Origin of the sequence: Pseudomonas izuensis (assembly GCF_002356535.2) — a bacterium.
Taxonomy (GTDB): domain Bacteria; phylum Pseudomonadota; class Gammaproteobacteria; order Pseudomonadales; family Pseudomonadaceae; genus Aquipseudomonas; species Aquipseudomonas izuensis.
Window position 1 is genome coordinate 1 of sequence record NZ_AP017423.2, and the last position, 57,272, is coordinate 57,272.

The window sequence follows — 57,272 nt, forward strand, 5'->3', positions numbered from 1 at the left end:
GTGTCAGTGGAACTTTGGCAGCAGTGCGTGGAGCTTTTGCGCGATGAACTGCCTGCCCAACAATTCAACACTTGGATCCGTCCACTACAGGTCGAAGCCGAAGGCGACGAGTTGCGTGTCTACGCACCCAATCGGTTTGTCCTGGACTGGGTCAACGAAAAGTACCTGGGTCGCGTTCTGGAATTGCTGGACGAGCATGGCAACGGGATGGCGCCTGCACTCTCCTTATTAATAGGCAGTAAACGCAGTTCTGCGCCGCGTGCTGCTCCGAATGCACCTTTGGCCGCCGCTGCTGCTGCGTCCCAGGTCCAGGCGGCTCCGGCCTCAATCAGTACTCCGGCACAAGCACCGGTTAGCGCCCCGACCAAGCGTGCGACGCAAAAAGCCACTGAGGTCATTGAGGAGGAGCCGTCGCGCGACAGCTTCGACCCGATGGCCGGCGCCAGTTCGCAACAGGCTCCGGTTCGTGCTGAACAACGCACCGTGCAAGTTGAAGGTGCGCTCAAGCACACCAGCTACCTGAACCGCACCTTTACCTTCGAAAACTTCGTTGAGGGCAAGTCCAACCAACTGGCCCGGGCTGCGGCCTGGCAAGTGGCGGACAATCCCAAGCATGGCTATAACCCGCTCTTCCTTTATGGTGGTGTGGGTCTGGGTAAAACCCACTTGATGCACGCTGTGGGTAACCATCTATTAAAGAAGAACCCGAATGCCAAGGTCGTTTACCTGCATTCCGAGCGCTTCGTGGCCGATATGGTCAAGGCCTTGCAACTGAATGCCATCAACGAGTTCAAGCGTTTCTACCGCTCGGTGGATGCCTTGCTGATTGACGACATTCAATTCTTCGCCCGCAAGGAACGTTCTCAGGAAGAGTTTTTCCACACCTTCAATGCCCTGCTTGAAGGTGGCCAGCAAGTCATTCTCACCAGTGACCGCTACCCGAAAGAAATCGAAGGCCTTGAAGAGCGCCTGAAATCCCGCTTTGGTTGGGGGTTGACGGTAGCCGTCGAACCGCCGGAGCTGGAAACCCGTGTGGCGATTCTGATGAAGAAGGCCGATCAGGCCAAAGTCGAACTGCCCCACGACGCGGCGTTCTTTATTGCCCAACGCATTCGCTCCAATGTCCGTGAACTGGAAGGCGCGCTTAAACGCGTCATCGCCCATTCGCACTTCATGGGCCGCGATATCACCATCGAGCTGATTCGTGAATCCTTGAAGGATCTTTTGGCGCTGCAAGACAAGCTGGTCTCTGTGGATAACATTCAGCGCACCGTCGCCGAATACTACAAGATCAAGATCTCCGACTTGCTGTCAAAACGTCGTTCGCGTTCGGTCGCCCGCCCGCGTCAGGTCGCCATGGCATTGTCCAAAGAACTGACCAACCACAGTTTGCCGGAGATCGGCGATGTGTTTGGCGGACGTGACCACACAACGGTTTTGCACGCCTGCCGCAAGATCAACGAACTTAAGGAATCCGACGCGGACATCCGCGAGGACTACAAGAACCTGCTGCGTACACTGACCACTTGATGAACACCAGCGCAGCTAATTAAGGCAAGGGACTAGACCATGCATTTCACCATTCAACGCGAAGCCCTGTTGAAACCCCTGCAACTGGTCGCAGGCGTCGTCGAGCGCCGACAGACCTTGCCGGTGCTTTCCAACGTGCTGCTGGTTGTCGAAGGCCAGCAACTGTCGCTGACCGGTACCGACCTGGAAGTCGAGCTGGTCGGCCGTGTTCAACTCGAAGAGCCCGCAGAACCGGGTTCCATCACCGTGCCTGCACGCAAGCTGATGGATATCTGCAAAAGCTTGCCCAATGATGCGCTGATCGACATCAAGGTCGACGAGCAGAAGCTTGTGGTGAAGGCTGGTCGTAGCCGCTTCACCCTGTCGACCCTGCCGGCCAATGACTTCCCGACGGTGGAAGAAGGTCCAGGCTCGCTGACTTGCAGCCTCGAGCAAAGCAAGTTGCGTCGCTTGATCGAGCGGACCAGCTTCGCCATGGCCCAGCAAGACGTGCGCTACTACCTCAATGGCATGCTGCTCGAAGTCTCTGCCGGTATCATCCGTGCCGTGGCCACCGACGGCCATCGCCTGGCCATGTGCTCGATGCAGGCCGATATCGGTCAGCCTGATCGCCATCAGGTCATCGTACCGCGCAAAGGTATTCTGGAATTGGCTCGTCTACTGACCGAACCGGACGGCATCGTCAGCATCGTCCTGGGTCAGCACCACATTCGCGCCACCACTGGCGAATTTACCTTCACCTCGAAACTGGTCGACGGCAAGTTCCCTGACTACGAGCGCGTGCTGCCGAAGGGCGGCGACAAACTGGTGCTGGGTGATCGTCAGGCGCTGCGCGAAGCCTTCAGCCGTACCGCAATTCTGTCCAACGAGAAGTATCGCGGTATTCGTCTGCAACTGGCCAACGGCCAACTGAAGATCCAGGCGAACAACCCGGAGCAGGAAGAAGCGGAAGAGGAAGTGGGTGTTGAATACAACGGTGGCTCCCTGGAAATCGGCTTCAACGTGAGCTACTTGCTCGACGTGTTGGGCGTGATGACCACCGAGCAGGTTCGCCTGATCCTGTCCGACTCCAACAGCAGTGCGCTGGTGCAAGAGTCCGACAACGACGACTCGGCCTACGTTGTTATGCCGATGCGTCTGTAATCATGCCCAGCAGAACCTAGATGTCCTTAAGTCGCGTCTCGGTCACCGCGGTGCGCAATTTGCACCCGGTGACCTTCTCCCCCTCCCCCCGAATCAATATTCTTTACGGCGCCAACGGCAGCGGCAAAACCAGTGTTCTGGAAGCCATCCACCTGCTGGGGCTTGCCCGTTCGTTTCGTAGCACCCGCCTGTTGCCGGTCATTCAGTATGAGCAATTGGCGTGCACGGTGTTCGGTCAGGTCGAACTGGCCGAGGGTGGGCACAGCGCCCTCGGCATTTCGCGCGACCGCCAAGGGGAGTTCCAGATCCGTATCGACGGGCAAAACGCTCGCAGTGCTGCGCAGTTGGCGGAAATCCTGCCTCTGCAGTTGATCAACCCCGACAGTTTTCGCTTGTTGGAAGGTGCACCCAAGATTCGCCGGCAGTTTCTCGATTGGGGTGTGTTCCACGTGGAACCCCGGTTCATGTCTACCTGGCAGCGTTTGCAGAAGGCCCTGCGCCAGAGAAACTCTTGGCTGCGGCATGGTACACTTGACGCCGTTTCGCAAGCGGTTTGGGACAGGGAACTGTGCCAGGCCAGCGCTGAAATCGATGAATACCGTCGCGCTTATATCAAAGCCTTGAAACCAGTCTTTGAACAGACCTTGAGTGAACTGGTTGAACTCGAGGGCTTGACGCTCAGCTATTACCGAGGATGGGACAAGGACCGTGAGCTGAGCGCTGTGCTCGCCGGTTCCCTCCAACGGGATCAGCAGATGGGGCATACCCAAGCCGGACCGCAACGTGCAGATTTGCGTCTCAGACTGGGCGCACACAATGCCGCGGACATCTTGTCCCGCGGACAGCAGAAGCTGGTGGTTTGTGCGTTGCGGATTGCCCAAGGGCATCTGGTTAGCCAGGCCCGGCGCGGTCAGTGTATTTATCTGGTGGATGACCTGCCGTCCGAACTGGACGAGCACCACCGTCGCGCGCTTTGCCGCTTGCTGGAAGACTTACGCTGCCAGGTGTTTATCACCTGTGTAGATCACGAATTATTGAGGGACGGCTGGCAGACGGAAACGCCAGTCGCTCTGTTCCACGTGGAACAGGGCCGTATCACCCAGACCCACGACCATCGGGAGTGAAGGCATTGAGCGAAGAAAATACGTACGACTCAACGAGCATTAAAGTGCTGAAAGGCCTGGATGCCGTACGCAAACGTCCCGGTATGTACATTGGCGACACCGATGATGGCAGCGGTCTGCACCACATGGTGTTCGAGGTGGTCGACAACTCGATCGACGAAGCTCTGGCCGGTCACTGCGACGACATCAGCATCATTATCCATCCGGATGAATCCATCACCGTTCGCGACAACGGCCGCGGTATCCCGGTAGACGTGCATAAAGAAGAAGGCGTCTCGGCAGCCGAGGTCATCATGACCGTACTGCACGCCGGCGGTAAGTTTGACGACAACTCCTACAAAGTTTCCGGCGGCCTGCACGGTGTAGGTGTCTCTGTAGTTAACGCCCTGTCTGAACAGCTTGTACTTACCGTGCGCCGCAGCGGCAAGATCTGGGAACAGACTTACGTTCATGGTGTTCCTCAAGAACCGATGAAAATCGTCGGCGACAGTGAATCCACGGGTACCCAGATTCACTTCAAGGCTTCCAGCGAAACCTTCAAGAACATTCACTTCAGCTGGGACATTCTGGCCAAGCGGATTCGTGAGCTGTCCTTCCTCAACTCCGGCGTGGGTATCGTCCTCAAGGATGAGCGCAGCGGCAAGGAAGAGCTGTTCAAATACGAGGGTGGCCTGCGTGCATTCGTTGAATACCTGAACACCAACAAGACTCCGGTCAACCAGGTGTTCCACTTCAACATTCAGCGTGAAGACGGCATTGGCGTGGAAATCGCCCTGCAGTGGAACGACAGCTTCAACGAGAACCTGTTGTGCTTCACCAACAACATTCCGCAGCGCGACGGCGGTACTCACCTGGTGGGTTTCCGTTCCGCACTGACGCGTAACCTGAACACCTACATCGAAGCTGAAGGTCTGGCGAAGAAACACAAAGTTGCCACCACCGGTGACGATGCCCGTGAAGGCCTGACAGCGATCATCTCGGTGAAGGTGCCGGATCCGAAGTTCAGCTCCCAGACCAAAGACAAGCTGGTCTCTTCCGAAGTGAAGACCGCTGTCGAACAGGAAATGGGTAAGTACTTCTCCGACTTCCTGCTGGAAAACCCGAACGAAGCCAAGCTGGTTGTTGGCAAGATGATCGACGCCGCGCGTGCCCGTGAAGCGGCGCGCAAGGCCCGTGAGATGACCCGCCGTAAAGGCGCGCTGGACATCGCCGGCCTGCCGGGCAAACTGGCCGACTGCCAGGAAAAAGACCCTGCCCTGTCCGAACTGTACCTGGTGGAAGGTGACTCCGCGGGCGGCTCTGCCAAGCAGGGACGTAACCGCAAGACCCAGGCGATTCTGCCCCTCAAGGGTAAAATCCTGAACGTCGAGAAGGCACGTTTCGACAAGATGATCTCGTCCCAGGAAGTGGGCACCCTGATCACCGCCCTGGGCTGCGGCATCGGTCGCGAAGAGTACAACATCGACAAGTTGCGCTATCACAACATCATCATCATGACCGATGCTGACGTCGACGGTTCGCACATTCGTACCCTGCTGCTGACCTTCTTCTTCCGTCAGCTGCCGGAGCTGATCGAGCGTGGCTACATCTATATCGCCCAGCCACCGCTGTACAAGGTCAAGAAAGGCAAGCAAGAGCAATACATCAAAGACGACGACGCCATGGAAGAGTACATGACGCAGTCGGCCCTGGAAGACGCGAGCCTGCACCTGAACGAAGATGCACCGGGTATTTCTGGTGAAGCGCTTGAGCGCCTGGTGAATGATTTCCGTCTGGTAATGAAGACCCTCAAGCGTCTTTCGCGCCTGTATCCGCAGGAACTGACCGAGCACTTCATCTACCTGCCGGCCGTCAGCCTGGAGCAACTGTCCGATCACGCAGCGATGCAGGATTGGCTGGCTCAATACGAAGTACGTCTACGCACCGTCGAGAAATCCGGCCTGGTTTACAAGGCCAGCCTGCGTGAAGACCGTGAACGTAATGTCTGGCTGCCAGAGGTCGAGCTGATCTCCCACGGGCTGTCGAACTATGTCACGTTCAACCGCGACTTCTTTGGCAGCAATGACTACAAAACCGTCGTTTCCCTGGGGGCTCAGCTGAGCACCCTGCTGGACGAAGGCGCGTACATCCAGCGTGGCGAACGTAAGAAAGCGGTCACCGAGTTCAAGGAAGCCCTGGACTGGTTGATGGCGGAAAGCACCAAGCGTCACACCATTCAGCGATACAAAGGTCTGGGCGAGATGAACCCGGATCAGCTGTGGGAAACCACCATGGACCCAAGCGTACGCAGGATGCTGAAGGTGACGATCGAAGACGCCATCGGTGCAGACCAGATCTTCAACACCCTGATGGGTGATGCGGTCGAACCTCGTCGTGACTTCATCGAAAGCAACGCCTTGGCGGTTTCCAATCTGGATTTCTGAGTCCGGACCCCCGCCAAACGAAAAGGCCAACGCACCCGCGTTGGCCTTTTTTATTGTGTGCGAAGAATGTCTGGGCACTGTTTTCACTTCGCTTTCTACGGCGATGAAACAGCACAATCGCAGGCATAAAAAAACCGGCTATATCAGCCGGTTTTTTTGCGTCCGAAAAAAACTTATGCACGTTTTTCGGCGTTTTATCTGTTTATGAAATATGTATATAAATCATATGGTTGCATTAGAAATACGACGTCTTTACGGAAAACGGTACACAGGTTATCCACAGAATCTCAGACAACCGCCTGATCGTTGGAAACCGGTGCTTGCGGCGCCGGTGGCAGCGAGCCCATTTCCCGTTGCATCTGCTCGTTCCAGGCCTGGACCCGATCGTTCAAATCGGCAATGGCGCGGGGTCCGTTACCTTCGGCATACATCGGTGCGCCGATGATCACGGTAATCACCCCCTGCTTCTTCGCCCAACCGGTCTTCGGCCAGAACTTGCCGGCGTTGTGGGCAATCGGCAGCACCGGTAGCTCTGCATTGACCGCCAACGCCGTCCCGCCCCGGGAGAATTTGCCAATGGTGCCGTAAGGCACGCGCGTGCCTTCGGGGAAGATCAGCACCCAGACGTTATCCTTGAGCAGCTCGTCGCCCTTTTTCGCCACGTGCTTGAGTGCCGCTTTCGGGTTATCACGGTCGATGGCGATAGGACGCAGCATGGCCATGGCCCAGCCAAAGAACGGCACATACAGCAACTCACGCTTGAGCACCTGGCTCAAAGGCTCGAAGTACGCCGAGAGAAAGAATGTCTCCCAGGTGCTCTGGTGGTTCGATTGAATCACGCAAGGCCGGTCAGGCACGTTCTCTGCGCCCTTCACTTCGTAGCGGATACCGAGAAACACCTTGCTCAGCCACAAGGCGCAGCGACACCAGTACACATTGATGAAGCGATAGCGCGCCTTGAACGGCAGAAAGGGCGCGATGAAAAAGCTCAGGCTGCACCACAGCAAGGAGCTGGTGCCCAGCAGCAGGTAAAAGAGGAAGGTTCTGATGGCCTGCAGTATCGACATGGCGACGTTTACCGTTACGGGCACTGCCCGACTGTTCAAGCGCACTCCCGATCTGTCGAAAGCGCTCTAATTGTGGATAAGTTCTGCGGCAATCGCCGCCAGATCGTCGAAAATCAAAGTGCCTGCCGGTAGGGTCTTGCCCAAAGTCTTTTCGCCTTTCCCGGTCTTAACTAAAACAGGCTGAGAATCGACGGCTTTGGCGGCTTCCAGGTCACCGAGACTATCGCCGACGAACCATAGATTAGTCAGCGACACGTTGTAATGTGCGGCGATGTTTTTCAACATCCCGGGTTTTGGCTTGCGGCAATCGCAACCCTCGTCCGGCCCGTGCGGGCAATAGACGATCAGCCCGACTTCACCACCCTGCTGCGCCACCAGCGAACGCAAGCGTTCGTGCATGGCATCCAGGGTGGCGATGTCGTAATAGCCGCGAGCGATGCCCGACTGGTTGGTAGCGACCGCTACCGTCCAGCCGGCCTTGCTCAACTGCGCGATGGCTTCGATCGAACCGGGCAGTGGAATCCACTCCTCCACCGACTTGATGTAAGCGTCGGAGTCGTAATTGATCACTCCGTCCCGATCGAGAATCAGCAGTTTCAAACAGTCTTACCCCAGCAACGAAATGTCGGCGACGCCAAGGAACAAGCCACGCAGACGCGCCAGTAGCGCATAGCGGTTGGCGCGGACCTTGGCATCTTCAGCGTTCACCATGACCGCTTCGAAGAACGCATCGACCGGCTCTCGCAAGGCAGCCAGGCGTGCCAGGGATTCGCTGTACTGACGCGCCGCAGCCATCGGCTGAACAGCCTGGTCTGCCTGCTGGATCGCCGAGTACAGGGAGAACTCGTTGGCATTGTCGAAGTACTTGGCTTCCACGACCGTCGGCACGGAGCCTTCGACCTTGCTCAGCAGGTTCGACACACGCTTGTTCACTGCAGCCAGTGCGGCGGCTTCCGGCAATTGGCGGAACGCTTGCACCGCTTGCACGCGCTGGTCGAAGTCCAGGGCGGAGCCCGGCTTCAGCGCGCGAACCGACAGGTAGGTCGCGACATCAACGCCTTCGTCTTCGTAACGGGCACGCAGGCGATCGAAAATGAATTCCAGCACGGCATCGTTCAGACCGGCCGCCTTGACCTTGGCACCGAACGCATTCACGGCGAAAGCCACGGCGTCGTTCAGGTCCAGATCCAGTTGCTTCTCGATCAGGATGCGCAGCACGCCCAGTGCGGCACGGCGCAGGGCATACGGGTCCTTGCTGCCGGTCGGCAGCATGCCGATGCCGAAAATGCCGACCAGGGTGTCGAGCTTGTCGGCGATGGCCACCGCAGCACCGGTCAGGGTGGAAGGCAGTTCAGCGCCAGCACCGCGCGGCATGTACTGCTCGTTCAGCGCCAGCGCGACATCTTCCGGCTCACCGTCATGAAGGGCGTAGTAGTAGCCGGCGACACCTTGCATCTCCGGGAACTCACCGACCATTTCGGTCGCCAGGTCGCACTTGGACAGCAAGCCGGCGCGAGCGGCCCAGGAAGCATTGCCGCCAATCCGCGCGGCAATGTAGGCGGCGAGTTTGGAAACGCGCTCGGCCTTGTCATAGACGGTGCCGAGTTTTTCCTGGAACACCACGTTTTGCAGGCGCTGGTTGAAGTCTTCGAGCTTGTGCTTCTTGTCTTGCTTGAAGAAGAACTCGGCGTCGGTCAGGCGCGGGCGAACCACTTTCTCGTTACCGGCGATGATTTGCTGCGGGTCCTTGCTTTCGATGTTGGCCACGGTAATGAAACGTGGCAGCAACTTGCCGTCGACATCCAGCAGGCAGAAGTACTTCTGGTTGTCCTGCATGGTGGTGATCAAGGCTTCTTGCGGCACATCGAGGAAACGTTCTTCGAACGAGCACACCAGTGGCACTGGCCACTCGACCAGCGCGGTCACTTCGTCGAGCAGGTCCGGTGGAACGATGGCGGTGCCTTCCTGGCGGGTCGCCAGCTCTTCGGTGCGTTTGCTGATGATGTCGCGACGCTCATTGGCATCGGCCAGTACGTAAGCGGCACGCAGGTCGGCCAGGTAGCTGGACGGCGAACCGATGCGCACGTTTTCCGGGTGGTGGAAACGGTGACCACGGGAGTCGCGGCCGGCCTTCTGGGCGAGGATGGTGCAATCGATGACCTGGTCACCGAGCAGCATCACCAGCCACTGGGTCGGACGAACGAATTCTTCCTTGCGCGCGCCCCAGCGCATGCGCTTGGGAATCGGCAGGTCGTTCAGGGAGTCTTCGACGATGGTCGGCAGCAGGCTCGCAGTCGGCTTGCCGGCGATGCTCTGGCTGTAGCGCAGTTTCGGGCCGCTCTGATCGATTTCGCTCAGGTCGACGCCGCACTTCTTGGCAAAGCCCAGTGCTGCTTGCGTCGGATTGCCTTCGGCATCGAACGCCGCCTGACGTGGCGGGCCATCGAGGTTGATGCTGCGATCCGGCTGCTGGGTGGCCAGCGCGGTGATCAGCACGGCCAGGCGACGTGGCGCGGCATAAACGGTTTTGGTCTCGTAGTTCAGGCCGGCAGCTTGCAGGCCCTTGTCGATACCGGCAAGGAACGCCTCGGCCAGGGTGTTCAGGGCTTTGGGTGGCAGTTCTTCAGTGCCCAGTTCAACCAGAAAATCCAGAGCACTCATTGTGCAGCCTCCAGCTTGGCCAGTACTTCGTCACGCAGGTCCGGGGTCGCCATCGGGAAGCCCAGCTTGGCACGCGCCAGCAGGTAGGCTTGCGCAACGGAACGCGCCAGGGTGCGAACACGCAGGATGTATTGCTGACGCGCGGTCACGGAAATCGCCCGGCGCGCATCCAGCAGGTTGAAGGTATGGGAGGCCTTCAACACCATTTCGTAGCTTGGCAACGGCAGCGGCTGGTCGAGTTCGATCAGGCGCTTGGCTTCGCTTTCATAGAAATCGAACAGCTCGAACAGTTTTTCGACGTTGGCGTGCTCGAAGTTGTAGGTCGACTGCTCCACTTCGTTCTGATGGAACACGTCGCCGTAAGTCACCTTGCCGAACGGACCGTCAGCCCAGACCAGGTCGTAGACCGAGTCCACGCCTTGCAGGTACATGGCCAGGCGTTCCAGACCGTAAGTGATCTCGCCGGTCACCGGGTAGCACTCAATGCCGCCCGCTTGCTGGAAGTAAGTGAATTGCGTCACTTCCATGCCGTTGAGCCACACTTCCCAGCCCAGACCCCAGGCGCCCAGGGTCGGCGATTCCCAGTTGTCTTCGACGAAACGGATGTCATGCACCAATGGGTCCAGGCCCACGTGCTTGAGGGAGCCCAGGTACAGTTCCTGGAAGTTGTCCGGGTTCGGCTTCAGGACGACCTGGAACTGGTAGTAGTGCTGCAGACGGTTCGGGTTTTCGCCATAGCGGCCGTCAGTCGGGCGACGGCTTGGCTGCACGTAGGCGGCGTTCCAGGTTTCCGGGCCAATGGCGCGCAGGAATGTAGCGGTGTGGAAAGTGCCGGCGCCTACTTCCATATCGTAGGGCTGAAGTACCACACAACCTTGCTCGGCCCAGTATTGCTGGAGGGCGAGGATCAAGTCTTGGAAGGTACGCACGGCTGGCGTAGGCTGGCTCACGAAATTCACCTGTTTCTTGGGCTGCGATTTAAAGAGCGGGAGTATACCCGATTCATTGCTGCGCACGCCCCCTGGAGCCTTATGCCACGCTGCTTTTGGTGTTCCGAAGATCCGCTGTACATGGCTTATCACGATCAGGAGTGGGGCACGCCGCTACGCGATGCGCAGGGTTTGTTCGAGTTGCTTTTGCTCGAAGGGTTCCAGGCCGGGCTTTCCTGGATCACCGTGCTGCGAAAACGCGAGCACTATCGCCAGGTGATGTACGGCTTCGACGTGCAGCGTGTGGCCCAGATGAGCGACGCGGAAATCGATGAATTGATGCTTGATCCGGGCATCATCCGCAATCGTCTGAAGCTCAATGCGGCGCGGCGCAATGCCCAGGCCTGGCTGGCGCTGGATGAACCGGTGGCATTTCTCTGGTCCTTCGTCGGTGGTGTGCCGAAGATCAATCATTTCAAGGATCGCAGTGAAGTGCCGGCCATCACGCCCGAGGCGGTGGAGATGAGCAAAGGCCTGAAAAAGGCTGGCTTCACCTTCGTGGGGCCGACTATTTGCTACGCGCTGATGCAGGCCTCGGGCATGGTCATGGACCACACGCAGGATTGCGATCGCTACGCGATGCTGGCCAACGGCGGTTAGAATAGCCGCCTCGCGCACAGCACAAGATCAGGAGTGACCTGTGGATAAGTTTAAAGGCGCCTTGCTGGTAGGCGCTCTGCGGCTGTTTGCCCTGCTTCCGTGGCGGGCAGTGCAGTCCGTCGGCTCGGCGATTGGCTGGGTGATGTGGAAAACCCCCAACCGTTCCCGCGATGTGGTGCGGATCAACCTCTCCAAGTGCTTTCCGGACATGGACCCCGCCGAACGCGAGCGTCTGGTCGGCCAGAGCCTGAAAGACATTGGCAAGTCCCTGACCGAAAGCGCCTGCGCCTGGATATGGCCCGCCCAGCGCTCCATCGACCTGGTGCGCGAGGTCGAAGGCCTCGACGTGTTGAAGGACGCCCTCGCCTCCGGTAAAGGTGTCGTCGGCATCACCAGCCATCTGGGCAACTGGGAAGTGCTCAACCACTTTTATTGCAGCCAGTGCAAACCGATCATTTTCTATCGTCCGCCCAAGCTGAAGGCGGTGGATGAATTGCTGCAAAAGCAGCGGGTGCAACTGGGCAACAAGGTGGCTGCGTCCACCAAGGAAGGCATCCTCAGCGTCATCAAGGAAGTGCGCAAAGGTGGTGCAGTGGGCATTCCCGCTGACCCGGAACCGGCCGAGTCCGCCGGGATCTTCGTGCCGTTCTTCGCCACCCAGGCCCTGACGAGCAAGTTCGTGCCGAACATGCTTGCCGGCGGCAAGGCGGTCGGCGTGTTCCTGCATGCCCTGCGGTTGCCGGACGGCTCGGGCTACAAAGTGATTCTGGAAGCCGCGCCCGAGGCCATGTACAGCACCGATACCGCCACCTCTTGTGCTGCCATGAGCCAGGTCGTCGAGCGTTATGTGCGGGCCTATCCGAGCCAGTACATGTGGAGCATGAAGCGTTTCAAGAAGCGTCCTCCGGGTGAAGAACGCTGGTATTGAGGCGATTGGCATGATCTGTGGATAACCTTGGGTCCGAGGTTATCCACAACCGTTCATTCAAGGGCGCATCAGATGTCCGAACAGCGCAAATCATTTCGCATCAAGATCACTCACGAAAGCGTGGGCGAATGCCTGGGGCAGACGCGCAATCTGACGACCACGGGGGTCTACGTCAAACACCCGGCATTGTCTGCATTACCTAGAGGCGCCGTGGTTTACGGGCAGGTCCAGGGCCTACCCACAGGCGCGCCGCGGGTGCGCATGGAAGTGGTGCAGGTAGACGCCGATGGCATTGGGCTTCGCTACCTCTGATCAGTGCGCCTGACGGTCGAGCTTTTTCAGAAATACCGTCATTTCCTTCTCGGCCTGTTTATCGCCATGGGCTTGTGCGGCTTCCAATCCACGCTCCCAGGCCTGGCGCGCAGCCGCGTAGTCCGCCAGCGCCAGATGAGCCTTGCCGAGCAGTTTCCAGGCCGCCGAATATTTGGGATCGAGTTCGACGCAGCGCTGGAAATGTTCCGCAGCCTTGGCGTTCTCCCCCAGATCCAGATAGCCCTTGCCCAGGCCGAAGCGCAGCAGCGGGTTATCCACACCCTTGGCGAGCATTTTTTCCAGGGATTCGATCATCGGTGGATTCCTTGTTGAAGTATGTCAGGGAGAGATCTGTTTTGGTGAGATTGCCTTCGCGAGCAGGCTCGCTCCCACAGTTGATCTTCTGTGAACACAAATGTTGCGTACAGCCGAGAACTCCTGTGGGAGCGAGCCTGCTCGCGAAGGCGCCCGCCCGGCAACCCCAAATGCCGTTCAGAAAAAGCTCAACCCCACATGGAACAGCTTTTCCACATCGCGAATATGCTTTTTATCCACAAGGAACAGAATCACATGGTCCCCGGTCTGGATCACCGTGTCGTCATGGGCGATGATCACTTCTTCGTCGCGGATGATCGCGCCAATGGTGGTCCCCGGCGGCAGGCCAATGTTTTCGATGGCCTTGCCGATGACTTTGCTCGATTTCGCATCGCCGTGGGCAATCGCCTCGATGGCTTCCGCGGCGCCCCGGCGCAGTGAGTGCACGCTGACGATATCGCCCCGCCGCACATGGGCCAGCAGGGTGCCGATGGTTGCCAGTTGCGGGCTGATGGCGATGTCGATATCGCCGCCCTGGATCAGATCGACGTAAGCCGGGTTGTTGATGATGGTCATCACCTTCTTCGCACCCAGGCGCTTGGCCAGCAGCGACGACATGATGTTGGCCTCGTCGTCGTTGGTCAGGGCCAGGAAGACGTCCGCGTCGGCGATATTCTCTTCCAGCAACAGATCGCGGTCCGAGGCGCTGCCTTGCAACACGACGGTGCTGTCGAGGGTGTCCGAGAGGTGGCGGCATCGCGCCGGATTCATCTCGATGATCTTCACCTGGTAACGGCTTTCGATGGCTTCGGCCAGACGTTCACCGATCTGCCCGCCTCCCGCGATGACAATGCGCTTGTATGTTTCGTCGAGACGGCGCATTTCACTCATGACCGCGCGAATGTTCGCCCGGGCGGCAATGAAAAATACTTCGTCGTCCGCCTCGATCACGGTATCGCCCTGGGGCAGGATCGGCCGGTCACGACGGAAAATCGCCGCGACGCGGGTTTCGACGTTTGGCATGTGCTCACGCAACTGCCGCAGTTGCTGGCCCACCAGCGGTCCGCCGTAGTAGGCACGCACAGCCACCAGTTGCGCCTTGCCTTCGGCGAAGTCGATCACCTGCAACGCGCCCGGATGCTGGATCAGGCGCTTGATGTAATGGGTGACCACTTGCTCCGGACTGATGAGTACGTCGACCGGAATCGCTTCGTTATCGAACAGCTCGTCGGCGCGAGTCAGGTACGCGGCTTCGCGCACCCGAGCGATTTTTGTCGGCGTATGGAACAGCGTGTGGGCGACCTGACAGGCCACCATGTTGGTTTCATCACTATTGGTCACGGCGACCAGCATGTCGGCATCATCCGCACCGGCCTGGCGCAGCACGCTAGGTATGGAGCCGCGCCCCTGGACCGTGCGGATGTCCAGGCGATCACCCAAGTCGCGCAGGCGTTCGCCGTCGGTGTCGACCACTGTGATGTCGTTGGCTTCGCTGGCCAAGTGTTCCGCCAGCGAACCACCGACCTGCCCCGCACCGAGGATGATGATTTTCATCCAGTCACTCCATTGAATCCGGTTAACCGCGCGCGGCGGCGATCTTGATCAGCTTGGCGTAATAGAAGCCGTCATGGCCGCCTTCCTGTGCCAGCAATTGGCGTCCATGGGGTTGCTTGATACCGGCCGCGGTCGCCAGGTCCAGCTCACGGGCACCCGGTGTGCGGGCGAGGAACGCTTCGATCACTTCGGTGTTCTCGGTCGGCAATGTCGAGCATGTCGCGTAGAGCAAGATGCCGCCGACCTCCAGGGTATTCCACATGGCGTCGAGCAATTCGCCTTGCAGCAGCGCCAGTGCGGCAATGTCATCCGGTTGGCGGGTCAGCTTGATGTCCGGATGGCGACGAATTACCCCGGTGGCCGAGCACGGTGCGTCCAGTAGAATGCGCTGGAATGGCTTGCCGTCCCACCACGCTTGAGTGTCGCGGCCGTCGGCGGCGATCAGTTCGGCACTCAGGCCGAGGCGTTCGAGGTTTTCCCGTACCCGCACCAGACGCTTGGCTTCCAGGTCCACCGCCACCACGCCGGCCAGTTTTGGCTCGGCTTCGAGGATGTGGCAGGTCTTGCCGCCCGGCGCGCAGCAGGCGTCCAGCACCCGCTGGCCCGGCGCCAGGTCGAGCAGATCGGCCGCCAGTTGCGCCGCTTCGTCCTGCACACTGATCCAGCCTTCGGCGAAACCCGGCAGGCTGCGTACGTCGGCGGCGGCGTCGAGGATGATACCGTCGCGGCTGTAAACGCACGGTTGGGCGGTAATGCCGGCCTGGCTCAGCAGCTCCAGATAGGCATCGCGCGTTTGATGGCGGCGGTTGACCCGCAGAATCATTGGCGGGTGCGCGTTGTTCGCCGTGCAAATGGCTTCCCACTGCTCGGGCCAGAAGGCTTTCAGGGATTTTTGCAGCCAGCGCGGGTGGGCAGTGCGTACCACCGGGTCGTGTTCCAGCTCTGCCAGCAGCGCTTCGCTTTCCCGTTGGGCGCGGCGCAGCACGGCATTGAGCAAGGCTTTGGCCCAGGGCTTTTTCAGCTTGTCGGCGCAACCGACGGTTTCCCCGATGGCGGCGTGCGCCGGAACGCGGGTATAGAGCAGTTGGTAGAGGCCGACCAGCAGCAGCGCTTCGACATCGGCGTCGGCGGCCTTGAACGGCTTCTGCAGCAGCTTGGCCGCCAGCGCCGACAAGCGTGGTTGCCAGCGTGCGGTGCCGAACGCCAGGTCCTGGGTGAAACCTCGGTCGCGGTCCTCTACCTTGTCCAGTTGCGTCGGCAGTGAACTGTTGAGCGAGGCTTTTCCGTTAAGAACAGCAGCCAGTGCCTTGGCGGCGGCCAGACGCGGGTTCATTGAGTGTCCGCCGTTTGACCCAGTACGGTACCGGTGGCGAATTTCTCACGACGGCTGTTGAACAAATCGCTGAAATTCAGCGCCTTGCCACCGGGCAATTGCAGGCGGGTCAGGCACAGGGCCTGTTCACCGCAGGCGACGAGCAGGCCGTCCTTGCTGGCGCCGAGGATTTCCCCCGGTGCGCCCTTGCCTTCAGCCAGGTTCGCAGCCAGGACTTTCAGCGCTTCGCCGTTCAGCGTGCTGTGGGTGATCGGCCACGGGTTGAAGGCGCGTACCAGCCGCTCCAGCTCAACGGCCGGGCGCGTCCAGTCGATGCGGGCTTCGTCCTTGTTCAATTTGTGCGCGTAGGTGGCGAGGCTGTCGTCCTGCACTTCGCCCTCCAGGGTTCCGGCGGCGAGGCCGGCAATTGCCTGCACCACCGCCGGCGGACCCATTTGCGCCAGACGGTCGTGGAGACTGCCGCCAGTGTCTTCGGCGCTGATTGGCGTGGTGACTTTCAGCAGCATCGGCCCGGTGTCCAGGCCTGCTTCCATGCGCATCACGGTCACGCCACTTTCGCGGTCGCCCGCTTCGACGGCGCGCTGGATCGGCGCCGCACCGCGCCAGCGTGGCAGCAGGGAGGCGTGGCTGTTGATGCAACCCAGGCGCGGAATATCCAGCACCACCTGCGGCAGGATCAGGCCATAGGCGACCACCACCATCAGGTCCGGTTTCAGCGCGGCCAGTTCGGCCTGCGCGTCTGCGTTGCGCAGCGTTGGCGGTTGTAGCACCGGGATGTCGTGCTCCAGCGCCAACTGCTTGACCGGGCTCGGCATCAGCTTTTGCCCACGACCTGCCGGGCGGTCCGGTTGGGTATAGACGGCGACGATCTCATAAGGGCTATCGAGCAGGGCCTTGAGGTGTTCGGCGGCGAATTCCGGGGTGCCGGCAAAGACAATGCGCAGTGGCTCGGTCATGGGGGGCTCTCTATTGCAAAGCTTCTTGAAAAGAAAAAGGCTTGCCGCGGCAAGCCTTTGAAGAGGGGCATCAGGCGTTCTGGCGATGAAGCTTTTCCAGTTTCTTCTTGATGCGGTCGCGTTTGAGCGTGGACAGGTAATCGACGAACAATTTGCCGTTGAGGTGGTCGCATTCGTGTTGGATGCACACGGCGAGCAGATCCTCGGCGATCAGTTCGTAAGGCTGGCCGTCGCGGTCCAGTGCCTTGACCTTGACCCTTTGCGGGCGATCGACGTTTTCGTAGAAGCCCGGTACCGAAAGACAGCCTTCCTGGTACTGGCCCATCTCGTCAGTCAGCGGTTCGAGCTCGGGGTTGATGAACACTCGTGGCTCGGTGCGGTCTTCGGACAGGTCCATCACGACGATGCGTTTGTGTACGTTGACCTGGGTCGCGGCGAGGCCGATGCCCGGCGCCTCATACATTGTTTCAAACATGTCATCGACCAACTGACGCACTTCGTCGTCCACTACGGTCACCGGTTTGGCGATGGTGCGCAGGCGCGAGTCAGGGAATTCGAGGATGTTCAAAATGGCCATAGGCTTGATGACTGCACGTGTGAAGTAAGGTCGGGCCGGTGGCCTGGCGAGTCCGAAGAGGCAGGCTACCGTTGTAAAACGTAGCTCCCTTCTTTTCATAAGCAAGCGGGGAGCGAGCCACTGACGGCTCTGGCGTTTCACGCGAACGTACATAATAAAGGGATTCACCGCATGAGGAAATCACTACTCGCCCTGCTCCTTCTGGTGTCCGCCGGTTTGGCGCACGGGCAAGTGCAACTCAGGGAAGGTTTTCCACAGCAATACACCGTGGTATCGGGGGACACACTCTGGGATATCTCGGGAAAATTCCTCCGTGAACCGTGGCAGTGGCCGCAGTTGTGGCAAGCCAATCCGCAAATCGAAAATCCCAACCTTATCTATCCCGGCGATACGCTTTCGCTGGTCTACGTCAACGGTCAGCCACGCCTGACCCTCAATCGCGGCGCCTCCCGGGGCACCCTCAAACTCTCGCCACGGGTGCGTAGCAGCCCGGTGGCTGAGGCGATTCCGAGCATTCCGCTGAAATCGATCAACAGTTTTCTGCTGAGCAATCGCATCGTCGACAAGGTCGAGGATTTCGACAAGGCGCCTTACATCGTGGCCGGTGATGCCGAGCGCGTGCTCAGCGGTACGGGTGACCGCATCTTCGCCCGCGGCCACTTCGATCCGGCGCAACCGGTGTATGGCATCTTTCGCCAGGGCAAGGTCTACACCGATCCACAGACCCGGGAGTTTCTCGGAATCAATGCCGACGACATCGGCGGCGGCGAGGTCGTCGCCACCGAAGGCGACGTGGCTACCCTGGCATTGCAGCGCACGACCCAGGAAGTGCGCCTTGGTGACCGGTTGTTCAGCGGCGAAGAACGCTCGATCAATTCAACGTTCATGCCCAGCTCACCGAAAAACCAGATCGACGGATTGATCATCGATGTGCCGCGCGGGGTGACCCAGATCGGCGCACTGGACGTGGTCACGCTGAACAAGGGCCAGCGTGACGGCCTGGCCGAAGGCAATGTGTTGGTGGTGATGAAGACCGGCGAAACCGTGCGCGACCGGATCACTGGCCAGCCGCTGAAAATTCCTGATGAGCGCGCCGGTCTGCTGATGGTTTTCCGTACCTACGACAAGCTCAGCTACGGACTGGTGCTAAAAGCCTCGCGCTCGCTGGCGGTGATGGACAAGGTGCGAAACCCGTAAGCGTGCTTCACAAGTTACCAACAGAGTTATCCACAGCTTATTCCCGCTTGGGCGGGTGCTTATAACGATCAAGGATGATCCATGCCGCAATCTGCATTTACACCCGTTTCCCCGGCGGAACTGGAAGCTCGTTTACGCCTGCATCGTTTGCCGGAACTCGGTGCGGCGCGGTTCAAGAAGTTGCTGGAGGCCTTCGGTTCGGCGTCAAAGGCCATCAGCGCGCCGGCCAGTGCATGGCGTGCGCTGGGCTTGCCGCTGGCCTGTGCCGAGGCTCGGCGCTGCGCTGATGTTCGTGATGGCGCGAGCCATGCATTGGCTTGGCTCGAGCGTCCGGCCCAGCATCTATTGATGTGGGACCAGCCTGACTACCCGGCGTTGCTGGCGCAAATCAGCGATGCGCCACCATTGCTGTTCGTTGCAGGCAACCGCGAAATTCTGGAAAAGCCGCAACTGGCGATGGTGGGTAGTCGACGTGCGTCAAGGCCGGGCATGGACACCGCCGCCGCGTTTTCCCGCAGCCTGGCCAGCGCCGGTTTTGTCATCACCAGCGGTCTCGCCCTGGGTATCGACGCCGCCGCACATCAGGCGGCATTGGACGTTGGCGGGCAAACGATCGGTGTGCTTGGCACGGGGTTGGAAAATTTTTATCCACAGCGCAATCGACGGCTGGCGGATGCGATGATCGCCTCCGGCAGCACAGTGCTTTCCGAGTTCCCGCTGGACGCCGGCCCGACTGCCAGCAACTTCCCGCGGCGCAATCGAATCATCAGTGGTTTATCCCTCGGCGTTCTGGTGGTCGAAGCCAGCGTCGCCAGCGGTTCATTGATCACCGCGAGGCTGGCGGCGGAACAAGGACGTGAGGTGTACGCGATTCCGGGGTCGATCCATCACCCCGGCGCCAAGGGCTGCCATCAGTTGATTCGTGACGGCGCGGTGCTGGTGGAAACCATCGAGCATATCCTCGAAGCCTTGCGCGGCTGGCAACAGCTGCCTTTATCCACAGGCACGCCAGCGACCGCTGTGCCCCATCCTTTGTTGTCGTTGCTCCACGCCGCACCGCTCACCAGTGAAGCGCTGGCCGATGCCAGCGGCTGGGCGTTGCCCAAAGTGCTGGTGGTGCTGACCGAGCTGGAAATGGAGGGTTGCGCAGTCTGCGAAAACGGGCGCTGGTTTGCGCGGGTGAGCTAGGTTTTATAAGGAAGATCGGTAAACTGCACAGAGCCTTATTCTGGAGCGTTTTTCATGGTCAACAGTTGGCGTGTGCAACAAGCCGCACGAGCCGTTCGCGCAGGGGCGGTCATTGCCTACCCAACCGAAGCCGTCTGGGGTCTGGGTTGCGACCCGTGGGACGAAGAAGCGGTGGATCGATTGCTACTGATCAAGGGCCGGTCTGTGGATAAGGGCTTGATTCTGGTCGCCGACAACATTCGCCAGTTCGACTTCCTGTTCGAGGACTTTCCCGAGCTGTGGATGGATCGCATGGCCAGCACCTGGCCGGGGCCGAACACCTGGCTGGTGCCACATCAGAATCTATTGCCGCAGTGGATTACCGGCGTGCATGAAACGGTGGCCCTGCGGGTCAGCGATCACCCGCAAGTGCGGGATTTGTGCGCCCTTGTCGGCCCCCTGGTGTCGACATCCGCCAATCCGCAGGGACGGCCGGCGGCGCGCACGCGGATTCGCGTCGAGCAGTATTTCCGTGGGCAGGTCGATTTGGTGTTGGGCGGGAATCTCGGTGGGCGCAAGAACCCGAGCGTGATTCGTGATCTGGCAACCGGGCATGTTGTGCGCCCGGATTAATACCGCGGCGACCCCAATCGCGGGCAAGCCCGCTCCCACAGCTATTTGGTTGGAATACAGATTTGTGACCCAACCGAGATCCTGTGGGAGCGGGCTTGCCCGCGATGAGGCCCAGGCAGACGCTGAAAATTTTAAGGCAACAGAACAACCGAACCCGTCGTACGCCGCGCCGACAACTCGGTCTGCGCCTTCGCCGCATCCGCCAGTGGATAACGCTGGCTGATGTCCACCTTCAGCTTGCCGCTGATGATCATCTCGAACAGCTCATCGGCCATGCGCTGCAGGTTTTGCGCATTGTTGGCGTAGGTCCCCAGGGTTGGCCGGGTGACATACAGCGAACCCTTCGCCGCCAGAATCCCCAGGTTCACGCCATCCACCGCGCCGGATGCATTACCAAAGCTCACCACCAGTCCCCGTGGCGCCACGCTGTCGAGGGAGGTCAGCCAGGTGTCCTTGCCGACGCCGTCGTACACCACCGACACTTTTTTGCCGTCAGTCAATTCCAGTACGCGTTGTGCGACGTTTTCATGGCTGTAGTCGATGGTCGCCCAGGCACCATTGGCCTTGGCCAGTGCGGCTTTCTCTGGCGAACTTACCGTGCCGATCAACTTGACGCCCAAGGCTTTGGCCCATTGGCAGGCCAAAGAGCCCACACCGCCGGCCGCGGCGTGGAACAGGACGGTTTCGCCACCCTTGAGCTCATAGGTCTGACGCAGCAGGTACTGCACGGTCAGGCCTTTGAGCATGACCCCGGCAGCCGTTTCGAAGCTGATGGCGTCCGGTAGTTTGACCAGATTGGCTTCGGGCAAGACGTGAACGTCGCTGTAGGCGCCCAATGGGCCACTGCCGTAAGCCACGCGATCACCGACCTTGAACCGGGTGACTTCGCTGCCGACCGCCTCGACCACGCCTGCGCCTTCGGAACCCAAGCCCGATGGCAAGGCTGGCGGTGGATAGAGACCGCTGCGGTAATAGGTGTCGATGAAGTTCAGGCCAATGGCCTTGTTGGTCACGCGGACCTGCTGCGGGCCGGGCTCGGCGGGTTGGTAATCCACATACTCGAGCACTTCGGGGCCGCCGTGGGCGCGGAACTGGATACGCTTTGCCATTTGCCTTCTCCTTGGGTCGTCAATGCGAAGCTCCCTATCGGACTCCTAAGCTTGATCTTCGTCAACTGCGACGAGCGTATCGGCGGTGGTATGCTACGCGCCCATTTGCGCAGGCCGGCTCCGATGGAGCGCCGCGTAGCTTTGCCCGATTCAAGGTGATGCCATGACTACCCGCACAGAGGCCGTAAAAGCCTACCTGCTCGACCTGCAAGACCGTATTTGCGCTGCTCTGGAAGCCGAAGACGGCGGCACGCGCTTCGTCGAAGATGCCTGGACCCGGCCTGCCGGCGGTGGCGGGCGGACGCGGGTCATCGAAAACGGTACGGTCATCGAAAAGGGCGGCGTCAACTTTTCCCACGTGTTCGGTAGCGGTCTGCCACCGTCCGCCAGTGCCCATCGGCCGGAACTGGCCGGGCGTGGTTTCGAAGCCCTGGGCGTGTCGCTGGTAATTCACCCGCACAACCCCCACGTACCGACTTCCCACGCCAATGTGCGTTTTTTCATCGCCGAGAAGGAAGGCGAAGAGCCGGTCTGGTGGTTCGGCGGTGGTTTCGACCTGACGCCCTACTACGGCAACATCGATGACTGCGTGCACTGGCACCGCGTGGCCGAGCAGGCCTGCGCGCCGTTCGGTCCGGACGTCTACCCGCGATACAAGGCGTGGTGCGACAGCTATTTCCACATCAAGCATCGCCACGAGCCGCGGGGCATCGGCGGCCTGTTTTTCGATGACCTGAACGAGTGGGATTTCGACACCAGTTTCGCGTTCATGCGCGCCATTGGTGATGCGTACATCGATGCTTACCTGCCGATCGTGCAGCGCCGCAAGAACGATGCGTTTACCGCCCAACAACGGGAATTCCAGGAATTCCGTCGTGGGCGCTACGTCGAGTTCAACCTGGTTTATGACCGCGGCACCTTGTTCGGCCTGCAATCGGGCGGGCGTACCGAGTCGATCCTCATGTCCCTGCCCCCGCAAGTACGCTGGGGTTACGATTGGAAAGCCGAGCCTGGCAGCGAAGAGGCGCGCCTGACCGAGTACTTCCTGCAAGATCGCGATTGGTTGGCCGAGGCCTGAACGAGGAATGTTGATGGACCGTTATGTCGTTTTCGGTAATCCGATTGGCCACAGCAAGTCGCCACTGATTCATCGGCTGTTCGCCGAGCAGACCGCGCAGAAACTCGACTACAGCACCCTGCTGGCGCCTCTCGACGATTTTTCCGGCTGCGCCCGGGCATTTTTCCTCGAAGGTCGCGGAGCGAATGTGACGGTCCCGTTCAAGGAAGAAGCCTATCGCCTGGCGGATCACCTGACCGCCCGTGCACAACGGGCCGGTGCGGTGAATACCCTGAGCAAGATGGACGACGGCAGCCTGCTGGGTGACAACACCGACGGCGCCGGCCTGGTGCGGGACCTGACGGTCAACGCCGGGTTCAGCCTCAAGGGTAAACGCATTCTGCTGCTCGGTGCCGGCGGCGCGGTACGCGGTGCGCTGGAGCCCTTGCTGGCCAAGCAACCGGCGTCGGTGATCATCGCCAACCGCACCGTGGACAAGGCCGAGTTGCTGGCGGAACTGTTCTGCGATCTGGGACCGGTATCGGCCAGCGGTTACGACTGGTTGCAGGAATCGGTGGACCTGATCATCAATGCCACGTCCGCGAGCCTGACCGGCGATGTGCCGCCGATCGCCGCCAGCCTGATCGAGCCGGGCAAAACGGTGTGCTACGACATGATGTATGGCAAGGAACCGACCTCGTTCTGCCGCTGGGCCAGCGAAAACGGCGCGGCAGTGGCAATGGACGGCTTGGGAATGCTCGCTGAACAAGCGGCGGAAGCGTTCTTCCTGTGGCGTGGAGTGCGTCCGGACACGGCGCCGGTGTTGGCCGAGCTGCGCCGACAACTGGCCGTATAAAACGCGCCCTGTGGGAGCAAGGCTTGCCCGCGATGGCGATCTCAAGAACGCCATCGCGGGCAAGCCTTGCTCCCACAGGGTTCAGTGTTTCAATCTTCGAATTGGATCGGGCACTTCTCCGCCCCTTCGAGTTTCCTCAACTCTTCCACCACCTGCGGCCGCGCCCGGCGCAGGGTCAGGCTGCGATCTTGCCGCAGCAGGCGCCGTGCTTCCTGATGCAGCATTTCCACCCCTGAATAATCGATGAAGTTGATCTGCTGCGCCTCGATCACCACGCGCGCGCCGTGCATCCGTTGCAGGCGTACCTGCAGGTAGTGACTCGCGCCGAAAAAGATCGAACCGCCCACCCGCAAAATGTCTTCATCGCCGTCGCGCACATGTTGTACCCGCGGTTGCGAAGTCCGCTTGAGGTAAAAGAATAGGGAGGCCAGCACCCCGGCATAGATTGCCGTCTGCAGTTCCAGCAATAGGGTGGCGACACAAGTGAGGGCCATGACCACGAACTCGGCGCGACTGACCCGCAGCAGCGCGCGAATGCCACGATGATCCACCAGGCCCCAGGCGATCAGCAGAATGCTGCCGGCCATGGCCGGAATCGGAATGTGCGCGATCAGATTTGCACCGAAGATCGCGAAAAGTGCCACCCACAGCGCCGAAAAAATACCCGCCAAGGGTGAGCAGGCTCCGGCTTCGTAACTCAGGCCCGAGCGGGTGAAAGAACCGGCAGACAGCGATCCGGAAAAAAATGCACCGACGATGTTGGATAAACCCTGGGCGCGAACTTCCTGATTGGCGTCGAGCAATTGCTGCGAGCGTGCCGACAACGAGCGGGCGATCGACAGGCTGGTGACCAGCCCGAGCATGCCCACTGCCACGGCACTCGGCAGTAGACGCAGGATCAGGTCAAGGTCCAGCGGCAGCGGGCTGAAGGGCGGCAACTTTCCGGTGAATGCGCTGACCAGCTCCACATGGCCGAACATCGATGGCCAGAGCCAGACCAGCAACGCGCCCAGCACGAGGGTGATCAACAGTGTCGGCCAACGCGGCAACCACAGCTTCAGGATGACGCCTACCACCACGGTCGCCAGCCCCAGCATGAGCGATGGCTTATCGATTTCCTCGAGGTGTCTGAACAGCAGAATGAAGCTGTCCAGTGCAGTGGCCTGGCTGGGCAAGTCCAGCCCCAGCAGGTTGGGCAACTGGCCGATGGCAATGACTACCGCGGCACCGAGGGTAAAGCCGAGCACCACTGAATGCGAGACGAAATTCACCAGCGCCCCAAAGCGCAGCAGGCCCAATAACCATTGGAATATCCCGGCCAGTAATGTCAGTAACAGGATCAAGGTCACGTAGTCCTGTGTCGCCGGAACGGCCAGAGGACTGACGCTGGCGTACAGGACAATGGAGATCGCCGCCGTAGGACCGCAGATCAAATGCCACGACGAACCCCACAGACAAGCGATCAATACCGGGATGATCGCCGCGTACAAGCCGTATTCCGGTGGGAGACCGGCGATCAGGGCGTAGGCAATGGATTGCGGCAACGCGAGAATCGCGCCGCTGAGGCCGACGATCAGGTCACGGCCGACGCTGGCGCGGGTTTGCCGGGGCAACCAGGTGAGGAAGGGGAAGAGTGAATGGCGGCTGGGAAGGGCCATGAAGCCTCTCGGGTTGGGTTTTGCACAAGGGTATCAGCACCAGACATTGTGGGAGCGAGCCTGCTCGCGAATGCGGAGTTTCAGTCGATGCAAATTTTGGATCTGATGGCCCCTTCGCGAGCAGGCTCGCTCCCACAGGTTCAGAGCTTGGCTTTCACCGCCGGCAACGCATCCTTGCCATCCACGGTTTTCACGCCATCGAGCCATTTATCCAGCACGGCCGGATTGGCCTTGATCCACGCCTTGGCCGCGTCGGTATTGCTGACTTTCTTGTTCACCACCTCGGCCATGATGCTGTTCTCCATCTCCTGAGTGAAATTCAGGTTGGTCAGCAGTTTGCCAACGTTCGGACAGGCCTGTGCATAACCTTTGCGGGTCAGGGTGTGAACGCTACCGGTGTCACCGAAGTATTGCTCGCCGCCCTTGAGGTAATGCATTTTCAGCTGCACGTTCATCGGGTGTGGGGTCCAGCCGAGGAAGGTCACGAATTTCTGTTTCTTCACTGCGCGGGACACTTCGGCGAGCATCGCCTGCTCACTGGATTCGACCAGTTTCCACTGGCCCATGTCGAAATCGTTTTTCTTGATGATCTCTTGCAGGGAAATGTTGGCCGGTGCGCCAGAGCCAATACCGTAGATCTTCCGGTCGAATTTGTCCGCGTATTTGTTCAGGTCGGAAAAGTTATGCACACCCGCGTCCCAGACGTAGTCTGGAACGGCGAGGGTGAATTCGGTGCCGTCGAGGTTTTTTGCCAGTTGAGTGACGTCGCCCGTGGCCACGAACTTGTCGTAGAAGCCCTGCTGCGCCGGCATCCAGTTACCCAGGAACACATCGACCTGGCCATCCTTGAGCCCGCCAAAGGTGATCGGCACCGCGAGGGTATCGACCTTGGCCTTGTAGCCCATGCCGTCCAGCAGAAAGCCGGTGATGGCGTTGGTCGCGGCGATGTCGCTCCAGCCAGGGTCGGCCATCTTCACTGTCTCGCAGCTTTGATCGGCGTATGCCGACGCGCTGCCCAGAGCCAGAAGCCCGACCGTCAGTACTGTGGATAACCTTTGCATGGACTTCCCCTTAACATTATTGGTTTTGGCAGGGTTGTGGATAACGTGCTTTACGCTCCAGATCATCAAGGTCGATGTGGTTGCGCATGTATTGCTGGCTGGCGTCCACCAGCGGCTGGTGATCCCAGCTCTTGAGCTTGCCGATGGTCAGGGCGTCGGCGACGAAGCGCCGGCGCCGCTGGCTCGCGAGCACCTGTTGGTGTATCGCCGGCATATCCCATTTTGCCCGTGCTTCGGCGAGAAAGTCGTCGAACAGCTGGAGATATTGCGGTGATTGGCTGAGTTCTTCCAATTCGTGCGGATCATTGTGCACGTCGAAGAGCAGGCAGGGATCATCTTCGCTGTAGATGAATTTGTAGTTGCCACGGCGAATCATCATCAGCGGGCCGATGGTGCCTTCGGCCATGTATTCACCAAACACTTCGTCGTGACCGCCCTGCCCTTGCAGATGCGCAACCAGCGAGCGGCCATCCAGCGGCAAGCCCGGTTCCAGTGTGCCGCCTGCCAGCTCCACAAAGGTGGGCAGCAGGTCGGCGGTGGACACCGAGGCGCTGACCCGTCCGGCAGCGAATTGCCCCGGCGCACTTATCAACAGGGGCACCCGCGCGGCCATTTCATACCAGTGCATTTTGTACCAGAGGCCACGCTCGCCCAGCATGTCGCCGTGGTCGCCGGAGAACACGATGATGGTGTTATCGATCAGCCCGGTATCTTCGAGCGTTTGCAGGAGTTTGCCGACGTTGCTATCGATATAGCTGCAAGCACCGAAATAGGCGCGACGTGCGTCGCGGATCTTATCCACAGGCAGTGGCTTGTCCCACAGGTCATAGACCTTGAGCAAACGCCGGGAATGCGGATCGAGATCGTGCTGCTCTGGTGTTGCAGGCAATGGGATGTCGGCGTCGTCGTACAGATCCCAAAAGGCCTTGGGAATCGTGTAAGGGTCGTGAGGATGAGTCATCGAGACCGTCAGGCAGAACGGCTGGTCGCCCTCCTCTCGAATGTGATCGAACAAATATTGCTGGGCCTTGAACACTACTTCTTCGTCGAAATCCAGCTGATTGGTGCGTACACAAGGCCCGGCTTGCAGCACTGACGACATGTTGTGGTACCAGGTCGGACGGACATCCGGTTCATCCCAATTCACCGCCCAACCATAGTCAGCGGGATAGATATCGCTGGTCAGGCGTTCTTCATAGCCGTGCAATTGGTCCGGGCCGCAGAAATGCATCTTGCCCGATAGCGCGGTGCGGTAGCCGAGACGGCGCAGGTAGTGGGCATAGGTGGGTACATCGGCCGGGAAATCCGCCGCGTTGTCGTAGGCGCCGATCTTGCTCGGCAGTTGACCGCTGACCAGAGTAAAGCGTGACGGCGCGCACAAGGGGCTGTTGCAATACGCAGAATCGAACACCACGCCTTGGGCGGCAAGGCGGCTCAAGTTCGGCAACTTGACGGGCGAAGGGCCGTAGAACGGCAACATTGGCGCGGCCATTTGATCGGCCATGATGAAAAGAATGTTCTTGCGCTTCATGTGATCGCGGCATTCCATAGTCGATGTTTATGCGAAAGTGCTGGGATCGAGAATGAAACCCCCACACTTTGCGGTAAAGCCCATGCGTGACAATGACTAGGATAAGCACAGCTTATGTATGACGCCCTCGGTGACCTGTCCCTGGATCTGCTCCGCGCTTTCGAAGCGGCCGCGCGACAACGCAGCTTCACCGCTGCGGCGGTTGAGCTGGGCACCACGCAACCGGCCATCAGCCAGCAAATCAAACGCCTGGAGGAACAGCTGGCAATCCGATTGTTCGATCGCATCTACCGCGGCATCGAATTGACCGAGGCCGGGATTATTCTTTTTGAGCAGGTTCAGCTCGGTTTACAGCAAATTGATGGCGGATTGAGCGCGATCAGCGCCCAGCAACAACATGAGGTGCTGCAGGTCGCCACCGATTTTGCTTTTGCCGCGTATTGGTTGATGCCGCGTCTGCACCGCTTTCACGCGGCCAATCCGCAGGTGGATGTCAGCCTGGTAACCAGTGAGCGCAGCCACAACATGCTGCGTACCGATATCGATGTGGCAGTGTTGTTCGGCGATGGTCGCTTCAAACAAGGCGAAAGCCATTGGTTGTTCAGCGAAGAAGTGTTTCCGGTCTGCAGCCCGCAACTATTGAATGAGCGTCCCCTGCCCTTGCCCGCTCAGGCATTGCTGGAGTTTCCGCTGCTGCACTTGCGCGGTGAGCACAGCAGCAACTGGTTTGACTGGAGTGGCGTGTTTCGCGCGTTGGGGATTACCTCGCCGCCCGCCCCCGGGCAGTTACGCTTCGACAATTACACACTGCTGATTCAGGCAGCGATTGGTGGTCAGGGCGTGGCCATCGGTTGGCGGCATCTTGTGGATAACTTGCTGGCGCAGGGATTGTTGTGCCGACCGATTGCCGAAACGGCGATGTCCAGGCTGGGATATTACGTAGTATTGCCGCAGCGCAAGCGGCGGGGGGCGTTGATTCAGCAGTTTGTCGATTGGTTGATGGCCGAGCAGGCCAACAGTGCGCAATCGCTCAATGGTCTGGCGCTGCCATCTATTGCGGTTTAACCATCAGTTGCGACAAAACTGACGTGCTCACCGATGTGCAGGTTCAAATGCAATTCATCGGCAATTCCCGTAGCCGTGCGCCTCAGGCGTTCCAGCGGTTCGGTCAGACTGGGCTCCAGGGTGCTGCCGACCTGGCTGAAATGCTCGATGGTCAATCCGGGCACTCCGCGCGGAGCATTCACCAGTGTCCACTTCAAGGCGCTGCTTTGCAGGGCCTCGCGGATTTCCTCGGCAGCATGGCGTTGCAGTGGATCGAAAGTGTCGGGATCGTCCAGTACGTCGAAGTCCCCCACCAGAAACAACCGGGCAATGCCCGCCGCCTGCATGCCATCGATCAATGCATCCGCCGCCAATACCTGCTCGACCGGCCCCGGCACGATGTTCTTTTCCACGTGCTCACTGTTGTACGGCAAACCCGGTGCGTCCAATAGACAAATGACCGCCGAACTGCCGGCCACGCTTTGCTTCACCCGTTCAGCCTCGAACAAATCGCCGGTCTTGGTGCGCAAACCCGGACGCGCCGCGAGCGCCGTCAGGTCATCGAGAATGGCGATCACTTCATGTTGGCGCCGCAGCATTTCCACCATCAGCGCACTGCCCAGGCTACTCATGGCACCATAAAGCACCACTTTTACTACCGGGGTTTCGGCATTCTTCATGGCTGCGCTCCCTGTTTTTCACCAATATGGCGTCTGACCTTTAGGTAACACCGAGGGTTCGAACCGATTCAGAGGCTTTCAGATGCGAACGATCAAGGGTTACCACGCCCATGTCTATTTCAACGCCAGCACCGTCGAGCAAGCACGCGCCTTGTGCGAGCAGGCAGCGCAGTTGTTTGCGCTGAAGATGGGCCGCATGCACGAGCGCCCGGTCGGTCCGCATCCGGACTGGAGTTGCCAGCTAGCCTTCGGGCCGGAGTTGATCGGCGACGTGCTGCCGTGGCTGGCGCTCAACCGCAAGGGGCTCGTGGTGTTTCTGCATCCGGACACCGGCGACGACTTGCTGGACCACAGCGAGCACGCGATCTGGATGGGTGCGATTCGCCCGCTTGATCTGTCTATTTTTTGATCATATTCATTATAAACCTAGAGGGTTTCTTCCGGCTCGCCGGGTAAATGCTCATCCAGGTGCAGCCACGGCAAGCGGCTGTCGGTCCAGATGTGCCGTTCGGCGGGAGCCAGTTCGGGGTGGTCGAGGGTTGCGATGGTCACGTCGATGCTCTCGGGGCTGAGGTGTGTGGTCAGCGCCAGTTGCGCCCCACAGTTACCACAGAAATAGCGCACGCTCGTTGATGAAGAGTCGTACAGCGCCGGTGTCCCGGTCAGCCAATGGAAAGCCGACGCGGGCACGGTGATCCATGTGGTCACGATGCCGCCGCTGACCCGTCGGCAAATCGAGCAGTGGCAGTGGGCGATATCGCGTAATGGCCCGCTGAATTGATAGCGCAACTGCCCGCAGTGGCAGCCGCCTGTATGAATTTTTGCCATGCAGTTCCTCCTGATGTGTATTGACGGACGCCTTCGCGAGCAGGCTCGCTCCCACAATGATTTTGCGTACGACACAAAGCCTCTGTGGGAGCGAGCCTGCTCGCGAAGAACTCGACTCGGTCTACCTCCCTGCCCCCGTCCGACGACCGGTCGTACTTCCGGTCAACGCTTTCATTGCCGAAAGCTGGCTGAAAGCTTCCCCGATTAGGATCGCCCCCACTGCCGGCAATAGACCGGTTGGCCAATGCGAGTGTTCGATTGCTCGCCAGGTCCATTTAACAACAACAATGGTGATCCTGATGTCCTTTACTACCCGCCGCTTCGCTGTCACTCCGTCCGTACGCCTCGTGCTTCCCGTTTTGCGCTGATCACACCCGGTCCGCTCATTCCCTAGCCGCGCCACGCCTGGAGTATTCCCATGCTGACTTTCCTTGGCTTCGCCATGGTCATCACCTTCATGTTCCTGATCATGACCAAGCGCCTATCCGCGCTGATCGCCCTGATCATCATTCCGATCGTCTTCGCCCTGTTCGGTGGCTTCGCCCCGAAAATCGGCCCGATGATGCTCGAAGGCATCACCAAGCTCGCCCCGACCGGCGTGATGCTGATGTTTGCCATTCTGTACTTCGCCCTGATGATCGACTCCGGCCTGTTCGATCCGGCCGTGCGCAAGATCCTGAAGATGGTCAAGGGTGACCCGCTGAAAGTTTCGGTCGGCACCGCCGTACTGGCGCTCGTCGTTTCCCTCGATGGTGACGGCGCGACCACTTACATGATCTGCGTGGCCGCCATGTTGCCGCTCTACAGCCGCATTGGCATGAGCCCGCGAATCATGGCCGGTCTGATCATCCTCGCCGGCGGCGTGATGAACATGACCCCATGGGGTGGCCCGACCGCCCGTGCGGCCAGTGCGCTGCACGTGGACCCGTCGGCGATCTTCGTTCCGATGATCCCGGCGATGGCTGCCGGCGTCGTGGCCATCCTGGCCATCGCTTATTTCTACGGCAAACGTGAACGTGCACGTCTGGGTGAGTTGCACCTGATCGGTGATGAAATCGACCACAGCGAAATCAGCGTTTCGCAGTTCCCGGATGCCCGTCGTCCCAGCCTGATCTGGTTTAACGGTGCCCTGACCCTGGCGCTGATGTGCACCCTGGTCGCCGGACTGCTGCCGCTGCCAGTGCTGTTCATGGTGGCGTTCAGTATCGCGATGATCGTCAACTATCCGTGCCTGCAAGCACAAAAGGATCGCGTTGCAGCTCACGCCGGTAGTGTGCTGGCAGTGGTGGGGCTGATCTTTGCCGCTGGTATCTTCACCGGTATCCTGTCGGGCACCGGTATGGTTGATGCCATGTCGAAAAGCCTGTTGTCGGTGATCCCGGATTTCCTCGGCCCGTACCTGGCCGTGATCACGGCGCTGGTGAGCATGCCGTTCACCTTCTTCATGTCGAACGATGCATTTTATTACGGCGTGTTACCGGTACTTGCCGAAGCCGCCAGTCACTACGGTATAACCGCCGTGGAAATGGCACGTGCCTCGATCGTCGGTCAGCCCGTCCACTTGCTGAGCCCGCTGGTACCCTCGACTTACCTGTTGGTGGCCCTGGCCGGGATCGATTTTGGTGATCACCAGCGTTTCACCCTGAAGTGGGCAGTGCTGGTGTGCATGTGCATACTGGTCGCCGCGTTGCTGATGGGGATTTTTCCGCTGTTCAGCACTCTATAAGCCCAAGACTCACCACCTGGGGTCCAGGCTTCGCTGATTGAAGTCCGGGCCCCTTGTGGTTTAACACTCGCTCAAAGGAATACACATGGAATGGCTGACCAACCCTGAAATCTGGGTTGCCTTCTTCACCCTGACCGCCCTGGAAATCGTCCTGGGTATCGATAACATCATCATGATTTCGATTCTGGTCAGCCGCATGCCCAAGCACATGCAGGCGCGCACCCGGATCTTCGGTCTGGCGCTGGCGATGGTCACGCGGATTCTGTTGCTGTTGTCGATCACCTGGGTCATGCGTCTGACTGCCGACCTGTTCGTAGTGTTCGGCCAGGGTATTTCCGGGCGTGACCTGATCCTGTTCTTTGGTGGTCTGTTCCTGCTGTGGAAGAGCTCGCAAGAGATGTACCACGCGCTGGAAGGTGAAGACGAAACCAACGACGAGCCGAGTGGCAAGGGCGGTAACTTCCTCTACACCATCATCCAGATCGCGATCATCGACATCGTGTTCTCCCTCGACTCGGTGATTACCGCGGTAGGCATGGTGTCCCACGTACCGGTCATGGTTGCGGCGATCATCGTGGCGGTGCTGGTGATGATGTGGGCTTCCGGCACCATCAGCGAGTTCATCGACAAGCACCCGTCGCTGAAAATGCTGGCACTGGCGTTCCTGCTGATCGTCGGTACCGTGCTGATTGCCGAATCCTTCGACGTGCATGTGCCAAAAGGCTACGTCTACTTTGCCATGGCGTTCTCGCTGGCGGTTGAAGCGATCAATATCAAGATGCGTACCGCGATTGCGAAAAAGAAAAAGCAGCAGGATCCGGTGAAACTGCGCAAGGACATTCCGGGGCAGTAAATCAGGATGTGAGAAAGGGGCCTTCGGGCCCCTTTTTCATGCCTGCATGAAGCTGTTTTCATGACAGTTTTATTTCAATCACTTGTTTAGCTATGCGATGCTGGCGCCCAGACCGTTAGCCAACTACAGCTTAAGTACAAAACGTAGAACGTCGCGGTACCGTCAACTTGCTCCTATGGGGCGATACCATCACAGGGGGCCGTCATGCTCACCCTGCTCAATTTGCTCTCAGCCGTGGCCTTGCTGATCTGGGGCACGCACATCGTCCGAACCGGCATCCTGCGGGTCTACGGCTCCAACCTGCGCCATGTGATCGGCCGGAACATGTCCAAGCGCTGGCTGGCCTTTATCTCAGGGATCGTGGTCACCGCCATGGTGCAGAGCAGCAATGCCACGGCCATGCTCGTCACCTCGTTCGTCGGTCAGGGCCTGATGGCGCTGACTCCGGCGCTGGCGACCATGCTCGGGGCCGATGTCGGTACGGCGCTGATGGCGCGGGTGCTGACCTTCGACCTGTCCTGGCTGTCGCCGCTGCTGATCTTTATCGGGGTGATTTTCTTCCTGTCGCGCAAACAGACCCGATTGGGCCAGCTGGGCCGGGTTGCAATCGGCCTGGGGTTGATCATTCTGGCGCTGCAGCTGATCGTCGAAGCCGCCGCGCCAATCACCCATGCCAAAGGGGTAAAGGTGATCTTTGCCTCCCTGACCGGCGACATCCTGCTCGATGCCCTGATGGGGGCACTGTTCGCCATGATTTCCTACTCCAGCCTGGCGGCGGTGCTGCTCACCGCGACGCTGGCTGGTGCCAAGGTGATTGGCCTGCCGGTGGCCCTCGGCCTGGTCATCGGCGCCAATATCGGCAGCGGTGTGCTCGCGTTCCTCAGCACCAGCATGCAGAACGCCGCCGGGCGTCAGGTGGCACTGGGTAGCCTGTTATACAAATTGATCGGCCTGTTGCTGATCATTCCGGTGCTCGGCCCCTTGGTGCACTGGATCGACAGCCTCGACTTCAGCCCTCAGGAAATGGTCATCGGCTTCCACCTGCTCTACAACACCACGCGCTGTCTGATCCTGTTGCCCAGCGTCGAGCCGATGGCCAGGTTCTGCGCCTGGGTGCTCCCGGAGCGAGCGCAAGTCAATGGCATGGCCAAACCGCGTCACCTTGATCCGAGCGCGCTGGTAACCCCCAGCCTGGCGCTGGCTAACGCGGCTCGGGAAACCTTGCGCATGGGCGATCTGGTCGACAGCATGCTCGAAGCCATGCTCGATGTGTTACGTGGCAAGCAAACCGCCGTCACCCAGGAAGTGCGTCGCCTGACCGATGATGTGGAATCGCTCTATAGCGCGATCAAACTCTATCTGGCGCAAATGCCCCGGGAGGACCTCAGCGATCAGGACAGCCGGCGCTGGGCCGAAATCATCGAACTGGCGATCAACCTGAAATTGGCCAGCGACCTGATCGAACGCATGTTGCGCAAGGTCCAGCAGCAGAAAACCGCGCAGCGACGGTCGTTTTCCGAGGTTGGCCTTGAAGAATTGGCGGGGCTGCACGCTCAGCTGATTTCCAACCTGCGCCTGGGGTTGTCGGTGTTTCTGAGCGCCGATAAGGAAAGTGCCCGCCAGTTATTGCGTGAGAAACGTCGCTTTCGCGCACAGGAGCGCCGTCTGGCCCACGCTCATGTCAGTCGTTTGCAACGTAAGATTGTGCAGAGTATCGAGACCAGTTCGCTGCACCTGGAACTGATCGCCGACATGAAGCGTCTGAATTCGCTGTTTTGCAGCAGTGCTTACGTGGTGTTGGAAACGTCCGACACGGGGGCACTGGCTGCCGACGATTTGGCGGACACCACGCATTCGCCTTGAACGTCTGGCAGTGTGGTCAGTCAGTAACATGGATTCGGGTTCAAAATCATCGCGAGCAGGCTCGCTCCCACAGTTGATAAGTGGCCAATGTGGGAGCGAGCCTGCTCGCGATGGCTGCCTGGAAAGCGACACGGATCTCCAATCAGCTGTATGGAAGCTCGTTATGCGTTGCCTGTTGTTCGTCTGCCTGTTGCTGGGCTCAATACCATCATTTGCCCTGGATCGCTTCCAGGTCGAGGGCTACACCCTGCGCAATGGTTTGCAATTGCTGCTCAAGCCCGGCACGGAACGGGGGCACGTGGCGATTCGGCTGGTGGTGGGCGTCGGTATCGATGATTTCAGCTGCGCCGAGAAAGAACTGCCACACCTGCTCGAACACTTGCTGTTCAGTGGCATCGACGCCAGCGGCGAAGGCGGTCTGGAGGAGCGCATGCAAGCGCTGGGGGGCGAATGGAACGCCTTCACCAGTAACGCCGACACCACCTTCGTGATCGAAGCCCCGGCCAAAAACCAGCGCAAGGTCCTCGACCTGCTGTTGGCGTTGCTGACCCAGACCCGCTTCGATGACAACGCCATCAACGCCGCCAAGCAAGTGGTCGAGCGCGAAGACGGCGGCCACTACTCGCATTTGCAGCGCTGGCTGGATCGCCAGGATCTGGGGCATACCGCCAGTAAGCAACTGGCCGTCGAACTGGGCCTCAAATGCCCCGAGCGCGCGGAAGTCGATCAACTGACCCGCGAACAACTGGAGAAATTGCGCAAGGATTGGTACGCGCCCAACAACATGACACTGATCGTGGTCGGTGATCTTGACCGCTTGCTACCGGCCTATCTGGATCGAACCTACGGCGCGCTGAAGCCGATCGAGCCGACGGGCCATCCGGCACTGCCACAAATCCAGGCCAGTGCCGCCCATGAGCGCAACTTGACTCGTGGCTTTGTCGGCGGTGGGGCCAAGCTGCACTGGCTGGTACCGGAACCGGTGCTGGAAGATCAGCACGACGAAACCTTCGATTTGCTCAAGGACTATCTGGATTGGGCGCTGTATCGCCAGTTGCGCCTGGCGCACGGCTTGTCTTACGGACCATGGGCCGAGCGTGAAGTGTTCGGTGGTGTGGGCTTCATGAGCCTGAATGCCGATCTGGAGCGCGACGACGTCGACGAGGCGCTAAAGGTACTGGATGAGTTGAAGGCCGGCTTGCTCAAGGACGGCCTGAATGCCGAGACCTTCAACCGCCTCAAACAAGCCGCCATCGCCCGCCAGGCCTGGGCGGTGCAAGGCAACAGCGCGCTGGCCGATTACTACTGGAGCGCCATCGGGGACTACGAGGATGGCCGCTTCGCCGACCCGGCCCGGGAACTGCAAGGGGTGACCCTGGCGGAAGCGAACAAGGCGATGCGCGAACTGCTCCTGCAACCGGGGTATGTGCGGATCGAAAAGCCTTTGCTGAGTGATGATCAGGTGCTGTGGGCGATTGCCGGGGTGTTGGGGTTGTTGGTATTGAGCTTGGCGGCCTGGCGTTTTCATCGCAGAGAATAACCGGTCCTTGTGGGAGCGAGCCTGCTCGCGAAGAGGACGGCCCTTCCAACATTGATGTCGACTGTTAAGCCGCCTTCGCGAGCAGGCTCGCTCCCACAGGTTATGTGCGTTGCTAACCACCGCCCCTCGCCATACCGCCCCTCCAGCGTTACCCTGTCGAGGTTTTTTCCTACGACTATTGTGAACCTCCGAATGCCGACCCTGACCCTTTTCGTACAGCGCATCCTCGAACTGATGAAGCGCTACCCCGGGGTCATTGCGCTCGGTGGTTTTATCTCCGGGGTCGGCAGTTTCATCCTGGTGGATCGGCAGCAGGGGCTGGCAAGCTGGATCACCACCATCATGCTGATCAGTTGGGTCTGGCTGATGCTGGAAAACAGCCTGACCAGGCTGTTCACCCGGATCTTCAAGCGGGAAATTCCTCAACCACTGCTGCGTTATGCGACGCAGATGATCCACCAGGAAAGCCTGTTCTTCGTCCTGCCGTTCTTTTTCATCACCACCACCTGGAACAGCGGCCAACTGTTTTTCACCGGGCTATTGGGCATCGCGGCGCTGATTTCCATCATTGATCCGCTCTACTACAAGTGGTTGGCGCCGCGGCGCTGGGCGTTCCTGGCGTTGCATACGCTGACGCTGTTCGCCGCCCTGCTCACCGCGTTACCGGTGATCATGCACCTCACCACTTCGCAAAGTTTCAAATGGGCGCTGGGCATCGCCGTGGTGCTGTCATTCCCGAGCCTGGCGTCGATTTTCCCGATCCGCACGGTACGCAACGCATTGGCGATCCTGAGTATCACCCTCGGTATCGGCGGCGTGGGTTGGGTGCTGCGCTCGTGGGTACCGCCGGCGACACTGTGGATGACTGACGTGGCCATCAGCACGCAAATGCAGGACCGTACGCCCGGCAAGAGCCTGGAAGAAGTCAGTGCCGAACAGATCCGTGGAGACGGGTTGTATGCCTATACCGCCATCAACGCCCCGCGCGGCCTCGACGAGCGGATTTATCACGTCTGGCAGTTCAACGGCAAAGAGGTCGATCGCATCGCGCTGGATATCCATGGCGGGCGCAAGGAAGGCTATCGCGCCTGGACTCACAAACAGAACTTCCCCGGCAACCCGGCGGGCGAATGGCAAGTCAGGGTGCTGACCGAAGACGGGCAGTTGATCGGCGTGTTGCGTTTCACCATCACCGACAGCACACCGATCAAAGAAAAGTAAGGCGGTTCGTGCTATTACGTAGGTCTGCGTAAATAGCCGAGAAAGCACGGAGTTTATGACCAGCAATACAGTGGCCGGCAATGCCCGACTGGACACCTCGCACACCCCGCCTCAGATACGGGTGACGGGGGACTGGACGCTCGCCCATTACGCCGACCTCAAGCGCCTGAGCGAAAAGCTCGAAGGCCAGTACGACGACAGCACCCGCATCGACCTCAACGGCCTCGGCGCCCTGGATACCGCAGGTGCATCGCTGTTGGTCGAGCTGCTGGGTTCCGAGCGCCTGAGCCGTTCCGCCGAACACCCCGACTGCACGCTCTCTTCCGCCGACCGCGCACTGTTGCAAACGATCTATCGCTCCCTGACGGACTTCTGCGTACCCATCAAGGAACCGGAAATCAGCGTCGGCATTCAATTGCTGACTCGCATCGGCCGCGCTGTGGAAGTGGTCTGGCAGGACACCCTGCAACTGCTGGGTTTCGTCGGCCTGATTCTGGAAACCATTGTCCGCGGTCTGTTTCGTCCGAAATGCTGGCGGGTCACGCCGATGGTTGCGCACATCGAACAGACCGGCCTCGACGCGGCGCCCATCGTCGCCCTGCTGACATTTCTGGTGGGCGCCGTTGTGGCCTTTCTAGGAGCGACGGTATTGGCCAACTTTGGTGCCACGGTGTTTACCGTGCATCTGGTGGCATTCTCCTTCCTGCGTGAGTTCGCGGTGTTGCTGACGGCGATCCTGATGGCCGGACGAACCGCCAGTGCCTTCACCGCGCAGATCGGTTCGATGAAAGCCAACGAAGAAATCGACGCTATCCGTACCCTGGGTCTCGATCCCATGGAGCTGTTGGTGGTGCCCCGGGTCCTGGCCCTGTTGGTCGCGTTACCGATGCTGACGTTTCTGGCGATGGTGTCGGGGATTGTCGGTGGTGCCTTGGTCTGTGCGGTGTCGCTGGATATTTCCCCGGCGATGTTCCTGTCGTTGCTGCAATCGAACATCGGTGTTCAGCACTTTCTGGTGGGGATCATCAAAGCGCCGGTGTTTGCCTTCCTGATCGCTGCCATCGGTTGCCTTGAAGGCTTCAAGGTCAGTGGCAGCGCCGAGTCCGTCGGCGCGCACACTACCTCCGCTGTGGTGCAATCGATTTTCGTGGTGATCGTGCTCGACGCTGTGGCCGCGTTGTTTTTCATGGAGATCAGCTGGTGAGCCGTATGCCCCGAGTGCCCGCCGACGCGGTGATCGAAGTCCGCGGGCTATGCAATCGCTTTGGCCGGCAGAGTGTGCACGAGAACCTCGATCTGGATTTGTACAAGGGCGAAATCCTCGCGGTGGTTGGAGGCTCCGGTAGCGGCAAGTCGGTGCTGTTGCGCAGTATTGTCGGCCTGCGCCAGCCCAGCGAAGGCATGGTGAAGGTCTTCGGTAAAAACCTGCCGAGCTTGTCCGAGCGCGAACGCTCGTTGGTGGAACGGCGCTTCGGCGTGCTGTTTCAAAAAGGCGCCCTGTTCTCTTCGTTGACCGTGACCGAGAACGTCGCCCTGCCCCTTATCGAACACGCCGGTTTGAGTCGTGACGACGCCGAGCATCTGGCGGCGGTGAAAATGGCCCTGGCCGGTTTGCCACTGTCCGCGGCGGACAAATACCCCGCATCCCTGTCCGGCGGCATGATCAAGCGAGCCGCACTGGCACGGGCCTTGGCGCTGGACCCGGACATCCTGTTCCTCGACGAACCCACCGCCGGCCTCGATCCGATCGGTGCCGCCGCCTTCGATCAACTGATTCTGACCCTGCGCGATGCCCTGGGCCTGAGCGTTTTCCTGGTGACCCACGACCTCGACACCCTCTACACCATTACGGATCGGGTGGCGGTGTTGGCGCAGAAGAAAGTGCTGGTGGCCGATGCCATCGATATCGTCTCGGAAACCGATGACGCGTGGATTCACGAATACTTCCATGGCCCTCGCGGCCGCGCGGCGCTGACAGCCGCCCAACAGCTCAACGAGGTCTGACGTGGAAACCCGAGCCCATCATGTGTTGATTGGCCTGTTCACCGTTATTGTGGTGGCAGGTGCCCTGCTCTTCGGCCTGTGGCTGGCCAAGTCCAGTGTCGACACCGAGTTCAAGGATTACGAAGTAGTGTTCAACGAAGCGGTCAGCGGCCTGTCCAACGGCAGCTCCGTGCAATACAGCGGGATCAAGGTTGGCGATGTAGTGTTGCTGCGTCTGGACCCGGAAGATCCGCGTCGGGTGCTGGCGCGGATTCGCCTAGCCGGCGATACACCGGTCAAGGAGGATACCCAGGCCAAACTGGCGCTGACCGGCGTCACCGGCACGTCGATCATCCAGCTCAGTGGCGGCACACCGCAGAGCCCGGCGCTCAAGGGTAAGGACGGCAAGCTGCCGGTGATCGTTGCCATGCCCTCGCCCATCGCTCGTTTGATCAACGACAGCAATGATTTGTTGTCCGGGGTCAACTCGCTGATGCAGAACGCGAACCAGATGTTTTCCGAGCAGAACATCGAACATATCAGCAAGATCCTTGAACATCTGGACGTCACCACGGGCACCATCGCCGACCAGCGCGAAGATATTCGCCAGGCCATGCAGCAACTGGGCTCGATCGGCAAGCAGGCCGGCGGCATGCTAGAACAGACGACGGCGTTGATGCGTAATGCCAACGGGCTGCTCAACGACCACGGCAAGGAAATGATCGGCAGTGCCGAGCAAGCCATGAAGTCGCTGGAACAGAGCAGCGCGACAATCAACAAGCTGATCACAGCCAACCAGGACTCGCTCAACAGTGGCATGCAGGGCCTTAATGGCCTGGCGCCTGCGGTGCGCGAGCTACGTGAAACCCTGACCTCACTGCGGACCATCACACGACGCCTGGAGGCCGACCCCAGCGGTTATCTGCTGGGTAGCGACAAGCACAAGGAATTCACCCCATGAAGCTGACCCGGCTTGCCCTCCTCGCCAGCTTCACGCTGCTCGGCGCCTGCTCTATCCTGCCCGAGCCCGAGCCGTTCACCCTGTATCGATTGCCCTCGGCGCAGAGCGCCATGCCCGCCAATCATGGCGCGTCGCAGCGCTGGTCGTTGCGCTTGAACAAACCCCAGGCCAGTGAGGCGTTGAACAACCCGAACATTGCTGTCATCTCCCAGGGCGACGTGATCAGCAGCTACAAGGGCTCGCGTTGGAGTGACCCGGCACCCGTCCTGCTGCGTAATCGTCTGCTGGATGGTTTCCAGCGCGATGGCCGGGTGACGTTGCTCAGCACCGACGACAGCAACTTCCAGGCAGACCTGGAGCTGGGCGGCAGCTTGCAGGCGTTTCAGACCGAATACCAGGGCACCAGCGCTGGCGTGGTGGTGCGCCTGGATGCGTTGCTGGTGCGTGGCTATGACCAGCGCATCCTCGCCAGTAAACGCTTTGAAGTGCGCCAGCCATTGAGCGACGTGAAGGTGCCGGCGGTGGTCGCCGGGTTTGGCCAGGCCAATGATCAACTGACGGCGCAGGTGGTGGCCTGGGCGGTGGAACAAGGGCAGAAACTCGCGCCGGCACCAAGGCCATAAGATCAGCGCAGGACCATTGTGGGAGCGAGCCTGCTCGCGAAAGCGGCGCGTCATTCAGCATTGATGTTGCCTGACACTACGCCTTCGCGAGCAGGCTCGCTCCCACAGGGGATTTGTGGTTAGCCGAAGAACCAGTAGCAGACGCCAATAGCGCCCAACACACCCGCCAGTTCCGCCAGCAACGCACACCCCACCGCATGCCGTGCGCGCTGGATGCCCACTGCGCCGAAATACACCGCCAGTACATAGAACGTGGTTTCGGTACTGCCCTGAATCGTCGCCGCCACCAGCGCCGGAAAGCTGTCCACGCCGGACGTTTTCATGGTTTCGATCAGCATCGCCCGGGCGGCGCTGCCTGAGAAAGGCTTGACCATCGCGGTCGGCAGCGCATCGACAAAGCGTGTATCCCAACCGGCCCATTCCACCAGGTGACGAATCCCGTCCAGGCCGAAGTCCAGTGCCCCGGAGGCTCGCAGTACGCCGACGGCACAAAGCATCGCCACCAAATACGGCAGCAGGTTCTTCGCCACGTCGAAACCTTCCTTGGCACCTTCGACGAATGCCTCGTAAACCTTCACCTTGCGCAGTGCACCAATCACCAGAAACAGCATGATCAAGCCAAATAGCGTCAAGTTGCCGAGAATCGACGACAAACCGGCCAGCGCGCTGGCCGAGAGCGTTGCCAGCAGCGCCATGAAACCACCGAGGGCGAGGGCACCGGGAATCAAATAGGCCAGTACCACCGGGTCCCAGACGCGCAGGCGTTGCATGACGGCTACCGACAGGAAGCCCACGATGGTCGAACAGCTGGTGGCCAGCAGGATTGGCAGGAACACCAGGGTCGGGTCGGGCGCGCCTTGTTGGGCGCGGTACATGAAGATTGTGACCGGCAGCAGGGTCAGGGATGAAGCGTTGAGCACCAGGAACAGGATCTGCGCGTTACTGGCGATGGTGTCGCTGGGGTTGAGTTCCTGCAGGGCTTTCATGGCCTTCAGGCCGATGGGCGTGGCGGCGTTGTCCAGGCCCAGGCCATTGGCGGCGAAGTTCAGGGTGATCAGGCCGATGGCCGGGTGGCCGGGCGGCACTTCCGGCATCAACCGAAGAAACAACGGCCCAAGCGCTTTTGCCAGCCACTCGACGATCCCGGCTTTCTCGGCGATCCGCAGAAAGCCCAGCCAGAGGGTGAGGGTGCCGAACAGCAGGACCATGACTTCGACCGACAACTTGGCCATGGCGAAAATGCTTTCCACCATCGCTGCGAAGATCCCGGCGTTGCCACCGATCAGCCATTGCGCCAGCGCCGACACGGCGGCCACGATGAAGAAGCCAAGCCACAGGCCATTAAGCATCAGTCAAATCCCCCAAAAGATGGGCGAATGATAGCGGGGTGGCCAGAAACGACAAACCCCGGATTTCTCCGGGGTTTGGTTTGTTGAATACATGCAGATCATTGTGGGAGCGAGCCTGCTCGCGAAAGCGGTGTGTCATTCGACGAATATGTTGAATGTGCCGGCCTCTTCGCGAGCAGGCTCGCTCCCACATGGGGTATTGCGTTAGTTGCTGGAGGTCTCGCCCGCCGGCAGCTTCTCTTTGCTGCGCCAGTGCGGCAGGGAGTTCCAGTAGCGCTGACCCTTGGCCTCGTCGTACATGCCTTCCCAGCGGGATACGACCAGCACGGCCAGGGCGTTGCCGATCACGTTCAGTGCGGTACGGGCCATATCCATGACGCGGTCGACACCGGCGATGAACGCCAGGCCTTCCAGCGGAATACCGACGCTACCCAGGGTGGCCAGCAGTACCACGAAGGACACGCCAGGCACACCGGCGATGCCTTTGGAGGTGACCATCAGGGTCAGGACCAGCAGCAGTTGCTGGCTGATCGACAGGTCGATGCCGTACAGCTGGGCGATAAAGATGGCCGCGATGCTTTGGTACAGGGTCGAACCGTCGAGGTTGAACGAGTAACCGGTCGGCACCACGAAGCTGCAAATGGCTTTCGGCGCACCGTAGGCTTCCATCTTCTCGATCACGCGTGGCAACACGGTTTCGGAGGAGGCGGTGGAGTAGGCCAGCACCAGCTCATCCTTGAAGATGCGCATCAGCTTGATCACCGAGAAGCCGAACAGGCGGGCGATCAGGCCCAGTACCACGAATGCGAAGAAGGCAATGGCGAAGTAAACCAGGATCACCAGTTTCGCCAGCGGTAGCAGCGAGGCGAAGCCGAAGTTGGCCACGGTCACCGCGATCAGTGCGAATACGCCGATCGGGGCGTAGTTCATGATCATGTGAGTGACCTTGAACATGCTTTCCGATACGCCCTGGAACATCGTCACCAGCGGATCGCGCAACTCGGGCTTGAGGCTCGACAGACCGAGACCGAACAGCACGGAGAAGAAGATGATCGGCAGCATTTCGCCGCGGGCCATGGCCGCGAAGATGTTGGACGGGATCAGGTTGAGGATGGTTTCGATGAACGCGTGTTCATGCTGAACTTCGGCCGCCGTTGCCTGGTACTTGGAGATGTCCACGGTACCCAGGGTGCTCATGTCGATGCCGGCACCCGGATGGAACAGGTTGGCCAACAGCAGGCCGACGACGATGGCGATGGTGGTGACGATTTCAAAATAGACGATGGTTTTCAGGCCGATGCTACCGAGCTTCTTCGCATCGCCCACGCCGGCAATACCGACAACCAGCGAGGAAATCACGATCGGGATCACGATCATCTTGATCAGACGGATAAAGATATCGCCTGCTGGTTGCAGGATATTGCTGATCCACCAGGCTTTCTCGGCACTGAAATGGTTGAGCAGCGCACCAATTGCAATCCCCAATACCAGACCGATGAGGATCTGCCAGGCGAGGCTAAGCTTTGCCTTCTTCATATCTTTACCCTTACTTCAGTTTGACTCGGGCAGATGCGCGAACTGGAGCGCTTGTGGCGCAAAAGTCGTGTGCATCTGCCCCCGTATAAGGAGCCCCGGAGCGTTTGTTGATAGCTCTCTGGCAGGCGAAAAAAGGCGCAACTATTCCGATGCAAGGAAGCGACGTCTAATGCCGTAAACGCCTACCCTATGCCGAATCGGCATGAGGTTTTTTAACTAAAACCGACGTCGCAAACGGTTCGAATATGACATTTCGCCGGGTATAAGTGCCGTGAACCGGCCATCACAGCGTAGATTGAGTGTTTTTTGATCAGTCGGATTCGAGGGGAATTTCAGGAAAATCCCGCAGCGTACGGGAAGGATTCCCGGCAAAAGCCGGGCAATTTTTCTCGATATACGGTCGCTGGCGAGTCATCGGGAAAAGCATTTTCCCGGAAAAGGCGGCCGGTTTATCGAGAGGAGGGGACGAATAGGGTGGATCGCTCTAATTCAACGCTTTGCGTATAGAAGCCCTTCGCAAGTTCGTCGGGTCATGTTTGACCGGCGAACTTGCGACGCAGCTTTCCTGACCCGGCCCTTGCGCAGGCACTCCCTGTACCCGTAGGTCACTCCGCCCCTGAAACAGGCAGAACGTCCCGACCCCTTGGTCATGCGCCGACCTTCCTCGGGTGGGCGCAGGGGAAAGAAGCGATGGCTCCTTTCGTGTATCTGAAATCAGTACCAGTTGCGGTCCATCTTTAACTTCTCCATCAACAATTCCTGCAGACCCTGGTCCGGTTTGCCGAGGAATCGGTCGTGTGACTGCCCGTCAATGGCGGCAATCGCCACGGCACTTGCACTTGGGGCAGCACCGCCCAACAGTCGGGCGGCTGCCAAAGTCTTTACCTGAACGCTCATGTTCAGCTTCGGCCGCGACGGCCAAAGAAGAAGGAAGCAATGAACATCACCAGGAACACGACAAAGAGAATCTTGGCGATACCCGTGGCGGTGCCCGCGATACCACCGAAGCCCAGTACGGCGGCGACAATGGCAATGATCAAGAATGTGATTGCCCAGCTCAACATGGTGATTCTCCTTACGCTTGTTATCAGAGGTGCGATTCCCGGCGCATCGAGCGCGCCAAGTGTGTGTACTTAGAACACCCAGCGCTCCTGACGAGGCATTTCATTCGCCTGGTGTTGGTCGACGTCCATCATTCGCATCGAAGTGTTGTCGGCCATGCCGCTGCCGGCGGCGCTAAAGTGGGTTTGGGTCGGGTGCTGAAACGACACGCTAGGCCCTTCTTGCTGCTGACTCTGCTCCCAGCGCATGAACTGTTGGCCGCCGATCAACGTGATCAACAGTGCCAGTACGGCAAACAAACCTTGGCGCAGAAACAGTGGCGAGAGATGCAATGGGGTGGCACGTTGGCGATTCATCCTGAAGCTCCTCCCACACGGGGGTAATCGGTTTGAGGGCGTTTTTTATTGCCCTGCGATATTTGTGTCGTTGCAGTCGCCATGCCAGATTTTTTTCATAAAAAAACATATAAAAATCAACCTGTTATAGGTGCGAACCCAGGGGGCTCGGACGCATCCTGCACGATGGGCCATGACGCGGTCGTGCGTAATGCACGATCCGCGAGGCATGCCGTGCAATATTTTTGAATTGAGAGGAGGGCGTAGCTGTCAGAAAGGGACGTGCTCGTCATGTGAAAAGCAGCTATCTATAAAAGGCATCAAAAATCAGGGGAAAACCGGCGTCAGGGAGATCACTACCTGCCATGGCGGGAATGGATCAGAATGAACCATGCAACTTGCCCGATTTTTCCGAGACTAACCAAGATCATTCATTAGGGAGCGTAGGAAAATGGAATCCGCCACTGAGCATCAAGGCCGCATTCTTCTGGTGGATGATGAGTCCGCCATCCTGCGTACCTTCCGTTATTGCCTCGAGGATGAAGGCTACAGCGTGGCAACCGCCAACAGCGCTGCCCAAGCCGATGCGTTGCTGCAACGTCAGGTGTTCGACCTGTGCTTCCTCGATTTACGCCTGGGTGAGGACAACGGCCTCGATGTGTTGGCTCAGATGCGCATTCAAGCGCCCTGGATGCGCGTGGTGATCGTCACCGCGCACTCGGCGGTGGACACTGCCGTCGATGCCATACAGGCCGGTGCTGCCGATTACCTGGTCAAGCCGTGCAGCCCCGATCAGTTGCGTCTGGCCACTGCCAAGCAGTTGGAAGTGCGGCAATTGTCGGCGCGCCTGGAAGCCCTGGAAGGCGAAGTGCGCAAACCCCAGGATGGCCTGGACTCCCATAGTCCGGCCATGAAGGTGGTGCTCGAGACGGCCCGCCAGGTCGCCAGCACCGATGCCAATATCTTGATACTCGGCGAGTCCGGCACCGGTAAAGGCGAGCTGTCACAGGCGATTCATGGCTGGAGCAAGCGGGCGAAAAAGTCCTGCATTACCATCAACTGTCCATCGCTGACCGCCGAGCTCATGGAAAGTGAACTGTTCGGCCACAGTCGCGGAGCGTTCACCGGAGCCAGTGAAAGCACCTTGGGTCGTGTCAATCAGGCTGATGGCGGTACGCTGTTTCTCGATGAAATCGGCGATTTTCCCTTGGTTTTGCAACCCAAGTTGCTGCGTTTCATTCAGGATAAAGAATACGAACGCGTGGGTGACCCGGTCACCCGTCGCGCTGATGTACGCATCCTCGCAGCCACCAACCAGAACCTCGAAGATATGGTCCGCGATGGCCGTTTTCGTGAAGACCTGCTCTATCGCCTGAACGTCATCACCTTGCACCTGCCGCCGTTACGCGAGCGCAGGGAAGACATTCTCACCCTTGCCGACCGCTTTCTGGCGCGCTTTGTCAAAGAGTACGCACGCCCGGCCCGGGGGTTCAGCGACGAGGCCCGCGAAGCGCTGTTGAGTTATCGCTGGCCGGGGAACATTCGCGAACTGCGCAACGTGGTGGAGCGGGCGAGCATTATTTGCCCGCAGGAGCGGGTCGAGATCAGTCACTTGGGCATGGCCGAGACGCCGGTCAACAATGCGCCGCGCATTGGCGCGGCCTTGAGCCTGGATGAACTGGAGAAAGCCCATATCGGCGCCGTCCTCGCCACCGCAGGCACTCTGGATCAAGCCGCCAAGACCCTGGGTATCGACGCTTCGACTCTGTACCGCAAACGTAAACAGTACAACTTGTGAGCCGCCACCGATGAAACTGGCGATGAAGTTGCGGTCCCGGTTGTTCCTGAGCATTTCCGCGCTGATCACCGTTGCGCTGCTTGGGCTGATGCTCGGGCTGGTCAGCGTGATGCAAATGGCCGGGAGCCAGGAAGCGCTGGTGCGCAACAACTTCGTCACCCTGGATATAGGGCTCAAGCTGCGTCAAACGCTGGGTGATCAGTTGATCATCATGCTCAGCGAGCAGCATGATGCTTCCGCCTTCGAAGCCTCCAAGCAGCATTACTTCCAATTACTGGAGGAAGGCATTGCCCAGGAGCCGGTGGGCGAGGGCAGCGAATACGGTTTCAAAAAAGCCAAGGCCGACTATCTGAGCTTTATCAAGGCGTATGAAGTTTCGCCTGATACGACGCATGTGCTGAGCGGCAACGATGAACTCACCGAAAAATTCAACGCGCTGCGCAATGGATTGATCACCGAACACAAGCGCGCGCTGGATAACATCAACGATACCGAGCGCCAGGCCCGCGAACACGCATTGCTGATTGCCGGGCTGTTGGGTCTGGTTGGGCTGGCCGTGCTGATCATCGGCTTCGTGACTGCCCATGCCATCGCCCGGCGTATCGGCGAGCCCATCGAGGCTCTGGTACAGGCGGCAGACAACATCGGCCAAGGCAATTTCGACGTCACCCTGCCGGTTTCCTCGGCGGTTGAACTGAGCCAGTTGACCAAGCGCTTCGGGATCATGGCCGAAGCGCTGCGTGAGCATCAAGCCACCAATGTCGATGAACTGCTTGCCGGTCAGCAGCGTTTGCAGGCGGTACTCGACAGTATCGACGACGGTTTGCTGATGATCGATCGCCAGGGGCATCTGGAACACCTCAACCCGGTGGCGCAGCGCCAGTTGGGCTGGGATGACGACCGGGTCGGCCTGGGGCTGGGCGCGGCGCTGCAACGTCCCGAGCTCGATGAACAGCTGCAATTGGTACTGCGTGGCGGCACGCTGGAGCGAGTCCCGGAGGACTTGAGTGTCGAGGTCGATGGCGAGACGCGGTTACTCACCTTTAGCCTGACGCCGGTCATCCATACCCAGGGGCATATTCTCGGCGCGGTGATGGTGTTGCATGACGTTACCGAACAGCGGGCGTTCGAACGGGTGCGCAGCGAGTTCGTATTGCGCGCCTCTCACGAGCTACGCACGCCGGTCACCGGCATGCACATGGCGTTCGGCCTGTTCCGCGAGCGCGCGCACTTTGCCCCGGATACCCGCGAAGCCGATCTGCTGGATACGGTGAACGAAGAAATGCAGCGACTGATGCAGTTGATCAACGACCTGCTGAACTTCTCGCGTTATCAGAACGGGTTGCAGAAACTCACACTGGCGCCGTGTTCCATCGAGGACTTGCTGGAGCAGGCGCAGATTCGTTTCACCAGCGGCGCCGAGGAGAAGGGCATCGAGCTGTTGGTGGAAGTGCAGGGGCCATTGCCGCGGCTGCAGGCCGATCAGCCGCAATTGGACCGGGTGCTCGACAATCTGCTCGACAATGCGCTGCGTCACACCGCCTCGGGTGGCCTTATACGTTTGCAGGCCCGGCGTCATGGCGAGCGGGTGATCATCAGTGTTGAAGATAATGGGGAAGGCATTGCCTATGGGCAACAGGGAAGGATCTTCGAGCCCTTTGTGCAGGTCGGTCGCAAAAAGGGCGGGGCCGGGCTTGGCCTGGCACTGTGCAAGGAAATCGTGCAACTGCACGGCGGGCGGATGGGGGTTTATTCGAGGCCGGGGCAGGGCACGCAGTTCTACATGGCGTTGACGGTGTAACGCGCTTTACGCTTCGTCATCCAGCCGTCGACTGGTCCGCCGGCGGCCACGGGTAATCAGCTCGATCAACTGCACAGCACTCAACGCATGGGCGAACAACCAGCCCTGACCGAACTTCACACCTTCACTGCTGAGGAGCGCCGCCTGGGCTTCATGTTCGATGCCTTCGGCAATGACGGTCAGGTGCAGTGATTGCGCCATGTGGATGATGTGCGGGGCCACTCCGCTACTGGCCGCGTCATGGCCCAGTGCATCAATGAAGGCCTTGTCGATCTTCAGGCAATCTATCGGCAGGGTTTGCAGATAGGCGAGGCTGCAATAGCCGGTGCCAAAGTCATCGATCAGCACCTGATGCCCGACATCGCGCAAGGCCTGCAGGTTTTCCCGGGCGACCACCACATCGATCAGTCCCCGTTCGGTGACCTCAAAAGCAATCTGTTTGGCGGCGACCCGGTGCAGGGTCAGCAGGCGCGCCATTACCTGGCCAATTCGCGGCACCATCACATCACAGGCCGCCAGGTTGACCGAGATGTACAGCTGCGGATTGGCCCGCAGCAATTGCCCCAATTGCTCCAGCAAACGTTGCAGGACGAAGTCGGTCATCTGGCGGATCTGCCCGGTGTTTTCCGCCATCGGAATGAACAGGTCAGGGCTGGTCAGGGTTCCGTCCGGCCGACGCCAGCGCAGCAAGGCCTCGGCTCCGACGCAATTGCGGCTGTCGAGGTCGAAAATGGGTTGATACAGCACCTGCAATTCGCCCCGGCGTATGGCGCCCGTCAATTCGGCATCCAGGGACTGGCGCTGGCGCACCAATAGAAACACCAGGAAACCCACGCATATGGCCAACCCCAGGCAGACCGGCAATAACCACCACCACACTGGCGGTATGTGGGCACCGCCACGCGGGCTGATCAACACCAGTTGGTATTCCGGGTTGTCGGTAGGCATGCGGTAAATCAGGCGCGAATGCGTGACTTGCAGCGCATCACGGCTTTTCGGCGGCCAATGCTCAATCGGTGGCCAGGCCTGGGATACACCCAGCACCGGAATCGCCCGAGTGCCATGGTCAAGTACCACCAGCAGGCTGCTGCCCGGAGACAGGTCGACCATATCGGTCAAATGCCCACGCGATGTCGCGACCCGGAAATTGCCGCGCCCGAGCATCAGCGCAGCCCGGTTTTCATCGGGTTCGGTGGTGGTGTTCAGCCAGTAGCTGTAGGTGGGGCCTTTGATGTCCGGTGGTTGTGTCAGCGACAAACCTTCCTGGCGCGGGCGATTGGTGCATACCCGCGAGCCGTCCATGTAGGCGGCTTCGTACACGAAGCGGTAATTGAAACTGACCTGCTGCAGCGTCGCGACCATTTCGTCATTGCAGCTGCGTAGCGGCTGGGCTTCGAGGTCGTCTAGGCTTTCGCGCAATTGCCCGAACAATTGCTCCAGGCGGGCGAGGAAGCGTTCACCCTGGGCGTTCATTTCCTGGCTTTCGTTCTGCTCGACCTGATGCAGGGCGATGAACAGGCTGCCGGTCATCAGTAGCGTTGCGCTCAGGACAGCCGCCAGCATCGCCAAAAACCATGGGCGATAGAACCAACTACGGAGCGTCTCTCGAGCAGCAGCCATTATGAAAATATCCGACGAATTACCAATGAGTTATAGCTGCTGATTGGGAAAACGCGCTGACCGTCGGGCGGGCGTCATTATTTTGTCTGATTCAACACCTGTAGCAGCGCCGCCGTTTGCGCATCCGGCGTACCGTCGAAACGGGCCGGACGGAAATGCATCTGGAAGGCGGCGATCACATGGCGCGTGGCGACATCCAGTTCGCCGGTCTGGGGTGTTTCATAGCCGACCCGGGCCAGTTGTGCCTGGTACCAACTGATGCTTGGCAGCTGTGTTTCGAACCCTGCCTGCTGTCGCGCCACGGCCTGTTCGTTCGGCCAGATACCGATACCTTCCGCAGCCAGGCGCTTCCAGGGAAACAGCGGCCCCGGATCGAGCTTGCGCAGCGGTGCAATGTCGCTGTGACCGACGAAGCTGCGAGGACTGATGGCGTAGCGTTTGCTGATGTCCTTGAGCAGGACAATCAGCGACTGGACCTGCGCTTCGCTGTAGGGATACCAGAGGCGCCCGGTCGGTGTGTCCTTGAAGCCCGGGTTGACGATTTCGATGCCTATGGAACTGGAGTTCAGCCAGGTCCGACCTTGCCATTGGCTTTCCCCGGCGTGCCAGGCCCGCAGGTTCTCATCCATCAATTTGTAGATGGTTGCTTTCTTGTCGTCGCCGATCAGGTAATGACTGCTGACTTCGCCACGGGTCAGCAGTTGCAGCGAGCGCTCCATTGAGGCGTTGGTGTAGTGCATCACCACGAACTGGATACGGCTGTCGTGATTGGCTGAAGGATGACTGGTGTCGTAGCGGGGGCCGCTGGCACAGCCGGCCAGGAGGAGAAGCGACACAATGAGAGAGAGAAATTTCATGGTGGGAGGCGATACACGCAAGACAGTAATGCAACAGTGTAACGTACTGTCCTGCGTACAGAGGGCAATCCGGCAGTTTTAAACAAAATGGAACAATTGCCTCAGCCCAGCTCCACCCGGTTACGGCCGGCATTCTTTGCACGATAGAGCGCCTGATCGGCTCTTTTGAGTACCAGGTCGCTATGCTCGCCAGGTTTGAACGCTGTCAGGCCCATGGAAATAGTGATCGTTACCCGCTCACCCTTGAAGTGGAACGGGCAGGCTTCGATCGACGCGCGCAGGTGTTCCAGCAATTTCATACCCGCTGCCGGCACTGTCGAAGGCAGCAACAGGACAAACTCTTCACCGCCAAACCGGGCAATGAAATCCGTCCCGCGCAGACGCTTGCTCAGCACAGTGGCAATGATTTTCAGCACTTTGTCACCCGCCAGGTGACCGTAGTTGTCGTTGATACGCTTGAAGTGATCGAGGTCGAGCATGGCCAGCATCAACGTGTTGCCGTGTTGTTGCCATTGGCTGATTTCATGGTCGAGCCGCTCGCTCCAGGCTGCGCGGTTGGGCAGGCCGGTCAATGGGTCGATCAAGGCTTTCTGGCGCTGCTCCTCGAGGTGTTCTCGAAAGCCAAGGGCTTCCTGCTCCATGTGCGCCACCCGTTCGGCCAGGCTGTGCAGGCGTGCCGCAACCTCCTGCTCACGCTCGTCGCGCTGCTTGCGATGCTGGTCCATGGTACCGAGCAGGCCCTCGAGGTGGTTTTCCAGTACGTGCTTGAGATCCTCCAGGTCGGCCGCTTCGTGCATGCTGGTCTGCAAGCCGTCCACCTGTTCGCGGATCTGCGTGTCCATGGCTTCTGCGGCGGAACGGCTGTCGGCATGCCCGGCGCTGGCGGCTTGCAGATTGCTCTGGAACGACTCGAGACGCTCATTGAGGCGCAGCAGGTAGGCTTCGAATTCATGTTGGCCACTGTCTGAAATCGCCAGCATCAAGGTAGCCAGATCGTCGAGAATCGGTAGTAATTCGTACCAGTTCAAACCGTTTTTCAGCCGATCGCGCATCGACTCGGCTTGCGGGCGGTGACGCTCGGGGAGCGTCAGGTCGTCGAGCAGGCCCAGCAATGTGTCTTCGATGTGCCTGGCCACCGAGCTGTAGGAGGGTTCGGGGGAGTCCGGCAGCGCGTAAAGCAGTTCGTGCCCTGTCAGGTCCTGCTCACCGGAAGCCAGGGCTGAAGGTTGTGGCAGGGGGGCGGGAAGCGCAGCGGGTGTCAGTTCGTCGGGATTGATTGTCGGCTCGAATTGGGGCGCTGGTGCCTCGGCAAGTACTGACGCCCCGTCAGGCTGATCAACATGAGCGGGTGCCGCGGGGAGTGGCGCAGACTCCTGCTGCGAATCGAGGGGTTCTGGCGAATCGGATGATGCCTGGATGACTTGTGGCTTGGCGGCCACGACGCTCGGATCTGAAGCTTTGACGTGCGGCTCATCGACAACCGGTGCGGGTTCGGCGGTTGCGGACGGTGTCGCTGCCATTGTCACGGGGATCGTTTCCGCAGACTTTTCGACAGGGTCATGCCCGGCGACAGGCGTGAGGGGCGTAGCGGCATCCTCGGCGTCCCGATGACCGAACAGCCGTTGCAACAAGCCAGGGCGACCGGATTCAGCAGGGCTCTCCACCTGACTCAAGGCTTTACCTTGCAAGCCGCTCAGTTCACTGAGCAGCAACGGAATCTCGCGAGCCTGGCTGACGCGGCTATCCAGCTGTTTGGCGAAACTCTTCAGCGGTCGGCTGACTTCCCGAGGCAGCGGCAATGTTTGCAGCTGAGTGACCAGTGCGGTCAGTGCCGCGCTGGTCTGGTTCACTCGGGTTTCCCGGCGTTGCTCGGAGTCGAGCACGGCTTTTTCCAGGCGCGGGATCAGGGCGGCCAGTCCGGCGTCCATGTCATCGGTACGCACGACTTCACGCATTTCCTTCATGCACTGGTCGACGGCGCGGTCGGTACCTTCTGCCGCCAGGGTGCTGCGTACCAGTCCGCGACGCAACAAGTCGAGGCGGGCATCCCAACGACGTTCGAGTTTTTCCTGTTGTTCGATGCTTTTGAGGTACTTCTCTTTCCAGCGCTGTGCTTCGTCGCTCATTCAGGGGTTCCGCGAAGGGCAGGACTCAGCGCGGGCAATGCATCGGCCGTGAGCGAACCCGGCAGACGAATCTCTACCGCGACCGGCAGGTGATCGGAAATGGGTTGAGCCAATACCTCGACCTTTTCAAGGGTCAGGGTCGGGCTTAGCAGAATATGGTCCAGGCAGCGTTGCGGGCGCCAACTGGGGAATGTCGCTTCCAGTTGCGGCGCGAGCAGGCCGAGGTCGCGCAATGGCGAGTGCTGCAGCAGGTCACTGGCGTGGGTATTCATGTCACCCATCAGGACCTGATGTTTATAACCGCCAATGACTTCGCGGATATAGGCCAATTGCATGCTGCGGGCTCGCGCACCCAGTGCCAGGTGCATCATGACCACTACCAGTGCTTCCGGACCTTCGCCGAAGCGCACCAGAATCGCCCCGCGACCCTTGGGCCCCGGCAGCGGATGGTCTTCGATCGCCCACGGGCGCAGGCGACTGAGCACACCATTGCTGTGCTGGCCGAGGCGTCCGAGATTGCGATTGAGTTGTTGATACCAGTAGGGGAAGGCGCCGAGCTGGGCCAGGTGCTCGACTTGATTGACGTAGCCTGAGCGCAGGCTGCCGCCATCAGCTTCCTGCAAGGCGACCAGATCGAAGTCACCCAGCAGGTTGCCGATTTTCTGCAGATTGTCGGCGCGCCCTGTGTGCGGCAACAGGTGCTGCCAGCCCCGGGTCAGGTAATGCCGATAGCGCTCGGTACTGATGCCGACCTGGATATTGAAACTGAGCAGGCGCAAACGGCTGTCTGCGGGCAAGCCCGTCGATTCCAGGTGATGCTCGTTGACCCGCGGATCATGCAGGCCAACGACGCGTTCGGTTCCCCAGCGGCGCATGGCGGGTACTGCCCTTAGTTGGCGGCAGCCTTGTTAGCCGCTCGCTCTTTGTCGATCAGTTTGTCGGCCAGTTGCAGGGCTTGTTCTGCACCGCCGGCGGAGCCTACGTCAAAGCGGTATTTGCCGTTGACGATCATGGTTGGAACGCCAGAGATTTCATACTTTTTGGCCAGTTCACGAGCCTTGACGATCTGGCCCTTGATAGCGAAAGAGTCGAAAGTCGCGAGGAACTTGTCCTTGTCCACGCCTTGGGTGGCGAGGAAGTCGGCCATGTCATTCTTGTCGGTCAGTTTCTTGTGCTCTTTCTGAATCGCGTTGAACACCGCTGCGTGAACGTTGTGCTCCACGCCCATGGCTTCAAGGGTCAGGAACATTTGCCCGTGGGCATCCCATGGGCCGCCAAACATGGCAGGAATACGCACGAAATTCACATCGGAAGGCAGCTTCTCGACCCAAGGATTGATCACCGGCTCGAACGCGTAGCAGTGCGGGCAGCCGTACCAGAACAGCTCCACCACTTCGATCTTGCCCGGAACGGCGACCGGAACCGGGTTGCTCAGTTCGACGTAAGGGGCGGCGGGGGCTTCGGCGGCCTGGGCAGTCATGCCGAACAGGCTGGCAGCGACGAGTGCGGCGCTGATGATCAGATTACGCATGCTTTACTCCTGGACAAATTTTTTCGCCTCGCGTGACCTGTATTCAGACAGGTCATGGCGGGCCTGAGTTCTGTAGTGTAACGGCAGCGGCCACAAAAAAGGGCGGCCAAAGCCACCCTTTTTATACTTGCTGCGACGGATTAATCGAGCGTTAACGTTGCAGGCGTTGGATGCCTCGCGCATCGCCCGGTTCGTCAGACTTAGTGCAGGCCTTGAATGTAGCTGGACACGGCGGCGATGTCTTCGTCGCTCAGTTTCTTGGCAATGGTCTGCATCGGTTTGGTATCGCCGTCGTTCGCCCGGCCACCTTCTTCTTTGCGGAAGTCAGTCAGTTGCTTGGCGATGTATTGAGCGTGTTGGCCACCCAGGTGCGGGAAGCCGGCGGCCGCGTTGCCGGCGCCGTTTGGCGAGTGGCAACCGGTGCAGGATGGCAGGCCCTTGTTCAGATCGCCGCCACGGAACAGGGCTTCACCACGAGCCACGACTTTCGGGTCGGCGGCGCCGACGCTGCCTTTCTGGCTGGCAAAGTAGGCGGCGATGTCCGCCAGGTCCTGATCGCTCAGGTTGGTCAGCAGGCCGGTCATTTCCAGAACGGTGCGCTTGCCCGACTTGATGTCGTGCAGCTGCTTGGTCAGGTAGCGTTCACCTTGCCCCGCCAGTTTTGGAAAGTTTGGCGCCATGCTGTTGCCATCCGGGCCATGACAGGCGCCACATACGGCGGCTTTTGCCTGGCCTGCGGCGGCGTCACCAGGTTTCACTGGCTCACCTGCAGCATGGGCAATGCCGGAGATTCCCACGGTCAACAGCAGACTCACGATCAATTTGTTCATCAGCTAATCCAACTACGGCTAAGGGTTAAGAGTTATGGACCGGGTTTACTCGCTCATCCACTGGATGATGGCTCGGTAATCCTCGGCACTGCAGTCCATGCACAAACCACGCGGCGGCATCGCCTTGAAACCCTGGGTCACGTGTTGCACCAGCGTCTCCATACCTTTCGCCAACCTCGGCGTCCAAGCTTCCTGATCGCCTTTTTTGGGCGCCATGGGTAGTTGGCCGGAATGACAGGCACCACAAACACGGTTGTACACAGCTTCCGGATCCTGTGTAGCCTGAGCGCTGTAAAGCGGCATCAAGACACCGGCAACTAGCAGCCACTTCGTCATAAAACGACCTTTTCAGGGTTGAGAGCGTGTTGCGTTCTAGTGCGCAATCAAGGTCTGTCGCTCTCGTGAACTTCATCCTACGCTGGGACAAAGCGCACACAAAATCTGCGGCATTATATACTGGCGTCACTGAAACGGAAGCGACACTGCTTGCCGCGCCCATTCCCGGCGCCACCCACATCGGAAATCCCATGCAACTCAAGAATCCCATCCTCGGTCTGTGCCAACAGTCCACCTTCATGCTCAGCGCCGCCAAAGTCGACCAATGTCCGGACGACGAAGGTTTTGAAGTCGCCTTCGCCGGGCGTTCCAACGCCGGCAAGTCCAGTGCGCTCAACACCCTGACCCATGCCAGCCTGGCGCGTACCTCGAAAACACCGGGACGCACACAGCTGTTGAACTTCTTCAAGCTAGACGATGAACGCCGTCTGGTCGACCTGCCGGGTTACGGTTACGCGAAAGTACCTATCCCGCTCAAGCAACACTGGCAGCGTCACCTTGAGGCTTATTTGGGTGGCCGCGAGAGTTTGAAGGGGCTGATTCTGATGATGGACATCCGTCATCCAATGACTGACTTCGACTTGTTGATGCTTGATTGGGCCGTCGCTGCCGGCATGCCGATGCACATTCTGCTGACCAAAGCGGACAAATTGACCTACGGCGCAGCCAAGAACACGCTGCTCAAGGTGCAGTCGGAAATTCGCAAGGGTTGGGGTGACAGCGTGTCGATTCAGCTGTTTTCGGCGCCGAAACGCATGGGTCTGGAAGATGCCTATACTGTACTGGCTGGCTGGATGGAGCTGGCGGACAAGGGCGCCGAGGTTGCCGGATAAAAAACTGGCTGTGATGCGTTCAGGTAAGGCAAAAGCTTTGCCTGAGCGCGCCACAGCCAGTTTTCAGGCAAAAAAAACCCCGGACTTCTATGGGGAGGGGGAAGTTCCGGGGTTCAAGTTCTAGACCGCTAGGGCGGGGTCCAGATATCTGCCAA

The 57,272-nt window shown here is 59.6% G+C and carries 53 protein-coding genes; 26 read left to right on the plus strand and 27 right to left on the minus strand.

Annotation, left to right across the window (positions count from 1 at the left end):
* From dnaA to gyrB, 4 genes are read left to right on the plus strand one after another with little or no spacing between them, the layout of a single operon-like run.
* Complete coding sequence (gene dnaA / locus LAB08_RS00005; RefSeq protein WP_096514124.1) at positions 1-1,530, plus strand: chromosomal replication initiator protein DnaA; 1,530 nt, start codon at positions 1-3, stop codon at positions 1,528-1,530.
* Positions 1,531-1,569: 39 nt separating this feature from the next.
* Entirely contained in the window at positions 1,570-2,673 is a 1,104-nt protein-coding gene (gene dnaN, locus LAB08_RS00010) for a DNA polymerase III subunit beta (protein WP_034149405.1), read from the plus strand.
* Positions 2,674-2,693: 20 nt separating this feature from the next.
* A complete protein-coding gene (gene recF / locus LAB08_RS00015) occupies positions 2,694-3,797 on the plus strand; it encodes a DNA replication/repair protein RecF (RefSeq protein ID WP_010465495.1) in 1,104 nt (367 codons plus the stop codon).
* Between the two features lie 5 nt (positions 3,798-3,802).
* Positions 3,803-6,220 (plus strand): DNA topoisomerase (ATP-hydrolyzing) subunit B, encoded by a 2,418-nt coding sequence (gene gyrB, locus LAB08_RS00020; RefSeq protein WP_096515614.1) that lies wholly within the window; start codon positions 3,803-3,805, stop codon positions 6,218-6,220.
* A 287-nt stretch (positions 6,221-6,507) separates the two neighbouring features.
* Here the strand turns inward: gyrB and LAB08_RS00025 are convergent, their stop codons facing one another.
* From LAB08_RS00025 to glyQ, 4 genes are all read right to left on the minus strand, one after another.
* Positions 6,508-7,287: a lysophospholipid acyltransferase family protein gene (locus LAB08_RS00025; RefSeq protein WP_096514123.1), complete on the minus strand. Its 780-nt coding sequence runs from the start codon at positions 7,285-7,287 to the stop codon at positions 6,508-6,510.
* Positions 7,288-7,353: 66 nt separating this feature from the next.
* Positions 7,354-7,887 carry a D-glycero-beta-D-manno-heptose 1,7-bisphosphate 7-phosphatase gene (gene gmhB / locus LAB08_RS00030; RefSeq protein WP_096514122.1) on the minus strand — a complete coding sequence of 178 codons (534 nt, stop codon included), beginning with the start codon at positions 7,885-7,887 and terminating at the stop codon, positions 7,354-7,356.
* Between the two features lie 6 nt (positions 7,888-7,893).
* Positions 7,894-9,948 carry a glycine--tRNA ligase subunit beta gene (gene glyS, locus LAB08_RS00035; RefSeq protein ID WP_096514121.1) on the minus strand — a complete coding sequence of 685 codons (2,055 nt, stop codon included), beginning with the start codon at positions 9,946-9,948 and terminating at the stop codon, positions 7,894-7,896.
* Entirely contained in the window at positions 9,945-10,898 is a 954-nt protein-coding gene (glyQ, locus tag LAB08_RS00040) for a glycine--tRNA ligase subunit alpha (RefSeq protein ID WP_003213601.1), read from the minus strand. The genes glyS and glyQ overlap by 4 nt, the downstream gene beginning before the upstream one ends.
* An 81-nt stretch (positions 10,899-10,979) precedes the next feature.
* Here glyQ and tag point away from each other — a divergent pair, with 81 nt between their 5' ends.
* The 3 genes from tag (at position 10,980) to LAB08_RS00055 (ending at position 12,777) form a co-directional block, all read left to right on the plus strand.
* Positions 10,980-11,537 carry a DNA-3-methyladenine glycosylase I gene (tag, locus tag LAB08_RS00045; RefSeq protein ID WP_096514120.1) on the plus strand — a complete coding sequence of 186 codons (558 nt, stop codon included), beginning with the start codon at positions 10,980-10,982 and terminating at the stop codon, positions 11,535-11,537.
* Between the two features lie 40 nt (positions 11,538-11,577).
* On the plus strand, positions 11,578-12,465 hold the full coding sequence (locus LAB08_RS00050) for a lysophospholipid acyltransferase (RefSeq protein ID WP_096514119.1): 888 nt from the start codon (positions 11,578-11,580) through the stop codon (positions 12,463-12,465).
* 72 nt (positions 12,466-12,537) lie between these two features.
* The gene (locus tag LAB08_RS00055; protein WP_096514118.1) at positions 12,538-12,777 is read left to right on the plus strand and encodes a pilus assembly protein PilZ; all 240 of its coding nucleotides are present in this window, start codon (positions 12,538-12,540) and stop codon (positions 12,775-12,777) included.
* Here LAB08_RS00055 and LAB08_RS00060 read toward each other — a convergent pair whose 3' ends face one another.
* The 5 genes from LAB08_RS00060 to def form a co-directional block, all read right to left on the minus strand.
* Complete coding sequence (locus LAB08_RS00060; protein WP_096514117.1) at positions 12,778-13,092, minus strand: tetratricopeptide repeat protein; 315 nt, start codon at positions 13,090-13,092, stop codon at positions 12,778-12,780.
* A 177-nt stretch (positions 13,093-13,269) separates the two neighbouring features.
* A complete protein-coding gene (trkA, locus tag LAB08_RS00065; RefSeq protein WP_096514116.1) occupies positions 13,270-14,646 on the minus strand; it encodes a Trk system potassium transporter TrkA in 1,377 nt (458 codons plus the stop codon).
* Between the two features lie 22 nt (positions 14,647-14,668).
* Positions 14,669-15,979, minus strand: coding sequence for a 16S rRNA (cytosine(967)-C(5))-methyltransferase RsmB (rsmB, locus tag LAB08_RS00070; RefSeq protein ID WP_096514115.1), 1,311 nt, complete (start codon positions 15,977-15,979; stop codon positions 14,669-14,671).
* Positions 15,976-16,935, minus strand: coding sequence for a methionyl-tRNA formyltransferase (fmt, locus tag LAB08_RS00075; protein ID WP_096514114.1), 960 nt, complete (start codon positions 16,933-16,935; stop codon positions 15,976-15,978). Before fmt ends, rsmB begins: the two co-directional genes overlap by 4 nt.
* Positions 16,936-17,005: 70 nt before the next feature.
* The gene (gene def, locus LAB08_RS00080; RefSeq protein WP_096514113.1) at positions 17,006-17,512 is read right to left on the minus strand and encodes a peptide deformylase; all 507 of its coding nucleotides are present in this window, start codon (positions 17,510-17,512) and stop codon (positions 17,006-17,008) included.
* A 171-nt stretch (positions 17,513-17,683) separates the two neighbouring features.
* Here def and LAB08_RS00085 point away from each other — a divergent pair, with 171 nt between their 5' ends.
* The 3 genes from LAB08_RS00085 (at position 17,684) to tsaC (ending at position 20,509) form a co-directional block, all read left to right on the plus strand.
* On the plus strand, positions 17,684-18,709 hold the full coding sequence (locus LAB08_RS00085; RefSeq protein WP_096514112.1) for a LysM peptidoglycan-binding domain-containing protein: 1,026 nt from the start codon (positions 17,684-17,686) through the stop codon (positions 18,707-18,709).
* Positions 18,710-18,790: 81 nt separating this feature from the next.
* Positions 18,791-19,897, plus strand: coding sequence for a DNA-processing protein DprA (gene dprA / locus LAB08_RS00090; protein ID WP_096514111.1), 1,107 nt, complete (start codon positions 18,791-18,793; stop codon positions 19,895-19,897).
* A 54-nt stretch (positions 19,898-19,951) separates the two neighbouring features.
* The gene (gene tsaC, locus LAB08_RS00095) at positions 19,952-20,509 is read left to right on the plus strand and encodes an L-threonylcarbamoyladenylate synthase type 1 TsaC (RefSeq protein WP_096514110.1); all 558 of its coding nucleotides are present in this window, start codon (positions 19,952-19,954) and stop codon (positions 20,507-20,509) included.
* 131 nt (positions 20,510-20,640) lie between these two features.
* On the opposite strand, the gene LAB08_RS00100 is transcribed toward tsaC, so the two are convergent.
* Positions 20,641-21,618, minus strand: a complete 978-nt coding sequence (locus tag LAB08_RS00100; protein WP_096514109.1) for an NADPH:quinone reductase — start codon at positions 21,616-21,618, stop codon at positions 20,641-20,643.
* Between the two features lie 163 nt (positions 21,619-21,781).
* Between LAB08_RS00100 and hemF the strand changes: the two genes are divergently transcribed.
* Together hemF and aroE are read left to right on the plus strand one after the other, a co-directional pair.
* Positions 21,782-22,696: an oxygen-dependent coproporphyrinogen oxidase gene (gene hemF / locus LAB08_RS00105; protein ID WP_096514108.1), complete on the plus strand. Its 915-nt coding sequence runs from the start codon at positions 21,782-21,784 to the stop codon at positions 22,694-22,696.
* Between the two features lie 13 nt (positions 22,697-22,709).
* Positions 22,710-23,531: a shikimate dehydrogenase gene (aroE, locus tag LAB08_RS00110; RefSeq protein WP_096515612.1), complete on the plus strand. Its 822-nt coding sequence runs from the start codon at positions 22,710-22,712 to the stop codon at positions 23,529-23,531.
* Between the two features lie 89 nt (positions 23,532-23,620).
* Here aroE and LAB08_RS00115 read toward each other — a convergent pair whose 3' ends face one another.
* The 3 genes from LAB08_RS00115 to betC all read right to left on the minus strand — a co-directional run bounded on the left by LAB08_RS00115 (position 23,621) and on the right by betC (position 27,781).
* Positions 23,621-25,189 (minus strand): SulP family inorganic anion transporter, encoded by a 1,569-nt coding sequence (locus LAB08_RS00115; protein WP_096514107.1) that lies wholly within the window; start codon positions 25,187-25,189, stop codon positions 23,621-23,623.
* Positions 25,190-25,329: 140 nt separating this feature from the next.
* On the minus strand, positions 25,330-26,250 hold the full coding sequence (choX, locus tag LAB08_RS00120) for a choline ABC transporter substrate-binding protein (RefSeq protein WP_096514106.1): 921 nt from the start codon (positions 26,248-26,250) through the stop codon (positions 25,330-25,332).
* 16 nt (positions 26,251-26,266) lie between these two features.
* Positions 26,267-27,781, minus strand: a complete 1,515-nt coding sequence (gene betC / locus LAB08_RS00125) for a choline-sulfatase (RefSeq protein ID WP_096514105.1) — start codon at positions 27,779-27,781, stop codon at positions 26,267-26,269.
* Positions 27,782-27,895: 114 nt separating this feature from the next.
* Here betC and LAB08_RS00130 point away from each other — a divergent pair, with 114 nt between their 5' ends.
* On the plus strand, positions 27,896-28,846 hold the full coding sequence (locus LAB08_RS00130) for a choline sulfate utilization transcriptional regulator (RefSeq protein ID WP_096514104.1): 951 nt from the start codon (positions 27,896-27,898) through the stop codon (positions 28,844-28,846).
* Here LAB08_RS00130 and LAB08_RS00135 read toward each other — a convergent pair.
* Positions 28,843-29,505, minus strand: a complete 663-nt coding sequence (locus tag LAB08_RS00135; protein ID WP_096514103.1) for an NAD(P)-dependent oxidoreductase — start codon at positions 29,503-29,505, stop codon at positions 28,843-28,845. The two genes, LAB08_RS00130 and LAB08_RS00135, sit on opposite strands and share 4 nt — an antisense overlap.
* An 82-nt stretch (positions 29,506-29,587) precedes the next feature.
* Here LAB08_RS00135 and LAB08_RS00140 point away from each other — a divergent pair, with 82 nt between their 5' ends.
* The gene (locus LAB08_RS00140) at positions 29,588-29,914 is read left to right on the plus strand and encodes a DOPA 4,5-dioxygenase family protein (RefSeq protein WP_096514102.1); all 327 of its coding nucleotides are present in this window, start codon (positions 29,588-29,590) and stop codon (positions 29,912-29,914) included.
* A 17-nt stretch (positions 29,915-29,931) separates the two neighbouring features.
* Here LAB08_RS00140 and LAB08_RS00145 read toward each other — a convergent pair whose 3' ends face one another.
* Positions 29,932-30,333 carry a GFA family protein gene (locus LAB08_RS00145; RefSeq protein WP_096514101.1) on the minus strand — a complete coding sequence of 134 codons (402 nt, stop codon included), beginning with the start codon at positions 30,331-30,333 and terminating at the stop codon, positions 29,932-29,934.
* A 418-nt stretch (positions 30,334-30,751) separates the two neighbouring features.
* On the opposite strand from LAB08_RS00145, the gene LAB08_RS00150 reads away from it, so the two are divergent.
* From LAB08_RS00150 to LAB08_RS00190, 9 genes are all read left to right on the plus strand, one after another.
* A complete protein-coding gene (locus LAB08_RS00150) occupies positions 30,752-32,059 on the plus strand; it encodes a CitMHS family transporter (protein ID WP_096514100.1) in 1,308 nt (435 codons plus the stop codon).
* An 85-nt stretch (positions 32,060-32,144) separates the two neighbouring features.
* Positions 32,145-32,912 carry a TerC family protein gene (locus tag LAB08_RS00155; RefSeq protein ID WP_096514099.1) on the plus strand — a complete coding sequence of 256 codons (768 nt, stop codon included), beginning with the start codon at positions 32,145-32,147 and terminating at the stop codon, positions 32,910-32,912.
* A gap of 204 nt (positions 32,913-33,116) precedes the next feature.
* Positions 33,117-34,775 (plus strand): Na/Pi cotransporter family protein, encoded by a 1,659-nt coding sequence (locus tag LAB08_RS00160; RefSeq protein ID WP_096514098.1) that lies wholly within the window; start codon positions 33,117-33,119, stop codon positions 34,773-34,775.
* A 163-nt stretch (positions 34,776-34,938) separates the two neighbouring features.
* A complete protein-coding gene (locus tag LAB08_RS00165; RefSeq protein WP_096514097.1) occupies positions 34,939-36,315 on the plus strand; it encodes a M16 family metallopeptidase in 1,377 nt (458 codons plus the stop codon).
* A 192-nt stretch (positions 36,316-36,507) separates the two neighbouring features.
* A complete protein-coding gene (locus LAB08_RS00170; protein WP_096514096.1) occupies positions 36,508-37,536 on the plus strand; it encodes a DUF5924 family protein in 1,029 nt (342 codons plus the stop codon).
* 55 nt (positions 37,537-37,591) lie between these two features.
* Positions 37,592-38,740 carry an ABC transporter permease gene (locus tag LAB08_RS00175; RefSeq protein ID WP_096514095.1) on the plus strand — a complete coding sequence of 383 codons (1,149 nt, stop codon included), beginning with the start codon at positions 37,592-37,594 and terminating at the stop codon, positions 38,738-38,740.
* 5 nt (positions 38,741-38,745) lie between these two features.
* Positions 38,746-39,540 (plus strand): ABC transporter ATP-binding protein, encoded by a 795-nt coding sequence (locus LAB08_RS00180; RefSeq protein WP_172901696.1) that lies wholly within the window; start codon positions 38,746-38,748, stop codon positions 39,538-39,540.
* 1 nt (position 39,541) lies between these two features.
* Positions 39,542-40,480, plus strand: a complete 939-nt coding sequence (locus tag LAB08_RS00185; RefSeq protein WP_096514093.1) for an MlaD family protein — start codon at positions 39,542-39,544, stop codon at positions 40,478-40,480.
* Entirely contained in the window at positions 40,477-41,103 is a 627-nt protein-coding gene (locus LAB08_RS00190; protein WP_096514092.1) for an ABC-type transport auxiliary lipoprotein family protein, read from the plus strand. The genes LAB08_RS00185 and LAB08_RS00190 overlap by 4 nt, the downstream gene beginning before the upstream one ends.
* A gap of 119 nt (positions 41,104-41,222) precedes the next feature.
* Here the strand turns inward: LAB08_RS00190 and LAB08_RS00195 are convergent, their stop codons facing one another.
* From LAB08_RS00195 to LAB08_RS00215, 5 genes are all read right to left on the minus strand, one after another.
* Positions 41,223-42,452 (minus strand): nucleoside recognition domain-containing protein, encoded by a 1,230-nt coding sequence (locus tag LAB08_RS00195; protein WP_096514091.1) that lies wholly within the window; start codon positions 42,450-42,452, stop codon positions 41,223-41,225.
* A gap of 204 nt (positions 42,453-42,656) precedes the next feature.
* Positions 42,657-43,988 (minus strand): glutamate/aspartate:proton symporter GltP, encoded by a 1,332-nt coding sequence (gltP, locus tag LAB08_RS00200; protein WP_096514089.1) that lies wholly within the window; start codon positions 43,986-43,988, stop codon positions 42,657-42,659.
* A 714-nt stretch (positions 43,989-44,702) separates the two neighbouring features.
* A complete protein-coding gene (locus LAB08_RS30220; protein ID WP_096514088.1) occupies positions 44,703-44,885 on the minus strand; it encodes a hypothetical protein in 183 nt (60 codons plus the stop codon).
* 2 nt (positions 44,886-44,887) lie between these two features.
* Positions 44,888-45,052 carry a DUF1328 domain-containing protein gene (locus LAB08_RS00210; protein WP_096514087.1) on the minus strand — a complete coding sequence of 55 codons (165 nt, stop codon included), beginning with the start codon at positions 45,050-45,052 and terminating at the stop codon, positions 44,888-44,890.
* Positions 45,053-45,121: 69 nt separating this feature from the next.
* The gene (locus tag LAB08_RS00215; RefSeq protein ID WP_096514086.1) at positions 45,122-45,406 is read right to left on the minus strand and encodes a hypothetical protein; all 285 of its coding nucleotides are present in this window, start codon (positions 45,404-45,406) and stop codon (positions 45,122-45,124) included.
* A 430-nt stretch (positions 45,407-45,836) separates the two neighbouring features.
* Between LAB08_RS00215 and algB the strand changes: the two genes are divergently transcribed.
* The gene (gene algB / locus LAB08_RS00220; RefSeq protein WP_096514085.1) at positions 45,837-47,183 is read left to right on the plus strand and encodes a sigma-54-dependent response regulator transcription factor AlgB; all 1,347 of its coding nucleotides are present in this window, start codon (positions 45,837-45,839) and stop codon (positions 47,181-47,183) included.
* 10 nt (positions 47,184-47,193) lie between these two features.
* Entirely contained in the window at positions 47,194-48,984 is a 1,791-nt protein-coding gene (locus LAB08_RS00225) for a KinB sensor domain-containing domain (protein WP_096514084.1), read from the plus strand.
* Positions 48,985-48,990: 6 nt separating this feature from the next.
* On the opposite strand, the gene LAB08_RS00230 is transcribed toward LAB08_RS00225, so the two are convergent.
* The 7 genes from LAB08_RS00230 to LAB08_RS00260 all read right to left on the minus strand — a co-directional run bounded on the left by LAB08_RS00230 (position 48,991) and on the right by LAB08_RS00260 (position 56,284).
* A complete protein-coding gene (locus tag LAB08_RS00230; RefSeq protein ID WP_096514083.1) occupies positions 48,991-50,604 on the minus strand; it encodes an EAL domain-containing protein in 1,614 nt (537 codons plus the stop codon).
* Positions 50,605-50,681: 77 nt separating this feature from the next.
* Positions 50,682-51,461 carry an N-acetylmuramoyl-L-alanine amidase gene (locus tag LAB08_RS00235; protein WP_096514082.1) on the minus strand — a complete coding sequence of 260 codons (780 nt, stop codon included), beginning with the start codon at positions 51,459-51,461 and terminating at the stop codon, positions 50,682-50,684.
* Between the two features lie 101 nt (positions 51,462-51,562).
* The gene (locus tag LAB08_RS00240; protein ID WP_096514081.1) at positions 51,563-53,587 is read right to left on the minus strand and encodes a GGDEF domain-containing protein; all 2,025 of its coding nucleotides are present in this window, start codon (positions 53,585-53,587) and stop codon (positions 51,563-51,565) included.
* Complete coding sequence (locus LAB08_RS00245) at positions 53,584-54,462, minus strand: endonuclease/exonuclease/phosphatase family protein (protein WP_096514080.1); 879 nt, start codon at positions 54,460-54,462, stop codon at positions 53,584-53,586. Before LAB08_RS00245 ends, LAB08_RS00240 begins: the two co-directional genes overlap by 4 nt.
* Positions 54,463-54,476: 14 nt before the next feature.
* Positions 54,477-55,118, minus strand: coding sequence for a thiol:disulfide interchange protein DsbA (dsbA, locus tag LAB08_RS00250; RefSeq protein ID WP_096514079.1), 642 nt, complete (start codon positions 55,116-55,118; stop codon positions 54,477-54,479).
* A gap of 200 nt (positions 55,119-55,318) precedes the next feature.
* Complete coding sequence (locus LAB08_RS00255) at positions 55,319-55,948, minus strand: c-type cytochrome (RefSeq protein WP_096514077.1); 630 nt, start codon at positions 55,946-55,948, stop codon at positions 55,319-55,321.
* A gap of 45 nt (positions 55,949-55,993) precedes the next feature.
* A complete protein-coding gene (locus LAB08_RS00260) occupies positions 55,994-56,284 on the minus strand; it encodes a c-type cytochrome (RefSeq protein WP_096514076.1) in 291 nt (96 codons plus the stop codon).
* Between the two features lie 191 nt (positions 56,285-56,475).
* Here LAB08_RS00260 and yihA point away from each other — a divergent pair, with 191 nt between their 5' ends.
* The gene (gene yihA, locus LAB08_RS00265) at positions 56,476-57,117 is read left to right on the plus strand and encodes a ribosome biogenesis GTP-binding protein YihA/YsxC (RefSeq protein ID WP_096514075.1); all 642 of its coding nucleotides are present in this window, start codon (positions 56,476-56,478) and stop codon (positions 57,115-57,117) included.
* Positions 57,118-57,272 lie beyond the last annotated feature (155 nt).

Coding starts and splice junctions, on each gene's coding strand:
- LAB08_RS00060 (WP_096514117.1), bottom strand. CDS start 13,092: ATGATCGAATCCCTGGAAAAAATGCTCGCCAAGGGTGTGGATAACCCG.
- aroE (WP_096515612.1), top strand. CDS start 22,710: ATGGACCGTTATGTCGTTTTCGGTAATCCGATTGGCCACAGCAAGTCG.
- def (WP_096514113.1), bottom strand. CDS start 17,512: ATGGCCATTTTGAACATCCTCGAATTCCCTGACTCGCGCCTGCGCACC.
- LAB08_RS00235 (WP_096514082.1), bottom strand. CDS start 51,461: ATGAAATTTCTCTCTCTCATTGTGTCGCTTCTCCTCCTGGCCGGCTGT.
- tsaC (WP_096514110.1), top strand. CDS start 19,952: ATGGTCAACAGTTGGCGTGTGCAACAAGCCGCACGAGCCGTTCGCGCA.
- LAB08_RS00155 (WP_096514099.1), top strand. CDS start 32,145: ATGGAATGGCTGACCAACCCTGAAATCTGGGTTGCCTTCTTCACCCTG.
- LAB08_RS00245 (WP_096514080.1), bottom strand. CDS start 54,462: ATGCGCCGCTGGGGAACCGAACGCGTCGTTGGCCTGCATGATCCGCGG.
- dsbA (WP_096514079.1), bottom strand. CDS start 55,118: ATGCGTAATCTGATCATCAGCGCCGCACTCGTCGCTGCCAGCCTGTTC.
- LAB08_RS00025 (WP_096514123.1), bottom strand. CDS start 7,287: ATGTCGATACTGCAGGCCATCAGAACCTTCCTCTTTTACCTGCTGCTG.
- LAB08_RS00055 (WP_096514118.1), top strand. CDS start 12,538: ATGTCCGAACAGCGCAAATCATTTCGCATCAAGATCACTCACGAAAGC.
- gltP (WP_096514089.1), bottom strand. CDS start 43,988: ATGAAGAAGGCAAAGCTTAGCCTCGCCTGGCAGATCCTCATCGGTCTG.
- LAB08_RS00190 (WP_096514092.1), top strand. CDS start 40,477: ATGAAGCTGACCCGGCTTGCCCTCCTCGCCAGCTTCACGCTGCTCGGC.
- choX (WP_096514106.1), bottom strand. CDS start 26,250: ATGCAAAGGTTATCCACAGTACTGACGGTCGGGCTTCTGGCTCTGGGC.
- LAB08_RS00115 (WP_096514107.1), bottom strand. CDS start 25,189: ATGGCCCTTCCCAGCCGCCATTCACTCTTCCCCTTCCTCACCTGGTTG.
- LAB08_RS00195 (WP_096514091.1), bottom strand. CDS start 42,452: ATGCTTAATGGCCTGTGGCTTGGCTTCTTCATCGTGGCCGCCGTGTCG.
- recF (WP_010465495.1), top strand. CDS start 2,694: ATGTCCTTAAGTCGCGTCTCGGTCACCGCGGTGCGCAATTTGCACCCG.
- LAB08_RS00240 (WP_096514081.1), bottom strand. CDS start 53,587: ATGAGCGACGAAGCACAGCGCTGGAAAGAGAAGTACCTCAAAAGCATC.
- glyS (WP_096514121.1), bottom strand. CDS start 9,948: ATGAGTGCTCTGGATTTTCTGGTTGAACTGGGCACTGAAGAACTGCCA.
- LAB08_RS00175 (WP_096514095.1), top strand. CDS start 37,592: ATGACCAGCAATACAGTGGCCGGCAATGCCCGACTGGACACCTCGCAC.
- LAB08_RS00210 (WP_096514087.1), bottom strand. CDS start 45,052: ATGTTGAGCTGGGCAATCACATTCTTGATCATTGCCATTGTCGCCGCC.
- LAB08_RS00135 (WP_096514103.1), bottom strand. CDS start 29,505: ATGAAGAATGCCGAAACCCCGGTAGTAAAAGTGGTGCTTTATGGTGCC.
- dnaN (WP_034149405.1), top strand. CDS start 1,570: ATGCATTTCACCATTCAACGCGAAGCCCTGTTGAAACCCCTGCAACTG.
- LAB08_RS00255 (WP_096514077.1), bottom strand. CDS start 55,948: ATGAACAAATTGATCGTGAGTCTGCTGTTGACCGTGGGAATCTCCGGC.
- LAB08_RS00150 (WP_096514100.1), top strand. CDS start 30,752: ATGCTGACTTTCCTTGGCTTCGCCATGGTCATCACCTTCATGTTCCTG.
- LAB08_RS00170 (WP_096514096.1), top strand. CDS start 36,508: ATGCCGACCCTGACCCTTTTCGTACAGCGCATCCTCGAACTGATGAAG.
- LAB08_RS30220 (WP_096514088.1), bottom strand. CDS start 44,885: ATGAGCGTTCAGGTAAAGACTTTGGCAGCCGCCCGACTGTTGGGCGGT.
- LAB08_RS00165 (WP_096514097.1), top strand. CDS start 34,939: ATGCGTTGCCTGTTGTTCGTCTGCCTGTTGCTGGGCTCAATACCATCA.
- LAB08_RS00230 (WP_096514083.1), bottom strand. CDS start 50,604: ATGGCTGCTGCTCGAGAGACGCTCCGTAGTTGGTTCTATCGCCCATGG.
- LAB08_RS00260 (WP_096514076.1), bottom strand. CDS start 56,284: ATGACGAAGTGGCTGCTAGTTGCCGGTGTCTTGATGCCGCTTTACAGC.
- LAB08_RS00215 (WP_096514086.1), bottom strand. CDS start 45,406: ATGAATCGCCAACGTGCCACCCCATTGCATCTCTCGCCACTGTTTCTG.
- fmt (WP_096514114.1), bottom strand. CDS start 16,935: ATGACCGAGCCACTGCGCATTGTCTTTGCCGGCACCCCGGAATTCGCC.
- LAB08_RS00140 (WP_096514102.1), top strand. CDS start 29,588: ATGCGAACGATCAAGGGTTACCACGCCCATGTCTATTTCAACGCCAGC.
- LAB08_RS00130 (WP_096514104.1), top strand. CDS start 27,896: ATGTATGACGCCCTCGGTGACCTGTCCCTGGATCTGCTCCGCGCTTTC.
- rsmB (WP_096514115.1), bottom strand. CDS start 15,979: ATGAACCCGCGTCTGGCCGCCGCCAAGGCACTGGCTGCTGTTCTTAAC.
- dprA (WP_096514111.1), top strand. CDS start 18,791: ATGCCGCAATCTGCATTTACACCCGTTTCCCCGGCGGAACTGGAAGCT.
- algB (WP_096514085.1), top strand. CDS start 45,837: ATGGAATCCGCCACTGAGCATCAAGGCCGCATTCTTCTGGTGGATGAT.
- yihA (WP_096514075.1), top strand. CDS start 56,476: ATGCAACTCAAGAATCCCATCCTCGGTCTGTGCCAACAGTCCACCTTC.
- betC (WP_096514105.1), bottom strand. CDS start 27,781: ATGAAGCGCAAGAACATTCTTTTCATCATGGCCGATCAAATGGCCGCG.
- LAB08_RS00180 (WP_172901696.1), top strand. CDS start 38,746: ATGCCCCGAGTGCCCGCCGACGCGGTGATCGAAGTCCGCGGGCTATGC.
- LAB08_RS00085 (WP_096514112.1), top strand. CDS start 17,684: ATGAGGAAATCACTACTCGCCCTGCTCCTTCTGGTGTCCGCCGGTTTG.
- hemF (WP_096514108.1), top strand. CDS start 21,782: ATGACTACCCGCACAGAGGCCGTAAAAGCCTACCTGCTCGACCTGCAA.
- tag (WP_096514120.1), top strand. CDS start 10,980: ATGCCACGCTGCTTTTGGTGTTCCGAAGATCCGCTGTACATGGCTTAT.
- trkA (WP_096514116.1), bottom strand. CDS start 14,646: ATGAAAATCATCATCCTCGGTGCGGGGCAGGTCGGTGGTTCGCTGGCG.
- LAB08_RS00225 (WP_096514084.1), top strand. CDS start 47,194: ATGAAACTGGCGATGAAGTTGCGGTCCCGGTTGTTCCTGAGCATTTCC.
- LAB08_RS00160 (WP_096514098.1), top strand. CDS start 33,117: ATGCTCACCCTGCTCAATTTGCTCTCAGCCGTGGCCTTGCTGATCTGG.
- LAB08_RS00145 (WP_096514101.1), bottom strand. CDS start 30,333: ATGGCAAAAATTCATACAGGCGGCTGCCACTGCGGGCAGTTGCGCTAT.
- LAB08_RS00100 (WP_096514109.1), bottom strand. CDS start 21,618: ATGGCAAAGCGTATCCAGTTCCGCGCCCACGGCGGCCCCGAAGTGCTC.